Consider the following 57671-nt stretch of genomic DNA (forward strand, 5'->3'; position numbering starts at 1 on the left):
AACGACGCTTGCGATGCTGTCGTGAAACGCCACGGCGGTGCAGGCCACGATGAGCGCCCAGCGCGCCGCCAACCGGTACGTGGGGTGCAGGGCGTACCACCACGACAGAAGCGACCGTCCCGGTGTAGCAGCCGGAGCGTCTGCCGTCGCGGTGCTCATGGTCGGCCTCGGGCCCGCCTGCTACGCAACACGATCAGCGCGGACCCGACGGCGAGTAACGCTGCGACGGCGCCGAGAAAGGCCCACGACCACGGGAAGCTGTCCTCGGCGGTCACCGCTTCCGGTTGCGCGACGGTGCTTGTGCCCACCACGACGGGGCTTCGGTCGGGTGTCGCGATGAGCGCGCTACCGCTGACGCGCGACCAGCGTTCGACATCGGCGTTGATCCAGTTCAGCAGATCGTCGAGTTGTGCGGCACCGTTGTTGGAGGTGGCGATCAGCAGGGTGCGCTCACCGTCATACACCGTCTGCAGGGATCCGAACGGGCGCGCGGGATCGAGGGTGACCGTACCCTCTTCGCCGGTCCCGTCGACGTTCGCCACGGTGATCTGGTCTTCTGCGTTTGTGTTGACGGGCAACGTGATCCGGTCGTCGGACCATCCGTCGGCACTGACCACCACGGCTGGATTGGCCGAACCGGCCGCGTCGTCGACGGAGGTGACGGTGGTGCCGATGGGCAGCGCGCTGAGCCGCTGCAATGCGACCAAGAGGGCCACCGCGCGCCGAGTGTCGTCGAACCCGCCGTCGATACCGACGTTCAGCCGCGGCATCAGCGCCTGGGGCACCGACTGGAACCCACCCGGCACCGGCGGCTTCGCCGCGGTGCTCTCCACCGGGCTGTCGCCGTCGATGGTGAGCGTGATCGGCTGGAATTCGCCGCAGCGGCCGGTGTTTCCGGCGACTCTGATCGCCACACCGAGGTTGATGTAGCGCTGCAGCAGCTGATCCGGGATGTTGACCCAGCGGTCGATCTTGCCCGACTCGTCGGTAGGCCACTGGTCGATGGTCTCACCGGAGATGGACGCGACCAGGTCGCCGCCGACCGACGACGGCAGCGGCGTGTACGAACCGCGCAGGTGCACACGGATGTTGCGCGCGGAGCGGCCGAGCCGGGTCTGGTCCAGCCCGATCGTCACCTGTGGCGCCAACGCTGTCGCGTTGACCCCGGGTTGACCGAGTCCGCGCAGCGAGGTGACATCGGCCGGCAAGACCGGACTGGACCGAAGGGGTCCCGCTACGGCGCTCGAGCTCAGCGCGAGCCGCCCGACGTCGCTGGACAGCATCCGCACCTGATCGGAAAGCGCGTCCGCAGAACCGGTTATCTCCAGAACCGGCACCCCGGCGTCGCCCTGCAGCGCGACACCGGCGTCGGGGCTTTCCCGGATGACGACGTGGCGCTGCATCGGCGCCGACGGCTCGGCGGGCGCATTCGTCTCGGTGCCAAGTGGATTGACCGTCACTTCGGGATACTGCTGGCCGTAGTGGGCAACGACCGCGGTCGCCAACCGTATCGCCGCGTCGGACTCGGCGCGTGTCGGTGTCGTCGGCAGATACATGTTGAGCTGGCGCAGCACCGGGGGCAGAAAGTCGGCGACCGTGGTCGGCGCCGCTTCCACGCCGGTGTAGCGCACGGCGGTGTTGACCAGCCGCAGCGGGTTCGACGGCTCCAGACAGTAGCCCTCGATCGGAACCAGGTAGGTGCGCAGCGTCACAGTGGCCGCGTTGTCCTCGATCCGCACCCCGGTCAGCGGTATCGTCACCGGCCCACCCTCAGGCGGCAGCGGCACCCGCGAAAGCGTGCGGTCGTCTTGCATCGCGGTGATGGTGCCGACGCCCACGTTGACCGGCATCTCGACCACCGCGTCGACGCTCTCGGGGACCAGACCCCGGGGCACCGGAACGGTTATCGACATCACGCCCTGGTCGCCGTAGAACGCCAACGTCGACGTCGCACCGAGGACGTCCAGGCCGAGGCTGGGCGCGTCGGCCACCATGCCCCCCTCGCCGGGTTGCGGCCATGCCGCCGGCGCCGTGAACGACAGCGCAAGCCCGACACCGCACACCGCGGTGACGAATTTCAACCACAGCCGCTGTTTCCCCCCAGTCACAGCAAATCAGTATGCCCAAAATTCAGGCTGTAGCCGTCGAATACGAATTTTCCATGCGAAGGTCGGTACCAGGCCGAAATGATCCCACTCGGCTGTGCGCGGCCGATACTCCTGCAGGCGCTCCCGCAATGTCAATTCTTGATAACGCGTGTCAGCACGCGAAGAGCCCCCGAACACCATGGTGTCGGGGGCTCTTGCGGGTGCTGAGTCCGGTTGGCTACTTGGCCTTTTCGAGGATCTCGACCAGCCGCCAGCGCTTGGTGGCCGACAGCGGGCGGGTCTCCATCAGCGAGACGCGGTCGCCGATGCCGGCGTCGCCCTTCTCGTCGTGGGCCTTGACCTTCTTGGTGGTGCGGATGATCTTGCCGTAGAGCGGGTGGCTCTTACGGTCTTCGAGCTCGACCACGATGGTCTTCTGCATCTTGTCGCTCACCACGTAACCGATAGCGGTCTTGCGCCGGCCGCGCTGCTCTTCGGCGCGCGGTGTGCGCTTGGGCCCCTTGGGCTTTGCCTGGTCTTGTTTGGAAGCCATTACGAATCCTCACCTACGGGCCCGGACGCCAGGCCCAACTCACGTTCGCGCAGCACGGTGTACACCCGCGCGATTTCCTGACGCACCGTGCGAAGCCGGCGGTTGTTGCTCAGCTGACCGGTAGCCATCTGGAAGCGCAGGTTGAACAGCTCTTCCTTGGACTCGCGCAGCCGCTCCTTGAGTTCGTCGTCGGTCAACTCGCGCAGTTCGCCCGGCGTCACTCCCACTGCCATCAGAAGTGCTCCTCTCGGGTAACGATGCGTGCCTTGATCGGCAACTTGTGGATCGCGCGGGTAAGTGCGGCCCGCGCGGTTTCTTCGTCGGGGTAGCTCAGCTCGAACAACACCCGGCCCGGCTTGACGTTGGCCACCCACCACTCCGGCGAGCCCTTACCGGAGCCCATCCGGGTTTCGGCGGGCTTCTTGGTTAGCGGGCGATCCGGGAAGATGTTGATCCACACCTTGCCGCCACGCTTGATGTGCCGGTTGATGGCGATACGGGCGGACTCGATTTGGCGGTTGGTGATGTAGGCGTGCTCCAGTGCCTGGATGCCGTAGTCACCGAAACTCACCGTGGTGCCGCCGCTGGCGAGACCGCGTTGCCGCGGGTGATGTTGCTTGCGGTGCTTGACCTTACGGGGAATCAGCATTGTCAGCTCTCTGTCTTCTCAGTCGTGGTCTCCGCGGCGGCACCGGCAGCGGCCTCGGTGCCCGCTGCGGCCTCAGCCGCTGCAGGGGCAGCTTCGGCGCCGGCAGCGGCGCGGCTGGCCTCGGTGCCCGTGGCGGTGGTGCCCGATGCACCGCTGCGGCGCGGGCGGGTACCCGACGGGCGCTCGCGACGTGGCCGCTCCGAGGGCGGCGCCACCGTCAACTCGCGCTTGCCGCCGACGATGTCGCCCTTGTAGATCCACACCTTCACGCCGATGCGGCCGAACGTCGTCTTCGCCTCGTACAGGCCGTAGTCGATGTCGGCGCGCAGCGTGTGCAGCGGCACCCGACCCTCGCGGTAGAACTCCGAACGGCTCATCTCAGCGCCGCCGAGACGGCCCGAGCACTGCACGCGGATGCCCTTGACGTTGGGCTGACGCATCGCCGACTGGATCGCCTTACGCATGGCGCGGCGGAACGCGACGCGGTTGCTCAACTGCTCGGCGACGCCCTGAGCCACCAACTGTGCCTGGGACTCCGGGTTTTTCACCTCGAGGATGTTGAGCTGGACCTGCTTGCCGGTCAGCTTCTCCAGGTCGGCGCGGATGCGGTCGGCCTCGGTGCCGCGGCGGCCGATCACGATGCCCGGCCGGGCGGTGTGGATGTCGACGCGCACCCGGTCGCGGGTCCGCTCGATCTCCACGTCGGCGATGCCGGCCCGCTCCAGGCCGGTGGCCAGAAGCCGCCGGATCGCGACGTCTTCCTTGACGTAGTCCTTGTACTGCTTGTCTGCATACCACCGGGACTTCCAGCCGGTGGTGATACCGAGCCGGAAGCCGTGGGGATTGATTTTCTGGCCCACTACTCCGAGCCCTCCTTCGCGTCGGACGCTTCAGCAGTCTTCTTGGCGGCAGCCTTCTCAGCCGGCGCCTTCTTGGCGGCAGCCTTCTTGGCCGGCGCCTTTTCAGCGGTTGCCTTTTCGGCGGTCGCCTTCTTCGCAGGTGCCTTCTTCGCGGGCGACTTCTTGGCGGCGGCAGCCTTGCTGCCCTGCGCCCGGCGGGCCCGAGACGCGCTGGCCGACCTGCCGCCCCCGTCGTCCTTGGACGGACGGCTTTCCAGGATCACCGTGATGTGGCTGGTGCGTTTGCGGATCCGGAACGCACGGCCCTGCGCGCGGGGCCGGATGCGCTTGGCGGTCGGGCCCTCGTCGGCGTGGATGGTGGCCACCACCAGGGTGGACGGATCCAGGCCGTCGTTGTTCTGGGCGTTGGCGGCCGCGCTGGCGATCACCTTGGCGACCGGCTCGCTGGCCGCCTGCGGCGCCCACCGCAGGATGTCGAGCGCATCGGCCACCGGCTTACCGCGCACCAGGTCGATGACGCGGCGCGCCTTCATCGGCGACACGCGCACAAACCGCGCCTTGGCGACGGCGGTCGGATATTCAGTCGTCGTAGTCATTTAGCGCCTCTTCGCCTTCCGGTCATCCTTGATGTGACCCTTGAAGGTGCGGGTCGGTGCGAACTCACCGAGCTTGTGCCCGACCATCGACTCGGTGACGAACACCGGGACGTGCTTGCGGCCGTCGTGCACCGCGAAGGTGTGTCCGATGAAGTCGGGGATGATCGTCGAGCGACGCGACCAGGTCTTGATGACCTGCTTGGTGTTCTTATCGTTCTGAACGTCGACCTTCTTGAGCAGATGGTCGTCGACGAACGGACCCTTTTTCAGGCTGCGTGGCATCGTCTACTCCTACCGGTGATGCTTCTTGCCCGTGCGACGGCGTCGAACGATGAGCTGGTCGCTTGGCTTGTTGGGCTTGCGGGTACGGCCCTCGGGCTTACCCCACGGGCTGACTGGGTGGCGGCCGCCGGAGGTCTTGCCCTCACCGCCGCCGTGCGGGTGGTCGACCGGGTTCATCACGACACCACGGACGCTGGGACGATGGCCCTTCCACCGCATCCGGCCGGCCTTGCCCCAGTTGATGTTGACCTGTTCGGCGTTGCCGACCTCGCCGACGGTGGCGCGGCAGCGCACGTCGACGCGGCGGATCTCACCGGAGGGCATCCGCAGCGAGGCGTAGGTGCCCTCCTTGCCGAGCAGCTGGATGCTCACACCCGCCGAACGGGCCAGCTTGGCGCCGCCGCCGGGCCGCAGTTCCACGGCGTGGATCACGGTACCGGCCGGGATGTTGCGCAGCGGCAGGCTGTTACCGGGCTTGATGTCGGCGTTGGGACCCGACTCCACCACGTCGCCCTGCGACAGACCTTGCGGCGCAATGATGTAGCGCTTCTCGCCGTCGAAGTAGTGCAGCAGCGCGATGTGGGCCGTGCGGTTGGGGTCGTACTCGATGTGCGCGACCTTGGCGTTGATGCCGTCCTTGTCGTGACGACGGAAGTCGATCACCCGGTACGCGCGCTTGTGCCCACCGCCCTTGTGCCGCGTGGTGATCCGGCCGTGCGCGTTACGCCCACCCTTGCCGTGCAGCGGACGCACCAGCGACTTCTCCGGATGGTCGCGAGTGATCTCGGCGAAATCGGAGACGCTGGCACCGCGACGACCCGGGGTCGTCGGCTTGTACTTGCGAATTGCCATGTTTCTCTAGGTCTCTCTGATCCCCGGGCTAAGCCGGTGCTCCGAACAAATCGATGGGCTTGCTTCCCTCGGCCAGCGTGACGATGGCCCGCTTGGTGTTCTTGCGCTTGCCGTAACCGGTGCGGGTGCGCTTGCGCTTGCCCTGCCGGTTGGCGGTGTTGACCGACGCGACCTTGACCTTGAAGATCTTCTCGATAGCGATCTTGATCTGGGTCTTGTTCGAGTCCGGGTGCACGATGAAGGTGTACACGTTGTCCTCGATGAGCCCGTAGGACTTCTCCGAGATGACCGGGGACAAGATGATGTCGCGGGGGTCAGTGACGGTCGCCATCAGGCCGACACCTCCTCATTGCTGTTCGAGCTGATGTACGCGTTGAGGGCCTCGACGCTGAACACCACGTCGTCGGCCTTCAACACGTCGTAGGTGTTGAGCTGATCCGGCGAAATCACATGCACGCCAGGAAGGTTGCGCACGCTCTTGACGCTGGTCTCGTCGGTGCGCCCGATCACGACCAGCACCTGCTTGCGGTCGGTCAGGGTGGCCAGGAAGCTCTTGGCGCTCTTGGTCGACGGCGTCTGGCCCTCGACCAGTTCGGTGACCGCGTGGATGCGGCCGTTGCGCGCCCGGTCCGACAGCGCGCAGCGCAGCGCGGCCGCGATCATCTTCTTCGGGGTGCGCTGGCTGTAGTCGCGCGGTTTCGGGCCGTGCACGATGCCGCCGCCGGTGAACTGCGGCGCCCGGATCGAACCCTGGCGGGCGCGTCCGGTGCCTTTCTGCCGGTACGGCTTCTTGCCGCCGCCGCGCACCTCGGCGCGGGTCTTGGTCGAGTGCGTGCCCTGGCGAGCCGCGGCCTGCTGCGCGGTCACCACCTGGTGCATCAGTGCGATGTTGGCGTCGACGTCGAACAGCGCGGCGGGCAGCTCGACCGAGCCGTCCGTCTTGCCGCCCGGGGTGTGGACGTCAATCTTGAGGGTGTTGGCAGCCATATCTACTTCTCGCCTCGCTTGATTGCGCTGCGGACCATCACCAGACCGCCGTTGCGGCCGGGGATGGCGCCCTTGATCAGAATCACGCCGTTTTCGGCATCGACCTTGTGCACCAACAGGTTCTGCGTGGTGACGCGATCATTGCCCATCCGGCCCGCCATCCGGGTGCCCTTGAACACCCGGCCCGGCGTCGCGCAGCCGCCGATGGAACCGGGGCGGCGGTGCACGGCCTGGGCGCCGTGGCTGGCGCCCTGACCGGAAAAGCCGTGGCGCTTCATCGTGCCCGCGAAGCCCTTGCCCTTGCTGGTGCCGGTGACGTCGACATAGCTGCCGTCGCTGAAGATCTCGGCGGTCAGCTCCTGGCCGATCTCGTACTCGGCGGCGGCGCCGTCGTCGAGCCGCAGCTCGGCGAGATGGCGGCGGGGGTTGACGCCCGCGGCGTCGTACTGACCCTTCAGCGGTTTGTTCACCTTGCGCGGGTTGATCTCGCCGTAGGCCAGCTGCACGGCGCTGTAGCCGTCGCGCTCGGCGGTGCGGATGCGCGTGACGACGTTGGGACCGGCCTTGACGACCGTCACCGGCACGACCCTGTTGTTCTCGTCGAACACCTGCGTCATGCCCAGCTTGGTGCCCAGAATGCCTCTCCTAGCCATTTCTCTGGAATCTCCTACTGGATGTTGACGTCAACGCTGGCCGGCAGGTCGATACGCATGAGCGCGTCGACCGTCTTCGGCGTCGGGTCGAGGATGTCGATCAGTCGCTTGTGTGTACGCATCTCGAAGTGCTCCCGCGAGTCCTTGTACTTATGCGGTGAGCGGATGACGCAGTACACGTTCTTCTCGGTTGGCAGCGGCACCGGGCCGACCACGCTGGCGCCCGTGCGGGTGACCGTCTCGACGATCTTGCGCGCCGAGGCGTCGATCGCCTCATGGTCGTAGGCCTTGAGCCTGATGCGGATCTTCTGTCCCGCCACGCTTCTCCTACCTCACTACTAACGGGCCCCTGCTGGGCCTGGTCTGTAACCCGCGCGCCAAGACCAACCCGGTCGCGCGGGCGTTGCCGCCGCTGTTTTCCTGTCTATGGTTCACCGGCCCCCGCGCTCGGGTGTGTCGCCCTCACGCGTATCCGTTCGCGTCGGAATCCGCCGCGATCGTTATTTGGGACCGGACGCGCCCGCTTGGGGCGCTGGTCGTATGCCCCGCCAGGCGCGAACCTGGCTCAAGGCAACCCGAACAGTATGCCTTAGATCGCAGCCTCGGCCAAATTCGCCCGAAGGGACAAAAGGGCGGCAAAGTGCGAGAAGTTCTCACCATTACGTCGGCCTCGACACCGCCTTGACCAGGCTACCCGGTCCGCGCCGGGCACCCGGCTACCTTACTGCGGAGTAAGGTAGCCGCTCATGGCCGCCGCGACCACGACGTATCGCATCTGGCAACGCCTCTCCGAGCGCCCCGGCGGCAGCCGCCGGACTTCGCGTCGATCACCGACGGGGTCGACGTCGTGGTGCCCGTCAGCGTCGTCCACAAGGCCGGCACCGAGGTCGTCCACGCCGAGATCACGTGCTGGGTGACGCCGGCCCAGCGGTCACCGAGACCGACGTAATGGTGAGGTCTACTCGTACTTTTCCGCCCGTATGCCCCTTTGTGCGTCAAGCGGGGCCTAGCCCAGGGCAGCCCAGAACGGGCACTGGTGGCGCTCCTCGAACGTCGTGACCACCCGGCTGCCGTCGGGCTGCAACAACATCCGCTTCCCCGCGACCTCATCGCCCAACTCCGGCCAGCCCGAACCCGGTGAGCCGGTGGACACGAACTCGCTCCAGTAGTCGATCATCTGCTCGGAAAGCCGCTGCTGCGCTGCGGTCAGCGCCGGCGCACCGCCGACGTCGAACAAATAGCGCAGCTCCAACGAGTGCCCGGCGCCGATCGGCAACGGCGCCGCACGCAACGGTTCCGGCGCCGGCGCGTTGGGGTCGTCGAACTCGTAGGAGTACACGGCCTGCTCGTCAGCAAGCGAATCGGCCATCCGGTCGGCGACGCAGGCGAAGATCCCGTCGGTCGTCGCAGCCGAATACGCCAGCGGCACACTGTTTTCGAAGTGCTCCGGTGAATACCGTTGCGCCACAGCCGCTGCGTGCGGGCCGAACGCCTCGGTGAGCAGTTCGAGATAGTGCACCGCGTCGATCGGGCGACCGCGCACGTAGCTCAGCGCGGTGAACAAGTTGAACTCGTCAGCCGTCGTCCCGACCACCACCGGCACGGGCGCCGCGCGCCCCTGCGCGAAGCCGGTGAGCGGATCCACCGGAAGCGTCGCCGTTCCGGTCACCGGACCGCTCAACTGTTCAGTGCCGATGCGGTCATAGAACAGGGCGCGCGCCAGCTTGTCGGCCGGCAACGCACGCAGGCACTGCGCGGCGACGACGGCGTCGGTGCATCCGGCTTCGGCGGCGTACCGCAGGCTGACCTCCTGGGCGGCCGGAAGTTCGTACTGGGCGTGGCACGGCGCGCTCTGGATGATCGCCGCCTGAAACAACCCGGCCGAGTCGGGGGCGACGAGGTGGTCGCAGACCGCCATGCCGCCCGCGGACTCCCCGGCGATTGTGACCTTCTGCGGGTCGCCGCCGAACCCGGCGATGTTGTCGCGCACCCACCGCAGCGCCGCCTGCTGGTCGGCCAGCCCGTAGTTGCCGACGTCGGCGCCCTCGCCCAACGCGGGGTGCGCGAGGAATCCCAACGCACCCAGCCGGTAATTGAGGGTGACGACGACGATTTCGCCGCGGCCGGCCAACGCGCGCGCGTCGTAGATGTCGCCGCTGCCGTTGGTGAAGCCCCCGCCGTGGATCCACACCATCACCGGTCGAAGCTCGTCGGACGGCGGCGGCGTCCACACGTTGAGGGTCAGGCAGTCCTCGCTGGTGGGCCGGCCGTCGACGTCGTTGGTGGCGTCCTGGATGCAACGTGGGCCGGGACGGGTGGCGTCGCGCAGGCCCTCCCAACTGCTCACCGGTTGCGGCGGGCGCCAGCGCAGCGGGCCGACCGGGGCTGCGGCATAAGGGATTCCGGCAAAGTAGCGGTGATCGGAGGAGACGGTGCCGCGCACCGCGCCCGCGTCGGTCTGCACGACCCCGGGGGCGGCGGGCACGTCGACGACGGCGGTGCCGCCCGGTGCGCACGAGCAGAGCACGACCAGCGCCACGGCCACCGCCATGACCTTGGCCGTGACCGCGCGAAGCGTTGCCGAGGGCACGGGGTCCGAGACTACTGACACCGTCTGGGTGCCAGCGTGTGCTTCGTCACATATACTGGTAACTTGACACCCGTCAAGTTAGGTCGAGCGCGATGGAGGAGCCTGTATGAGCACGCCGACGATGGATGAGGCCGCCAAGGTCCTGGCGGATCCGAAGGCCTACGCCGACGACAAGCGGCTACACGCGGCGCTTACCCATTTGCGGGCGAACAACCCGGTCGCCTATGTCGACAACCCGCCGTACCGGCCGTTCTGGGCGATCACCAAGCACGCCGACATCATGGACATCGAGCGCGCGAACGATCTCTGGTTGTCTGAGCCCCGGCCACTGCTGGCCACCGCGGAGGCCGACGACCTCGCCAAGGAGCAACTCGCGGCCGGCATGGGCTTGCGCACGTTGATCCACATGGACGACCCGCACCATCGCAAGGTGCGCGCGATCGGCGCAGATTGGTTCCGCCCCAAGGCGATGCGCGCGCTGAAGACCCGGGTCGACGAGTTGGCCAAGCACTATGTCGACAAGATGGCCGAAGTGGGGCCGGAGTGCGACTTCGTCACCGAGGTGTCGGTCAACTACCCGCTGTACGTGATCATGTCGCTGCTCGGCCTGCCCGAGGAGGACTTCCCGCGCATGCTGCGGCTCACCCAGGAGCTGTTCGGCGGCGACGAGGACGAATACAAGCGCGGCACCACACCCGAAGAGCAGATGCAGGTGCTGATGGACTTCTTCGACTATTTCCGGCAACTGACGGAGTCGCGCCGTGCCAACCCGACCGACGATCTGGCCTCGGCGATCGCCAACGGCCGCGTCGACGGGGAACTGCTCTCCGACGTCGACTGCCTGTCGTACTACGTGATCGTGGCCACCGCCGGGCATGACACCACCAGCCACGCGATCTCCGGTGGGCTACAGGCGCTGATCGAGAACCCCGATCAGCTTGCGCGGCTGAAGGAGAACCCGGATCTGATGCCCACCGCGGTCGAGGAGATGATCCGCTGGACCACCCCGGTCAAGGAGTTCATGCGCACTGCTGCCGAAGACACCGAGGTACGCGGCGTTCCGATCAAGCAGGGCGAATCCGTCTACCTCGCTTACGTTTCCGGTAACCGCGACGAGGACGTGTTCGATGAGCCGTTCAAGTTCGATGTGGGCCGCGACCCCAACAAGCATGTCGCGTTCGGCTACGGGGTGCACTTCTGTCTGGGCGCGGCGCTGGCCCGGATGGAGATCAACAGCTTCTTCTCCGAACTGCTGCCCCGGCTGGATTCGATCGAGTTGGCCGGCCAACCGGAGTTGACGTCGACGGTGTTCGTCGGCGGGCTCAAGCACCTGCCTGTGCGTTACTCGCTGCGCTGAGCGGAGCGCTTCGTTCTGGCGTGGGTGGCCAGAAAGCCGTCGACTGCCGCCTCGGCGCACCGGCGGTAGTCGAAATCGGCGACGGTGGAAAGCCTTCCGAGGATCAGCGGACCGATGAGCAGTGCGATCGCCTCGATGCGATCGATTTCCTCGAGGTCATCGGCGGCCTGCGGGCTGTCGAAGATGGCGTCGAACGGCGCCGAGTACATCTGGATGATGTGCGCTCGCAGCGAGCCGACGGCATCTGAATCCGCCTGCCGCACTTCGGAATATGCACCGGCATCGGGCCCCGAGGCCAGCCAGGTCATCGCGGTCAGGGTGGTGGGCACCTCGGCGATCGTCTCGGCCCACCCCGCGACCACCGCCAGCAGCTGATCTCGCACGCCACCTTCGGCAGGTGGCATCGGCGCCGGCTGCAGCAGGCTCATGAAGGCCGCGGCGAGCAGTTCGTTGGCGCTGGAGAAGTGGCGATACAGGGTGGCCCGCGCTACGTTGGCGCTGCGGGTGACCGCGTCGATCGTGACGGCATTCGGGCCGCCCGAACGCAGCAGTTTCGCCGCGGCTTCAAGCAGGCGAGCCCGTGACCGGGCCGGCCGAGGATCTTCGGTGGTCATGGTTTAGCCGACCTCCCTTGCGGAAACAATACCATCGGTCTCGCTACGAGACTGTTAGTCTCGAAACTCCCAGCCGAAGGAGCTCGACGCATGGTCGACACCATTTCACGGTCCGACCAGGATCTCGCCGACGGCGTGTCTAACCTGTCGTCACGCTCGCGCCTCTGGTTGCTGACGGTCGCCTGCATGGGCGTGTCCCTGGTGATTTCGTCCATGGTCGCGCTGAACACGGCGCTGCCCGACATCGCGGTGGAGACGTCGGCGACGCAGGCCCAGCTGACCTGGGTCGTCGACGGCTACACCCTGGTGCTGGCCTGTCTGTTGCTGCCCGCGGGCGCCATCGGGGACCGTTATGGGCGCCGCGGCGCGCTGCTGATCGGGCTGGCCGTGTTCACTCTTGCGTCGGCCGCCCCCCTGATCTATGACAGTCCCTTGGAGCTGATCGTCGCGAGGGCCGTCGCGGGGGCCGGCGCGGCTTTCGTCATGCCGGCCACGCTGTCACTGTTGACGGCGGCATATCCGAAGGCCGAGCGCACCAAGGCCGTTGGCATCTGGGCCGGCGTGGCCGGTTCGAGCGCGGTGATCGGTTTCATGGGATCCGGTGTCCTGCTGCTGTTTTGGTCGTGGCCGTCCATCTTCTGGGCGTTCGCCATATCCGGTGCGGTCCTGTTCATTCTGACGTGCACGGTCGCCTCGTCACGCGACGAGCGGGCGACGCCGTTGGACTGGCCCGGTGCGGTTCTGATCGGCGGCGCGCTCGCCATCTTCGTTTACGGGTTGATCGAGGCGCCGATCCACGGATGGAGCCATCCGATCGTCTACGGCTGCATGGCGTTCGGTGTGGTGCTGGCGATCGTATTCGCGGTCGTCGAGTTGCGTCGTACCCATCCGCTTCTCGACGTGCGACTGTTCGCGCGCCCCGACTTCGCCACCGGAGCGGTGGGCATCACCTTCTTTTTCCTCGCCAACTTTGGATTCTTCTTCATCTCGATGCAGTACATGCAGTTGCTGTTGGGCTACAGCCCGCTCAAGACGGCGCTTGCGCTGGCGCCGTTGATAGTTCCCGTGTTGGTGCTGAGCATCACGACGCCGTGGTACCTGCCCCGGCTGGGTTTGCGCGCCGTGGTTTCCACCGGCCTGCTGCTGATCGCGGTGGGCTTGTTCTGCACACGCATCCTCGAATTGGACTCACCGTACATCGATCTCGCGTGGCCACTGCTCATCATGGCGACCGGCATCGGGTTGTGCACGGCGCCGACGACGTCGGCGATCATGGGCGCGGTTGACGACGAGAAGCAGGGCGTCGCATCCGCGGTCAACGACACGACCCGCGAAATCGGCGCGGCCGTCGGCATCGCGCTGGCGGGATCGGTGTTGGCCGCCCAGTACGGCGACCGCCTGCAGCCGCACTTGCAAGCGCTGCCGGATGCGGTGCGCGAGGCGGCGTCGAGTTCCTTGGCCGAGGCACTGGAGGTGGCCGCGCGGCTGGGACCGCAGGGCGCTGCGCTATCGCAGGCCGCACAGGCGGCGTTTCTCGACGCCATGCAGGTGTCGCTGATGGTGCTGGCGATCGTCACGGCTGCGGCGGCGGGCTTCGTCGCGGTCTGGTCTCCGGGCCGTGACGGCCAGCAACTGCGGATCATCCGATCCCTCGCGAGCAGACGCAAAAACCCCTCGAAACGGCCAAATCTAGGGCCTTTTGCGTCTGCTCGGCGGAAGAAATCAGGCCCCGAGGAACTCCGCGGCGCGGTGCCCCAGCATCACGATGGTGGCGTGCGGGCCGCGGCTGGTGATCGTCGGTAGCACCGACCCGTCGACCACCCAGAGGCCGTCGACGCCGCGGACCCGGCATCGCGGGTCGACGACGGCCGCGGGGTCGTCGTCCAACCCCATCGGCGCGGTGCCGCACAGATGCTGCGAGGTGGACCACGACACCGCACCGACATCGGTTGTGTCGTCGACCAATTCGCGGGCCAGCTCGGCGCCTGCCTGCAGCTGGGCCACGTCGTCGGGTTCGCTGTCGTAGCGGTGCTCGATGGTCGGCGGTACGGTCGGGTCTGCTGACGTGACGGTGACGCGGCCCCGCGAACGCGGTTGCATCAACGTCACACCGAGGTGCGGCCGGTCGGCGGGATCGTTGCGGCGCCCGCTCACCATCGCACCGAAACCCGCTGTGTAGGGCCTGATCTCGAGTCTATCGGCGGTGGTCAGCACCGCCTCCAACGGTAGCGCCCCGCGGCTGGGCGACCAATTCACCGGCAGCACCCACTCCGGGTGATCGGCGGTGGATGCGCCGACCGGGAGCGCCGCCCGCACCGGGATACCCGCTGTGCGCAGGACGTTCTCGGGTCCGACACCTGACAGCATCAACAGATGCGCTGAGCCGATCGCACCGGCGCACAACACGATTCGATCTGCGGTCAGCTCGACAGGGCCATTCGGACCGATACAGTCCAGCCCTGTTGCCCGGCCCCGGTCGATGCGAACCCGCGCGGTCCGGTGGTGGGTCAACACGGTGAGGTTCGGCCTGCTCATCGCAGGCTGCAGGAACGCCCCGCCGGGCCCCACCCGGGTGCCCTCCTCGATGTTCAGGGGGACCGCGCCGATGCCGGCGGGCAGCGGGGCATCGGCCGTCGACCCGTTGAGGTCGGGTATCCAGGGATATCCGGCGCCGATCGCCGCATCGACGAAAGCGGCGGTGCAGCCCTCGAATTCGGCGACCCGGCGCACCGAGATCGGCCCGGCCGACCCGTGGATCGGGGTGTCGAAGTCCAGGTCGGTCTCGATCGCCTGGAAATGCGTGAGCACCTCCTCCCACGTCCAGCCCGGCAATCCCCAGCCGTCGAAGTCGGTCGGCAGGCCGCGACAGAAGTAGCCGCCGTTGACCGCGCCCGATCCGCCGACGACCGCACCGCGCATGATCTGTGCGTGGCGTTGCGGCGACGTCGTCAGCGTCGTCGGATACCTGCGCACCACCGAACTGGCCGCGCCGATCGGCAGCCGCCGCCCGTCTTCGATCTGGATGAGCACCTGTGGATCCGATGGTCCGGGCCCCGCCTCAACCACGGTGACGCGACGCGAGGCGTCCGTCGAAAGGCGTTCAGCCAACACCGATCCGGCACTTCCTGCACCGACAATGAGTACGTCGCTGTGCAAGGCGGTACGTCAGGTCCTGATCTGGGGCTTGAGCGCACCGAAATGGCGTTCCCGTACCACGCCGGTCCACAGACCGGTTCCGTAGGCGATGTCGTCGAGTCGTTTGAGCAGGATGTAGGTGAGCAGGCCGATGGGTTTGGCGTCCTCCTCGGCCTTGCTGTTGCGGCCGATCCAGTCCACCACCCCGTCGACCACCGCAGCCACCAGCACCACCTGCCGACATCGTCGCGACAGCAGTGCGGCGATCAGCGCGACCGGCCAGTAGTGCCGGCAGATCGCCGAGGCCAGTTGCAGCGCCGCCGACCACAGCCCGTGTGCGGCCACCACCGCGACTTCTTTAGGTTCGGTCTCCACCGTGGACAGCGACCTGGCGATGCGACGACCGGTGATGGTGGCAACCACCATCGAGGCCAGATATCCGAAGCCCGAGCCCATCACCAGCAGCATCCACACCACCAGCGTCCACCCGGAGATCACCAGCGGAGCCGTCTTGCCGGGATGGCGCACCGCAAGCGGCGCCGCCGCCGAACCGTAGAAAGACTTGCGCGAGAACCACTCTCGGACCTGCGTCCGGTGATCGTGGGCGACGAGCGCGACCGGCTCATAACGCAGCCGGGCACCCGCCTCGATCAACCTCCAGCACAGGTCGACGTCTTCGCCGGACCGCAGTGTCTCGTCGAATCCGCCGATCTCCTTGAGCACCGAACGACGGCAGATGATCGCCGCGCTGGGGACGTAGGACACGGTGCCGTAAGGCACGACGGGCGCCTCCCGGACGCCGAGGTCCAGTGAGGAGCGCACGGCCTCGTAGCGCGCAACGGTGCTGACGGGTTCGCGCAGTCCGACGATGCGCGGGGCGACCAACGCGACCGCCGGGTCGCAGAAGTGGCCCAGCAGCGCCTCCAGCCACCCGCGCCGGGGCACCACGTCGGAGTCGAGGAAGGCCACGTAGTCGGTGCCGCACGCCGCCATACCGGCGTTGCGCGCTGCCGCCGGGCCCCTGCTCCGGTCGTGGCGCAGCACGGTCACGTCACAGTGCATGTCCGTGAAGTCGGACTGCTGGACCGGGACGGCCGACCCGTCGTCCACGACGGTGACGCGCAGCCCGCGCAGCGAGGCTATCAGGCGATGCAGTCCGGTTATGTTGTCGCGCACCGGGATAACGACTGTCACATCCCGGTGTGAGGGTCCGGTGGCTGGCCGCGGATGCGCGACGGTCGCGTCGAGCAGGGTGCGTGCGAGCTGCGCGCTGACGGCGTCGTGCACTTCGAGGCGGCCCGCGTTGAGCATGGTCCGTGCGGCCGGCGCCAGGCGCAGCAGCCGGGTGGGGGAACCGCCGAGCAGTGCGGAGCCCTCGCCGAGCACCTTGACGCGGCGATCCACCTGGATCGCGAACCCGTCGGGCAGCCGCGGGCCCGTCATATCAGCATCCCGTCCGGCCGCGGCGCCCAGCGCAAGATCTGTTGCAAACAGCCGTCGACCATGGTCGCGAACAGCTGCGCGCCCTCCTGGGCGGACGCGGTGGTGGGATCGCCGAGGACACCGACCTCGCTGACCGCGGCGACACCGCCGCTGCGCAGCTGGGGCATGAGCTCCGTCAACGGCGCCCGGTTGCCGGGCACGCGTTCGTCGAGCCATACGTCCTGCGGTGAAAGATGCAGCAGGACAGAGGTTTCGGTATGCCCAGCGTGTGCGTCGGCGTTCGCCACGCTGCACGAGCACCACCCGGCATCGCGGCCTTCGTCCCGAAGCAGCGTCGTCGCGCTGACCAAGGCATCGACGTTTCCGCCGTGGCCGTTGACGAAGACGACGCGCGAGGCCCACCGCGAAGCCGACCGGCCGAACTCCAGCAGCAAAAGGTGCAGGGCCGAGGTTCCGATCGAGACGGTGCCGGCAAAGCCCTCATGCTCGCCGCTGGCGCCGTACCCGATCGCCGGCGCGACCATCCAGTTCAATTCATCTCGGTCGGCCATGCGCTGCCCGACGGCGTCGGCCACCGCGGCCGCGATGCGGGTGTCGGTGTCCAGGGGCAGGTGCGGTCCGTGCTGTTCGGTGGAGCCGACCGGAACGATCAACGCCGATGACGCGCTTCGTAGCTGCCTCGACGTCACGTTGCCGAGCGCGCGAAGGGAAGCCACCCGCCGATGGTAGGCCGAATTCACCTGTCGTGCGCCGATTGTTGGCGCATGCGTAGCAATTGATTCTCCGAAATCGACGCCAACGACAGCCGAGTCACCACGCCAGTCCCCTGCGCCACGCCTGTACCAGCAGCGACGGCTTAGTCCGCCGGACCGGCGGGTACCCCCAGCGCCTGCACGAACCCCGGCGGGACGAGCACGTGCTCCGGACGCAGATCCTGCACGGCGGCCAGGCCGAGGCCCAGCAGCGCCGAGTCGATGCCGCCGCGAAGGACGTCGAGCACGTTCTCGACGCCGGCCTGTCCGTTGGCCGCCAGCCCCCACAGGTAAGCCCGGCCGATCATGACCGCACGCGCACCGAGCGCCACCGCCTTGACGACGTCGCTGCCCCGCCGGATGCCGCCGTCCAGCAACACCTCGACCTGGTCGCCGACGGCCTCGGCGATCGCGGGCAGCGCCCGGATCGACGCGGGCGTTCCGTCGAGGTTGTTCCCGCCGTGGTTGGACACCGATATCGCTGAAACACCAGCGTCCACAGCGCGTTTGGCGTCGTCGACCCGCATCACGCCCTTGAGCATGAACGGTCCGCCCCACAGTTCGCGCAGCCAGGCGATGTCGGCCCACGTCGGCGGCGGGGTGGACATCCACTCCCCGTAGGCCGCGAAGAACGGCGGGCCCGGCTCGCCGCGGGCCGCCTGGTTGGGCACCTGCAGGTTGGGCGGACGCAGGGTCTTTGCCCATTGCAGGAACCAACGCGGCCGGGTCAGCCCCTCGGGCATCATCCGGACCGTGGTGCGCAGGTCCATCTGCTCGGGGATCTTGGGGCTGCCCCAGTCCCGCCCGTGGGAGAAGCTCCAGTCGGTGGTGACGATCAGACCGGCCGCACCGGCTTCCCGGGCCCGCTGGACGCGGGCGGCGATAGCGTCGCGACCGCCCAGCCAGTACACCTGGAAGAACGTCTTCGGGTTCGCGGCAATCACTTCTTCGATCGGCTTGCTGGCAAACGACGACAGCCCCATCGCCGTGCCGCGCGCTGCGGCCGCGCGCGCGACGGCGACCTCCCCGTCCGGATGGACCGCCTGCACACCCGTCGGCGAGATCACGACGGGCATCGAAATATCCTGTCCCATCACGGTTGTCGCCAGGTCACGCTTTTCGACCCCGCCGACCACATGCGGTGCGAAGCCCAACTCGGCGAAGGCGTCGACGTTGTCGGCGACCGTCACACCCTTCTCGCTGGCCGCGATCAGCGCGGAGTACACCGACTTGGGCAGCCGCTTCTTGGCTCGCTGCTGCGCGATCGCGACCGTTTCGAACCAGGCATCTCGCGCCATCGCTACACCGGGCTTTCGTTACACAGCCGGGCCGGAGGCTTGGTCAACAGCTTGAGCATGACCGGCTTGCTGCGGGAGTGGTCTTGGCTGGGGCGCGGCTTGTCGCGCTCACGGGCCAGCGCGGGTGCGCCGTAGCCCTCCACGCATTCGGGGTCGGGGCCGTCCATCGGCAGACCCGTGAAGAACTTCGCGGCCATGCAGCCGCCGCGGCAGCTGTCGTAGTGGTTGCAGCTGGCGCACGCGCCCGCGGACTGCGGCTCGCGCAGCTCCTGAAACAGCGGCGCGTTCTTCCACACATTCTGAAATCCGGTGCCGAAACCACTATCGCGCAACACGTTTCCGGCAAGGAACCGGTCGTGGATGGCGAACGGGCAGGCGTAGACGTCGCCGACCGGATCGATGAGACACACCACCCGCCCGGCCCCGCACAGGTTCAGGCCCGCCAGCGCGCCCGGTTCACCCAGCCCGGACAGGTGGAAGAAGGAGTCACCGGTCAGCACGCGGTCGCCCTTGGCCACCAGCCAGTTGTAGAGCTGGACCTGCTGTTCGGCGGTCGGATGCAAGTCGTCCCACACATCGGCGCCGCGGCCGGACGGACGCAGCCGGGTGATGCGCAGCGTCGCACCGTACTGCGCTGCCAGAGCGGCGAATTCGTCGAGCTGGTCGACGTTGTGGCGGGTCACGACGACGGAGATCTTGGCGTCCTTGAAGCCCGCGTCGGCGAGGTTCTGCAGCGCTGTGGTCGCCATCGCGAACGACCCGGCGCCGCGAACGGCGTCGTTGACCTCGGCGGTCGCGCCGTCTAGGGAGATCTGCACGTCGACGTAGTCGCTGGCGGCCAGCCGCGCGGCCACCTCCGGGGTGATGCGCACTCCGTTGGTGGAGAACTTCACCCCGACGTGATGGTCGGTGGCGTAGTCGACGAGCTCCCAGAAGTCAGGGCGCACAGTCGGTTCTCCACCACCGATGTTGACGTAGAACACCTGCATGCGCTCGAGCTCGTCGATGATGTCCTTGCACTGCTGGGTGCTCAGCTCACGCGGATCACGTTTACCCGACGAGGACAGGCAGTGCACGCAGGCCAGGTTGCATGCGTAGGTCAGTTCCCAGGTCAGGCAGATCGGGGCGTCCAGGCCGTGCTCGAACTGCTCGATCAGACGCGGCACAGGGGCCGGCGCGGGCCGTGTGTCTACAGAAGTCATTGCGGTACCAGCATTTTCGATTGGGCAAGCACACGCAGTGCATGCAAATACGGAGCCTGGTGGGCGTCGTCGACACCGGCGGCACGGCAGGCGGACCGGACGTCGGGGTGATCCGAGAGGCTGTTGACCACGTCGACGATCGTCCGGTTCTTGAGAAATGACAGCTTGCGCGTCCCGAAGTGGTACAGCAGCGCACCGAACGGCTCCGGCCGCACCGCCACCTGGTGGTGCAGCCGCCAGCCGCGTTCGGGGTCGAACGCCGTGTCCGTCGGCGACACCGCGTCGCCGCCGGACACCGCCATCGACGAAGCCACGGTCAGTAGACCCCGCACATCCCGTCGATCGACACCTCTTCGACCAGCGTCTCGGTCACCAGCTCGGTGTTCTCGACCTGCTGATTCGGCTCCATGGCGGTCCACCTTTCGGATCACAAACTCTCGACAATTGTGAGCGAGATCGCCATAATATGGCATCGAGTGCCGAATTAAAAGTGGGGTGGGCTGATGCGATCTGATTCCCCGCCGCGCGTGGGCCGCCGACGCTCCACGACCACCGACCACATCAGCAACGTGGCCATCGACCTGTTCACCGCACGGGGTTTCGACGCGGTCAGCGTCGAGGACGTCGCCGAGGCCGCGGGGATCGCCCGCCGCACGTTGTTTCGCTACTACCCCTCCAAGAACGCGTTGCCGTGGGGTGACTTCGACGGCCACCTCGACCATCTGCGCGATCTGCTCGCCGACCTCGACCCTGCCGTGCCGATCGGCGAGGCGTTGCGCGGCGCCCTACTGGCGTTCAACACCTTTGACGAGGCAGAGACGGTCCGTCACCGCCAGCGGATGCGGGTGATCCTGGAAACCGCTGAACTGCAGGCGTATTCGATGACAATGTATGCAGGCTGGCGCAAGGTCGTCGCGGCGTTCGTGGCACGTCGGTTGGGGAGCGCACCGAGCGACCTGGCACCGCAGACGGTGGCATGGACGATGCTCGGGGTGGCCCTGTCGGCCTACGAACACTGGTTGGCAGACGAGACCGTTTCGCTGGCGCAGGCACTCGGGGCCGCCTTCGACACGATCAGCGACGGCCTCTCGGCACTGGAACGCTGAAACGCTTCCCGCATCGCCGGCGTCGGCGCTACCTTGGGGGCCACTCGCCGGAGGGGATTTCTCGATGCCCGAGAAAAAAGCTGGACACGCTCTGCTGTTCGACGCGTTGTGGACCAAGGGCACCGCGTTCACCCATGACGAACGTCGCGAGTTCGGGCTGCTGGGCCTGCTGCCGACCGCCGCCAAGACCCTGGCCCAGCAGCGCGAGCACTGCTGGCAGGAGTTCAGCAGGCGCCGTGAGGATATGGACAAACACATCTATCTGCGTGCGCTGCAGGACCGCAACGAGACCCTGTTCTACCGGGTGCTGCGCGACCACATCGCCGAGACGATGCCGATCGTCTACACGCCCACTGTCGGCGAGGCCTGCGAACGGTTCAGCGAGATCTACCAACGTCCGCGCGGACTGTTTGTCTCCTACCCCGACCGGCAGTGGCTGCGCGAGGTGTTGCGCAACCGGTCATTTCGTGACGTCGACGTCATCGTGGTCACCGACGGTCAACGCATCCTCGGCCTGGGCGATCAGGGCATTGGCGGGATGGGCATTCCCATCGGCAAGCTCTCGCTCTACACCCTGATCGGCGGCATCGACCCGGCCCGCACCTTGCCGATCGTGCTCGACGTCGGCACCGACAACGCCGAGTTGCTCGAGGACCCGCAGTATCTGGGCTGGCGGCACCGTCGCATCGACGGCGACGAATATTACGCGTTCATCGACGAATTCGTCAGCACGGTAACCGAAGAACTGCCCGACGTGCTGCTGCAGTGGGAGGATTTCGCCACCGCGCACGCGCTGCCGATCCTGCAGCGCTACCGCGACAAGCTGCTGACGTTCAACGACGACATCCAGGGCACCGCGGCGGTCACCCTCGGCGCGCTGCACGGCGCCGCCAAGGTCGCGGGGCGCCCGCTGTTACAGCAGCAGGTGGTGATGCTGGGTGCCGGGTCGGCCGGCATCGGGGTGCTGGGAATGGTGCACCGGCAGATGGTCGCCGAAGGGTTGTCGCCGCAGCAGGCCGCGGCACAGATCTGGGTCGTCGACATCAAGGGCCTGCTCACCGACGACCGCGCCGACCTGTCGCCGGGCCAGCGCGCGTTCGCCCAGCCCGCCGACCGCGTCGCCGACTGGGGGCTGAGCGCACCGGCCCAGCTCACCGACGTCGTACACCACGTCGACGTTGGCGTGCTGATCGGGCTGTCCACTGCCGCAGGGGCTTTCACCGAACAGATCGTGCGCGAGATGGCGGACAAGACATCGCGGCCGATCATCTTTCCACTGTCCAACCCGACCAGCCGCGCCGAGGCCCATCCGGCCGAACTCGACGCCTGGACCGAGGGCCGCGCGCTGATCGCCACCGGATCCCCGTTCGGCCCGCTGCGCCGCGACGGCGTCGAACGCACCGTCGCTCAGTGCAACAACGCCTACATCTTCCCCGCCGTCGGGCTGGCCGTCACCGCCGCGCAGGCCCGCCGCGTCACCGACGAGATGATGCGGGCCGCGGCCGCCGCGCTCGGCGACGCCTCCCCCGCCCTCGCCGATCCGAACCAACCGCTGTTGCCCGACTGGTCGCAGGTACCCGAGATCGCCGTCGGCATCGCGCACGCCGTCGCCGTGCAGGCCGTCGCCGACGGTGTGGCCCCGCAGCGCAGCCCGGACGAGCTGTCGGCCCGGATCGCCGAGGTGCGGTGGGAGCCGGAATACTGGAACTGAAAAAAGTTTCGCCGGAAGGCGTCGGAGTTCGGGCCCAAATGGCGACGATATGGGTGTGAGCGCCGAATCAGATGGCGACGACGCTCCACGGGCCTTGTTGGCGCTGTACGACGAAGCACTGCCGGTTGTCTACGGCTACTTCGTCAGGCGCTGCGGGGACCGTGGCACCGCCGAAGACCTGACGTCGGAGACCTTTCTGGCGGCGATGGATGCCGCCAGGAAGGAGAATCCCCCGCCGATCAGTCGGCGGTGGCTGCTCGGGGTTGCCCGCCACAAGCTGGCCGACCACTACCGCCGCCGCCACGACCGGTTTTCCGTCCCCGTCGCCGAGCTGCCCGAACCGCTCGACACACCCGACGACTGGGACGTCGAACTGGATCGCATCGTCGCCGAGAGCGTGCTCGCAAAGCTGCCCGAACAGCATCGCACCGTGCTGGCGCTGCGCTACATGGACGACTGCTCAGTGCCCGAGTGTGCCGAGTTGATCGGCCGAACCGTGCACGCCACCGAGGCGCTGTTGGTGCGGGCCCGCCGCGCCTTCAGATCGCACTATCCGGAGCCGGAAGGAGGGAAGTCGTGAACAACAGCAACGACCCGTTGACCGTGCTGCACGGCGACGAACTTCCCGTCCACCCAGATCCGGCGTTCGCGGCTCGGCTGCGCGCACGCCTCGAATCAGCTGTGTCCCTTCCCAATCGAACCCAAGGAGTTGTCATGAGCGGCACCGACACCGCGATCGCCGAACTTGCCGAGACCGAAACCGCCGCGTCCAGCGTGCCCCGCTCGGCGGCGCTGCCCTACCTCGCCGTGCCCAACGCACGCGAGGCCATCGCCTGGTACGTCGACGCGCTCGGCGCCACGCTGGTCGGCGAGCCGATCGTGATGGACGACGGCCGCATCGGCCACGCCGAACTGGCGCTCGCAGGCGGAATCTTCTACCTCGCCGACGAATACCCCGAGATCGGCATGAAGGCACCTGCTGCACAGTCGGTTTCGGTAATGCTGATGGTGGCTGTGGCCGATGCCGACAGCGCGGTGGAGCGGGCCCGCGAGCACGGCGCGACGGTGGTGGGGGAGGTCAGGGAGGCCCACGGTTCGCGCAGCGCGGCGATCGTCGACCCGTTCGGGCACCGCTGGACGCTCAGCGGGCCGCTGACCGGGGCGGCGACGCCGATTCAGCACGGCGACGTCGGCTACGTCGCGGTGTGGACGCCCGACGCCGACCGCGCGGCGGCGTTCTACGGCCACGTGCTGGGCTGGACCTATGACCCGGTCACCCGCCAAATCACCAACACCGAGCAACGCATCGGCATCGTCGCGGCGCCCGGCACGCCGACGATGGTGTGCTGCTATGCGGTCACCGACCTGGCGGGGGCACGGCAGTCCATCCGCGACGGAGGCGGCAGTGTCGGCGAGGTGCAGGAGTTGGACTTCGGCGCGGTGCTGGGCGCCACCGACCCGGCAGGAGCCCCGTTCGCGGTGTTCGAACCCGCACCAGGAACTCCCCGACCGAAGCTCAACGGCGCTGGGCCAGGCGAGCTTTCGTACATCACCTACCAGGTGCCCGACTCGACCGCGTTCAAGGCGTTCTACAGCCGGATGCTGTTCTGGTCGTTTGAGCCGGGCCGTGTTGAGGACGGCTGGGGTATCCAGCACAGCCATCCGATGGCGGGGGTGGCCGGCGGCGGGACCGAGTCGGTGACGGTTCCGATGTGGACCGTCGAGGACGTCGACGCCGCGGTCACCCGGGTCGTCGAGGCGGGCGGCACCGTGATCGACCCGCCGTCACAGCAGAGCTACGGCAAGTCGGCGCTGTGCACCGACGACCAGGGCACCCGCTTCTACCTCGGCGAGTTCTAAGTGTGATTTCGGTGCGCTAACACGCGATCAGCGATGGTTAGCGCACCGAATCCGCTACTTGAGGACGTCGGCGATGGGGGCACCCGCGGCGATCTTGCTGCGGGTCTTCATCACCTTGCCCGGCAGGCCGCCGCCGACCACGCCGGCGACCACGCCGTCGCGCTCGTAGAACGCCAGGAACTTGCGGCCGTCGTCCTCGACGATGTGCACGGTGTCGGTGGCCTCGGGTTCGCCGAGGCACTGGATCTTGATGTCGTACTGGTCGCTCCAGAAGTACGGCACGGCGGTCGCCGCGGACACCTCCTGGCCGAGCAGGGACGGCACCAGAACGCGGGCCTGGTCGGCGACGTTGCTCCAATGTTCAACGCGCACTTGCTTACCCACGGTGTTGCGCCAGGATGCGACGTCACCGATCGCCCACACGTTGGGTGCACTGGTCCGGCCGGATGCGTCGCAGACGACGCCGTTGTCCAGCTCGATGCCCGAGCCTTCCAGCCAGCCGGTGGCGGGCTGGGAGCCGATCCCGACGACGACGACGTCGGCGTCGAGCTCGGTGCCGTCGCTCAGAATCACCTTCTCGACCCGGTCGCTTCCGCTCACCTCGGAGACACCGACGCCGCAGAACACGTCGACGCCCTCGCCGCGGTGCAACCGGGCCACCAGCTCGCCGATCTGTTCCCCGAGCACCGACGCCAGCGGTGCGGGCTGCGGCTCGACCAGCGACACCGCGACGCCGAGTTTGCGCAGGCTGGCCGCGACCTCGCAGCCGATGAAGCCGGCGCCGACGACGACCGCGCGCTGCGCCGACTCCGCCTCCTTGCGCAGCGCCAGGCTTTCGTCGAAGTTGCGCAGCACGTGGATGCCGGCGAGGTCGGGAAACGACGGGATGCGTTTGGGCACTAGGCCTGTCGCGATGATCAGCTCGTCGTAGCCCAGTTCGCTGCCATCGGCCAGCGTCAACGTCTTGGCGGCGGTGTCCACCGAGCGTGCGCCGTTGGCCAGCAGTACGGTGATGTCGTTTTCCTCGTAGAACTCGGCCGGTTTGAGCGTGACGTCGTCGATCTCAGCGCGCAGCACTTCCTTGGACAGCGGCGGCCGGTCATACGGCAGGTGGTCCTCGTCGCTGACGATGGTCACCGGTCCGGTGTACTCCGAACGACGCAGCTGTTCAGCCGTGCGGGCAGCCGCCAACCCGCCACCGACAATGACGATGCCCCTAGCAGTGGTCATGCGGTGTTTTTACACGATGTGCGCGGAGATTGGTCCGCCACCCTGGCCTAGCAGGCCACGGGCACTCGGCACACCAGACTCGTTTTCCGCCATCTCGGGCTCAGATACCGGCATCGAGGATGGGCGCGGGGCCGATCATTTCCGAATGAAGATCGCCTTCAAGGTTTCGAATGCTCGATCGAGGTCGATATCGTCGGGTGCCACCCGCCACTCCAGATGGACCCCGATGATGGCGCCAGTAAGGACCGCGACATATTCCTCCCGGCTGACGCCGGGTGGCAACGAAGCATCGAGAGTCCAATTCTCGACCCACTTGCGCAACGAACGGTGCAAATCGGCATAGAAGCCGTGCACTGGCGATCCTGGTTCCACGGCTTCGGCGACCAACGTGATGAGCAGCCTGGTGCTGGGCTCCTGAATGAGTGTCTTGATCCGATCCAAGCTGGCTGCTGTGCCGCCCGCCGGCGCCTCGGCTTGCTCGAGCCAGCTGCTCGAAATCTGTTCGATCACCGCCTCGAGCAGGCCGTCCTTGTTGCCGAAGTGCCACGGGATTGAGCCTCGGCTGATGCCGGCGCGGTCAGCGACATCGGCGACGGTCGTCTTCCGAAAACCCTGCTCGGCGAACAGCTCTGCCGCAGCAGAGACCAACAGCCGCCTGCTTTCACTGCTTGTCTGTGCCCGTCTGGTCGCCGCCATCCGCCCATCACCGCCCTCTGAGTGCATGCGTAGTCTGGCAGATGACCCGTTACGTGTCACCCGGCCGGGTGTATGTTATCCAACACAGTGCGATGGGCTGGTGAAACACGTCTGAGGCGGGTCCCGCCCATGACGACGGTGCGGTACGTCCAGCATTGCGGGCGATATGTTGTGCCACAACACATAAAGGTGCGAGCCCACCATATTGCCTGGGCGCGACCCCGTTGACACGCTTCTCTCACCTACCGAGAGAGGGCCTCCAGTTGTATACCGAGAATCTGAAGCCATTGAGCGGCACAGAAATTGCCGTCACAGTCGACGCGCAATAGCACTGGGCGGGAATCCCGATCCCGCCGGGCCGAAAGTCTCGAATGGTTACCCAGCCGACATCGAGGCGAGCGAGAAGGCCCTACAGAACTGCTGCCGCCCCATCACCGCCCTCCGAGTCATTCGCAGTCTGCCCGTCGACTCTTTACATGTCCTTTAACAGATTGTATGTTGCTCAACATAGAATGGAGGTGGGTTGGATGGCAGTGCGCACTCATCGGATGGCCAACTACGCCATCGCCTCCCCACCTGTCGTAGTTGCCCCGTCACGAACCGTCAGCAGGGCGCACCGATGACGACGCTTGCAACCGCCGCCAAACCGCTCCGCGGCCTCGGTGAGTTCTTCGGCATGGCGCTCGACACCTCCGTGGCGTTGCTGCGCTGGCCTTTTCCGTGGCGGGAGTTCGTCATTCAGGCATGGTTCGTGGCGCGGGTGTCGCTTGCGCCTACCGTGCTGCTGTCCATCCCCTTCAGCGTCATGCTGGTGTTCACCTTCAACATCCTCTTCGCTGAGTTCGGCGCCGCGGACTTGTCGGGCACCGGCGCCGCAAAAGGCACGGTCACCCAGGTCGGTCCCATCGTGACCGTCTTGGTGGTGGCCGGCGCCGGCGCCACCGCGATGTGCGCGGACTTGGGGGCCCGAACGATTCGGGAGGAGATCGATGCGCTGCGGGTGATGGGCATCGACCCCATTCACGCCATGGTGGTGCCGCGCGTACTGGCTGCGACGTTCGCGGCGGTGGTGCTGTCCTCCATCGTCAGCGTTGTCGGCTTGCTCGGCAGCTTCTTCTTCGCGGTCTTCGTCCAGAACGTCACCCCCGGCGCGTTCGCCGCCGGGCTCACCCTGATCACCGGGCTCGCCGACGTGGTGGTCGCCATCATCAAGGCCGCTCTCTTTGGGTTGGCCGCCGGATTGATCGCCTGTTACAAGGGCATATCCGTCAAAGGTGGTCCAGCCGCGGTCGGCAACGCGGTCAACGAAACGGTGGTGTACTCCTTCGTTGCGTTGTTCGCGATCAACGTCATCACGACGGCTCTCACCGTCCGCCTGGTCGGAGCGATCAGTTGACGAGCTTGCCAAGCCGACATTTCGGCCGGCTCAACCGCATCTGGCACGACTGGCTAGCCGCGTTGGATCGGATAGGTCTGCAGACGCAGTTCTACGCTGCCACTCTCCGTTTCACCGGAGATGCGTTGCGGCATTACAAGACCGAGATTCTGAGATTGATCGCGATCATGGGTCTAGGCACCGGGGCGTTAGCTGTGATCGGCGGGACAGTGGCGATCGTCGGCTTTCTGACCCTGACCACCGGCGCACTGATCGCGGTACAGGGCTACAACCAGTTCGCCGAAATCGGCGTTGAAGCCCTGACCGGCTTCACTTCGGCGTACTTCAACGTCCGATTGATCGCGCCGCTGACATCCGCGATCGGACTGGCGGCAACCATCGGCGCGGGTGCTACCGCGCAGCTAGGCGCCATGCGAATCAGCGAGGAGGTAGATGCGCTCGAAGTCATGGGCATCCGGTCCATCGCCTATCTCGCCTCCAGTCGCGTCATCGCCGGAGTGATCGTGGTGATACCGCTGTACTGTGTCGCGGTCCTGATGTCGTTCATGGCAGCCCGATTCGGCACCACATTCGTCTACGGACAGTCCCCGGGTGTCTATGACCATTACTTCAACACGTTTCTCAACGAGACCGACCTGGTCTGGTCGTTTGTCCAGACAGTAGCGGTCGGCGTGATCATCATGCTGGTGCACACGTACTACGGCTTCAACGCTTCCGGTGGCCCCGCCGGCGTGGGCGAGGCCGTAGGTCAGGCGGTGCGTGCGTCGCTGGTGTGCGCGGCCGTCGTCACTATGTTCGTCTCACTGGCGATTTACGGCCAGTCCGGTGACTTCCACTTCACGGGGTAGCGAATGTATCCCAATAGCGGACGGCCGCAACATCTTCGCCCGGCGTGGTGGGTTTTCTTCCTGGTCATCGTCAGCGTGGCGTTCATGGTGATCTGCTCGGCGCTGTTCGTGGGCGCGTTCCGGACCGCCGTGCCAGTGACGGTGACAGCCGAACGAGCCGGGTTGGGTATGGAGCCCGGCGCCAAGGTGCGGTTGCGCGGCGTCGAGGTGGGTCGAGTCGCCGAGGCCGGGGGGCCGAGCTCGCAGACGAAGCTTCGACTCGAAATCTCGCCGGACCAACTCCGCCACATTCCGGCCAACGTGACCGCTCAGATACGGGCGACGACGTTGTTCGGCGCAAAGTACGTCGACTTGATCTATCCCGACTCGCCGAGCGACAAGCCGCTCGCCGCTGGCGCCGTGGTGCATTCCTCGAACGTCGGCACCGAGATCAACACCGTCTTCGAGGATTTGGTTGCGGTTCTGCACCAGATCGATCCGCCGAAACTGAACGCGGTGCTGACCGCAGTGGCTGACGGCGTTCGCGGCCAGGGCGAGCGCATCGGCGAAGCAACCACTGCAGCCAACGAGGTACTTCAAACGCTGAATCCGCGGATGGCGACGGTGCGGCTGAACTGGCAGGCGACACAACGCTTCAGCGATGCCTACGGCGCCGCAGCCAGTGACATCATCGCGGTGCTGGACGCATTCAGTACCACCAGTGCCAGCGTCACCGAACGCCGCGATGACCTCGACGCGCTCCTGTTGGAAACCACGGGACTTGCTCGTGCCGGTGTTGATCTGCTCGAGCCCACCAGCGCCGACCTGATCGCGGCGATCAACCTGTTGCGGCCGACGACCAACCTTCTGCACACGTACAACCCCAGCTACACCTGCCTGCTGATGGGAGCCAAGTGGTGGCTCGACAACGGCGCCTACGACATCATGGGGGGCAACGGCCGAACCGCGCTGTTGGACGCGGGATTCAACTGGGGCGATGACGCCTACCGCTATCCCGAAAACCTGCCGATCGTCGCCGCAAAGGGCGGCCCGGGGGGCAAACCCGGGTGCGGGTCGCTGCCCATTGTGCGCGAGAACTTTCCGGTGCGCCAACTCATCACGAACACCGGTTGGGGGACGGACGTCGAGCTGCGGCCGAACCCCGGTATCGGCCACCCGTTCTACGCGAACTATCTCCCGGTGACCCGTGCGGTTCCCGAGGCTCCGAGCATCCGGGGCGAAGGCCCGCCCGCGATCGGACCGGTGCCCTACTTCGGCGCGCCACCCTACGGCGCACCGCTGTACGGACCCGACGGTGCACCTCTGTATCCGCCGCCACCGCCGTGGGCCGCACCCGGGCCCGCAGGTAAGCCGTGACCGACACTGCCAGACAAGGGACACCGCTATGAGATCTGACCTGATCGGCGCGCTGTGGCGTCTGATTGCCTTTACCATGGTCGGGGCGCTGGCTACTTTCGCGCTGTTGATGGTGTTCGCCCAACTGAGATTTGGTGCCCAGAGCAGCTTCCGGGCCGAGTTCAGCAGCGCCTCAGGGCTTCGAGAGGGCGACTTCGTCAGGGTCGCCGGCGTCGAGGTCGGCAAGGTCACGAACGTGGGCGTCCAATCCGACAATCACGCCCTCGTCGAGTTCACCGTCGATGATTCGGTCGCCCTCACCCATGGCACCAGGGCGCTCATCCGCTGGGACAACATCATCGGAGACCGATTTCTCGAATTGGCTGAGGGCGCTGGCGGTTTCGAACGGTTATTGCCTAATCAGACGATTCCGCTCGCCCGCACCGAGCCGGCGTTGAACCTCGACTCGCTGATCGGCGGGTTCAAACCGCTGTTCCGGGCACTGGATCCAGATCAACTCAACGACCTGACCGGCCAGCTGATCCAGGCGTTGCAGGGTCAGGGGCCGGCAATTGGCTCGCTGCTGGCTCAGACCGCTGCGTTGACCAACACCGTGGCGGACAGGGATGAGCTGATCGGAGAGGTGATCGTCAACTTGAATTCTGTGCTCGGGTCCCTTGCGGAAGAGAGTGGCCAGTTCGCCAAGGGGGTGGAAAAACTCGCCGAGTTCACCGCCGCCCTGGCCACCCGAAGAGCCGATGTCGGCGTCGCGCTGTCGGCCGTCGACGCTGCGTCGGTCTCGATCACCGACCTGCTCAGGCAGGGCCGCGCTCCGCTGAAAGAAGCTGTCGCCCAGACGGATCGAGCCGCCGCCATCGCCGTGGCCGACCACGAGTACCTGGATCGGATCTTGGACACCCTGCCCGACGCCTACCAGGCGCTGGCCCGCCAGGGTCTCTACGGCGACTACTTCAGCTTCTACGTGTGCGACCTGGTGCTCAAACTCAACGGCAAAGGCGGCCAGCCGGTGTACGTCAAGGTCGCCGGCCAGAGCTCGGGCCGGTGCGCACCCCGATGAGGCAGTTCTCCGACCGCAATCCCTTCGCCCTCGGTGCCGCCGGGCTGGCGCTGGGCACCGCCATCACCGTGCTGGCCTTCCAGTACCCGAACCTTCCGCTGATCAATGACACCGACCACCACGCCGCCTACTTTGCGGAGGCGAGTGGGCTCCGCGTCGGCGCGGAAGTGCAAGTGGCCGGCGTCGAGGTGGGCCGGGTGACAAGTATCGGCCTGGACGGCCCGCAGGTACTGGTCGGCTTTTCCACTGCCGGCGACATCCAGCTGGGCGACCGGACGGAGGCAACGATCACCACGAAGAGCCTTTTGGGCGCCAAGACGCTGGAGCTCACACCCAGGGGTGAGGGCTCCCTGGCCGGGCCTATCCCCGCGCAACGCACCACGCCCGCATATCAACTGACCGACGCGGTGGGGAAACTGACGACAACGCTCGGCGAGCTGGACACCGGCCAGCTCGCCGACTCTATGCGGGTGCTGTCGCAGACATTCGCCGACACCCCGGCCGATCTGCAACTGGCGGTGGCCGGGATGACGCGATTCTCCAGAACTCTCAACGAGCGAGATCGGCATCTGCGCGATCTTCTCGCGAATGCCAGGAAGGCGACCACGGTGCTGGCCGAGCGCACCGACCAGGTTGTCGGTCTCATCGCCGACACCAACGCACTGCTCATCGAGTTGCAGAAGCACCGCAAAGCCCTCGATCACATCTCCGGCAACTTGTCGGTCACTGCCCGCCAACTGTCCGGATTCGTCGAGGACAATCGTGCGCAGCTGCGTCCCGCTCTGGACAAGCTCAACGGCGTACTGGCGATCATCGACAACCGCAAAGAGCGTGTGCAGAAGTCGATCACACTGCTCGGGGGCTACCTCATGTCGCTAGGTGAGTCGGTGGCATCCGGGCCCTTCTTCAAGTCGTACCTGGCGAACCTGATCCCCGGTCAGTTCATTCAGCCGTTCATCGACGCCGCGTTCTCCGACCTCGGGCTGGACCCCAACGTGCTGCTGCCCTCCGAGCGCACCGATCCGACGGTCGGGCAGCCCGCCACACCCGCTCTGCCAGTGCCGTTCCCACGCACCGGACAGGGCGGTGAACCACACCTGAACCTTCCCGATGCGATCACCGGCAAGCCCGGCGACCCTCGCTATCCATACCGTGAGCCGCTGCCGGCGTCTCCCCCTGGCGGCCCACCGCCCGGACCGCCGGCCGTACCACAAAACCAAGGAGGCACACCGTGAGGTCCCACCGGTTGCGTGTCACGCTGGGCGCCATGCTCACCGCGCTCCTGATAGCGGGCGGCGTGGTGGTGATCGGATCGAACATGACGATGAGCCGCATCCACATTGTCGCCTATTTCGACAACAGCAACGGCATCTATCCGGGCGACGACGTCGTACTGCTCGGCGTGCCCGTCGGCTCGATCACCCGCATCGAACCGCAACCCGAGCACGCCAAGATCGAATTCTGGGTCGACGACCGCTACCCCATCCCGGCCGACGCCTCGGCGGTGATCTTGTCGCCGCAGCTGATCACCTCGCGCGCGATCCAACTGACACCGGCCTACAGCGGAGGCCCGAAAATGGCTGACAACAGCGTCATCGACCTGGATCGCACGGCGGTCCCGGTGGAATGGGACGACTTCCGGGACCAATTGGAGCGGCTGACCGACTATCTGGAACCGACCGAGTCAGGCGGCGTGAGTCCGCTGGGGTCACTGATCGACACCGCCGCCAACAACCTCTCCGGGCAGGGAACGAGCATCCGCGAGACCATCATCGAGCTGTCCGGCGCCCTGTCGGCGCTGGGCGATCACAGCGATGACGTCTTCTCAACCATTCGCAACCTGTCGACTCTGGTGTCGGCGCTACGCAGCAGCACTGACTTGATGGCGCAACTGAACGGCAATCTGGCGTCAGTGACTGGGTTGTTGGCCAACGACCCCGCAGAGGTCGCCCGGGCCATCGAAGACGTCAACACCGCCGCCGGCGACGTGACAGCATTTCTGACCGAACAGCGAGATGCAGTGGGCACCGCCGCCGACAAATTGACCTCGATCTCGACGGCAGTGGTCGACCAACTCGACGACATCGAACAAGTCCTGCATATCGGCCCGACGACCTTGCAGAACGTCATCAACGTCTACGAACCGGCGCACGCGTCGCTGACGGGTGCCGCCGTGGTGAATCACTTCGCCAACCCGATCTCGTTCTTGTGCGGCGCGGTGCAGGCAGCCTCGAGAATGGGATTCGAGCAGTCGGCGAAGCTGTGTGTGCAATACCTGGCGCCGATCATCAAGAACCGCCAATACAACTTCCCGCCCATCGGTCTCAACCCGGTCGTCGGCGCCACGGCGCGGCCGAATGAGGTCACCTACAGCGAGGATTGGCTGCGCCCCGACCATCGCCCGACACCCGCCGCGCCCGCCGACCCGGCCGACGGGCTCACCGGCATCCTTGTGCCGTCGGGGGGCAAGCGATGAAAACGCTCAGCGTCTTTCGCGGGTCGACCGCACTGCTGACCGCGCTCGCCGCCGCGGCGATGGCGGGGTGCGGATGGCAGGGCGCGAACTCGCTGCCGCTTCCGGGGACCGCCGGCGACGGTGCAGGCGCCTTCGAGATCCAGGCGCAGCTGCCGAACGTGTCGAACATCGAGCGGAACTCACGGGTGCGCGTCGGAGACATCACCGTCGGCAATATCACCCGCATCGAGCTCCAAGGCTGGCATGCCCTGGTGACCATGACGATCGACGGCGACGTCGACCTGCCCGCGAACAGCACCGCCACGGTCGGGCAGTCCAGCCTCTTCGGCTCGCTGCACATCGAGCTCGCACCGCCCGCCGACGCCGAACCCCGCGGACGGCTGCACAACGGATCGATGATCCCGCTGCCCTTCGGAAGCGCCTATCCCACCACCGAACAAGCACTCGCCGCGGTAGCGATGGTGCTCAGCGGTGGCGGACTGGGTCGAATTCAAGAAATTACAACGGCTTTCAACACCGCCTTCGCCGGACGTGAAAGCGACGTTCGCAGCTTTATCGAGCAACTCGATCGATTCATCGGCAATCTGGACGCGCAGAAGGAAGATCTGCTCGCCGCTACCGATAGGTTGAACGCGCTCACCGCACAAGTCGCCTCGCAAGAGCCGATACTCCAGAAGGCGCTGCAACAGATCCCCGAAGCTCTCGTCGTGCTCGCCGAGCGTCGAGAGGTTTTGGTGGATGCCCTCGACCGATTCGGCAGCTTCAGTGACCTGGCCTCCTCCACGATCGATCAGACGACGGAATCTCTGGTGGCCGAGCTCCGAGAGCTTGGTCCGGTGCTGAAGTCACTGGCTGACGCCGGCCCTGCCATGACACGTGCGTTGTCCTTGTTCAGCACCTATCCATGGCCAAATGAAACCATCCACAACTGGTTCCGCGGCGACTACGCAAACATCACAGCGATCTTCGACCTCACGTTGAGCCGGCTGGATTCCGGCCTACTCACCGGCACTCGCTTTGAAGGCGCACTGACCGAGTTGGAACTGCAATGGGGCCGCACCATTGGCCAGTTGCCGAGCCCGTACACCGCCGCGAACCCGTTGGTGGCTCCCTACCGATGGGACCAGGGGCCCTAGCATGCATCTCACCCGCCGCATCAAGGTCCAGCTCGCGCTCTTCACCATCGTCGCGTTGATCGCCGGTGCGGTGATGATCGGCGGCTACCTTAAGCTGCCCGCTCTGTTGTTCGGTATCGGCCGCTATCAGGTTGTTCTCGAAATGACGCAGACCGCTGGGCTTTACCCGAGCGCCAACGTCACCTACCGCGGTACGACGGTGGGCGAGGTCACCGACGTACGCCTCACTCCCGAGGGGGCTGAAGCGCGGCTGTCACTGGACTCCGGTATCGCTATTCCTTCGAATCTGGAAGCCCGTGTGAGCAGCGTTTCCGCGGCCGGCGAGCTCTATGTTGCGCTAGATCCGCGCGACAGCACGTCAGCGCCGCTGGTAAACGGTGACACCATCGGGCGCGACCATACCTCCACTCCGCCCGAGATCGGCACTTTGTTGAATGCGACAAGTGAAGGGCTGCAGGCCATCCCGAAGCAGCAGTTGCGCACGGTCATCGACGAGTCATATATCGCGGCCGGCGGGTTGGGGCCAGAGCTCACCCGCATCGTCAGGGGATCCACTCAGCTGGCCATCGACGCACGACAGGACCTAGACGCCATGGTCACGCTCATCGACGAGGCGGGACCGGTGCTGGACTCACAGAGCGACACCGCCGACGAGATCGCCGCCTGGGCATCTCATCTGGCCTCCGTGACCGAGCAGCTACGAACCACAGACAGCGCCGTTCGAGGCATCCTGCAGCAGGGTCCGTCAGTCACGGCGGAGGCCAGGCACCTCATCGACCGGTTACAACCCACGCTGCCCGTTCTGATGGCGAACCTTGTCAGTGTGGGTCAGGTGGCGATCAACTATCAGCCGGCGCTGGAGCAACTGTTGGTGCTGCTGCCACAAGGGGTTTCCACCCTGCAAGGGGTCGGGGTGGCCAATCACGGCACCAGGCAGGATTACAAGGGCGGCTTCCTGGACTTCAATCTGAACCTCAACCTTCCGCCGCCCTGCACCACCGGTTTCCTGCCGGCACAACAGCAGCGGGCGCCCGCCCTGACCGACTACCCGGATGTGCCCGAGGGGGATGTGTACTGCCGTGTGCCGCAGGATTCACCGTTCAACGTGCGCGGCGCGCGCAACCTGCCGTGCCTGACCGTGCCGGGTAAGCGTGCACCAACCGTCAAGATGTGCGAGAGCGACGAGCAGTACGTGCCGCTCAACGACGGGTTCAACTGGAAGGGCGACCCGAACGCGACGTTGTCCGGTCAAGACATTCCGCAATTGCCACCGGCAGCCAGTGGTCCCACGCTTGCCGCGACACATTACGACCCCGCGACCGGCACGTACCTCGGGCCTGACGGTCGCACCTACGTCCAGGGCGATCTCGGACAGCACCCTCCGGGCGGCACGACATGGCAGTCGATGCTCGTACCGCCCGGAGTCGGTTGAGACCCGCGATCGCCACCGTTTACATGTCAGCGCGCATGGCCTATGTTAGTCAACATAGACATGTCGGTGTCGAGGAGGTTAGCCAATCGTGCGGTGGGTCACATGCGAAACAGAGCGAGGCGAGAGAACGGGTGTCGTGGTTGACGACGTCATCCACACCATGCCGGAAGGCATCGCCCTCATCGACCTGCTGCCCCGCGGACGCGATGGCCTGCGCGACGCCGCCGAACAAGCGATTTCCCAACCCGCCGAGACGCTCCGGCTGGATCGGGTCAAGCTCAAGTCACCGATCCCCCGGCCGCCGTCGATTCGGGACTGCCTCTGTTTTCTCGACCACATGCGCAACTGCCAGGAAGCACTCGGCCGCGGCCGGGCACTTGGTGACACCTGGTATCGCGTACCGGCTTTCTACTTCACCTGCCCCGCCACCGTTGCCGGTCCATACGACGACATCGCCATCGCACCCGGAAGTGCTTGGCAAGACTTCGAATTGGAAATTGCGGCGGTGATCGGAGGGCCGGGCGGTCGTGATCTCTCGGTAGCGCAAGCGGAAGAGTCGATCATCGGCTACACGATCCTCAACGACTGGTCCGCACGAGACCTGCAGCTCCTCGAGAACCAACTCGCAATCGGTCAGGGCAAGGGCAAGGACAGCGCGATCACGCTCGGGCCGTACCTGGTCACCTATGACGAACTCGACCCATATCGCAGTGACGGCAGGCTCGACATCACGGCGACCGCACTGCTCAACGACGACGTGGTCGGATCGGGATCGCTCGCCGGCATGGACTGGACCTTCGCCGAGGTGATCTCCTACGCGTCGCGTGGTGTCCCGCTGGCTCCCGGCGACGTTTTCGGTTCCGGCACCGTGCCCGGCTGCACCCTCATCGAACACCTCGACATGGCCGACCTGGCTGCCTTCCGGGGCTGGTTACACCACGGCGATGTGGTTACGCTCAGGGTGGCGGGACTGGGCGAAACCCGCCAACGAGTGGTCTCCTCGCCGGCGCCGCAACCGTTACCGCCGCGGCCCAATCCTGAAGCTGATCCCCCGAGCCCAAGGGTGAACCGGGCACCGGCGAAGCTTCCGTTCACTCGCGGGCTACATGGGCTCGGCGACGGGGTTTGGGCATGGACTCTCCCCGACGGGGGCTACGGGTGGAGCAACGCCGGGCTCATCACCGGTGACGGCGAATCATTGCTAATCGACACGCTGTTCGACCTGGCGCTCACTCAAGAGATGCTCGACGGGATGCGTTCGATAACGCGCGATGCGCCGATCACCCACGCCGTCATCACTCACGCCAACGGCGACCATACGCACGGAAACCAGCTGCTCGACAGCACCGTTCGGGTTATCGCTGCCGCGGACACCGCATCGGAGATCGATGAGGGGATGGCGCCGGAGATGCTCGCCCTCGTTCAGTCTGCTGACCTCGGCGGTGTCGCCACTGCGTATGCCCGGGACCGGTTCGGGTACTTCGACTTCAGCGGAATCAAGCTCAGAAACGCAGACCAGACGTTCGAGCGTGAGCTGACCATCGACCTCGGGGGCCGCAGAGTTGACGTACTCAATCTGGGTCCAGCCCACACGAACGCTGATTCAATCGTCTTCGTGCCCGACGCCGGCGTACTCTTCGCCGGAGATCTGCTCTTCATCGGGTGTACGCCGATCGTGTGGTCGGGCCCCATCGCGAACTGGATATCCGCCTGCGAGACCATGATCGCGTTGGGACCAACCATGGTCGTACCCGGCCACGGCCCTATCACCGACGTCGACGGGATCCGCGGGGTGCGCGACTATCTCAACTACGTCGTCGAATACAGCGATACCGCCCACGCTGCTGGTCAGTCCGTGTACGAGGCCGCCGACAGGATCGACCTCGGCGAGTACGCCGAGTGGTTGGATGCGGAGCGCGTGCTCGTCAACATCTATCAGCGCTACCGGGAACTGGACCCGCAGACGCCGCAGCACTCCGTCATCGAACTGCTCGTACTTCAGTCGGAATGGCTTGACCGTCAGGCACGTTCGCGGTGAGCACAGCATTGCCGACGGCTGGTCGTCAAACGGTCGCATCCGTGTTGAGGCATCGCGTCGATACGACACCGAACTCGCCGTTCTTGCTGTTCGACACCGATAGTGCCGAACCGTCCACCCTCACCTTCGCCGAAGTGTGGGAACTGGCGCGCGGTGGAGCCGCGGTTCTCTCGTCGCTGGGGGTCCGTCGGGGCGATCGGTTCGCAGTTGTCGTTGGCAACTGCCCGGAATTCTTCGCCTGTTGGTTCGGCGCCGCATTACTCGGCGCAACGGTGGTTCCGGTCAATCCCGCCAGCACGACCGACGACCTGACCTACGCCTTCGCGCACTCGTCGAGTAAGGCAGTCATCTGCGGTCCCCAACAGCTGGAGACCGTCCGCAATGCGTGGCACGGCGCGCCCCAGGCAATTGTGGTGACCGGCACCGACTTCGGTTCACGCGCTGCAGAAGCCGTCGTGGAACTCGGCCGCCCCGTAGAACCACAGGATCTACTGTCGATCATGTACACCTCCGGCACCACCAGTCGCCCGAAAGGGGTGATGGTGACGCATGCCAACTATGTGACCGCGGGCCACGTGGTGGCACAACTGCTGCGTATCCAGGCCGACGACCGGTGGATGGTGGTACTGCCGCTGTTCCACGCCAACGCCCAGTACTACTGCGTGATGTCGGCGCTGGTGTCGGGGGCTTCGGTGGCGGTCGCCGAACGGTTCTCGGCGTCGCGATGGCCGGCTCAGGTCAGCCGATGCGACACGACGCTGGGAAGTTTGTTCGCCGCCCCGGTGCGGATGATTCTCGCGCAACCGGATTCACCGCTGGATCGCCAGAACCGGTTGCGGGCTTGTCTGTTCGCGCAGAATCTGACCGCTGAACAACTCGAGACCTTCGAACGGCGGTTCGGCTGCCCGCTGCGGCAGTGGTACGGCATGACCGAGACGATCGCCCCACCGCTGATGAACCCCCTGTACGGGCCGCACGACAACATGACCGTGGGACTGCCCACCGAGTCGGGCCGTGTCCGGATCGTCGACGATGCCGGAGACGACGTCGCGCCGGGCGAGTCGGGAACCCTGCTGGTCGGCGGGCACCCCGGCGCCACACTGATGCTCGGTTACCTTGACGACGCGACGGCGTTCGCCGAGGCGTTCGACGACGGATGGCTGAACACCGGCGATGTGATGCTGCATCGCCACGACGGATTCCTCGCGTTCCGGGACCGCGCGAAAGACATGATCAAACGCTCAGGCGAGAACGTGGCCGCCGCGGAGGTCGAGCGTGTGCTGAATACCCACCCTGCGGTGTTCGAGTCGGCGGTGCTGGGGGTGCCCGACCCGGTGTACGGCGAGGGAATCAAAGCCGTTGTCGTGCTTGATGATCAGGGCGGTGATGGCCCCAGCGCCGACCAGTTGGTCGAGTTCTGTCGCGGCCATCTCCCGAAAGGCAAAGTCCCCGACGTCATCGAGTTCACGGCGGACCTGCCCCGCACCTCGGTCGGAAAAATCCGAAAGCACCTGCTTCGCTCCGAACAATCACGACCCACGTCGCCGCAAGGAAGGATATGACAACGATGTCGTCACAGAAAACGCTTCTCGCAGGTGGCGAGGTGCTCGTCGGCGATCCGCTCACCGCGACCATGCGGCGGGCCGACGTGCTGATCGAGGACGGCTCGATCACGGCCATCGCCGCGGATCTCCCCCGCGAGGACGCCCAAGTGATCGCCGCGACGGGCCGGTGGATCGTCCCGGGATTCGTCGACGCTCACCGCCATCTATGGCAGACCACCATGCGGGGGCTGACCGCCAACTGGAATCTCACCGATTACTACTGGAACATTCGCAATCACTTCGCCGGTCTTCACGACCCCGACGACGTGTTCGCCGGCCAGTACGCGGGCGGTCTCGACGCGCTCGCCGCCGGGGTCACCACCACCATCGACCACTCGCATATCACCAACTCGCCAGAGCATTCGGATGCCGCCGTCGAGGGAGTGAAGGCCAGCGGCGTGCGTGCCCTGTGGTGCTACGGGTTCTTCCCGTCGCCGATGGCCGATCCCATCTTCACGTCGCCAGAAGACCGGTTCAACGACGCGCGCCGGGTCCGGACCGCGCACTTCGCAAGTGAGGGCGGCCTGGTCCGGATGGGCGTGGCACTCACCGAACTCGGCTTACTGCCGTTCGAGGTCACCCGCGAAGAAATCGAGATCGCAGCCGAACTCGACATCGCCGTCACCATGCACACCCGGTGCATATGGAGCGAACCACGAGTCAACGATGTGGAAATCCTCTCCCGCGCTGGACTGTTGCGGGCCGGCCAGATCCATTCGCACGCCAACATGTGCACGCAGACCGATCTAGCGCTGCTGCGCGACACCGGCTGCTCGGTGGCCAGCACCCCCGATACCGAACTTGAAATGGGTTGTGGTCTACCGATATTCCGGCGCGCGGAGTCGGCAGGGGTGACTGCTGGAATCGGTGCGGACATCGTGTCGAACAACAGCGGTGACTTCTTCACCGCGATGCGCATCCTCATGCAAGCCGAACGTGGGGTGGCATTGCAGCCGGTGCTGGAATCATCGGGGTTGGCCGGCATCGGTGAGCTTCCGCTTACCACCCGGCAGATCCTGCGCGCGGCCACGTTGTCGGGCGCCGAGGCGTTGGGTCTGGGTTCCACCTGCGGCTCGGTGGAGGTCGGCAAGGCCGCCGACCTGTTGCTGTTGCGTAACGACCGGTTGCATCTGCGGCCGGTGATCGACCCGGTGGATTCCATTGTCCTGCAGGCCACCACCCGCGATATCGACAAGGTACTGGTCGACGGCAACCTGGTTGTCGACAACGGTTCGCTACCGGCCGATGTCGAGCACCGAGGTATCGATCTGATCGAGCAGGCACACGAGCGGATCGCCGAGCGGGTGGCTCGCATCGGAGGTTGGCGGCTGCCGGTCCCCCCGGGCTTGATCGAATCCCTGGGCGCCACGATCGACGGCAACCTCGCAGCGGCAACGAGGTAGCGGCCAATGCCCACGATCGGATCGACCCTACGCGCGACCGCTGCTCGCGTGCCCGAGCGTCGCGCACTCGTCTACGGCTCCGTCGAATACACCTACGGCCAGCTCGACGCGGCGGTGGATCAGTATGCGGGTGTGCTGGCCGCTCGCGGGGTGACGAAGGGCGCCCGGGTTGCGCTGTTGGCAAGCAACTCCGACCGATTCGTCGTCGCCTTCTACGCCATCCACCGCCTCGGCGCCATCTTCGTGCCGATCAACCCAGCGCTCGCTGCGCCGGAGATCGCGCATATCGCCCGGGACTGCCGCGCGACGGCGCTGCTGTTCGAGCCGGCGCTGGCGGAAAAGACGCGCACCGTACTGACCGAGCCCCTAGCAGGGCCCCTCGACTGCCTCGCGCTGGGCTACGCCGAGGGTTTTGACGACCTGGTCGCCCTGGCCCGCCGGTGCCCGGCGGATCTCGCCGATCCAGAAGTACACGAGAGCGACGACGCTCAGATCCTGTATACCTCGGGAACCACCGGCGCCCCCAAAGGGGCGTTGTTCGACCACCATCGAGCACTGTGGGTGGCCGTCTCCTCCGTCGCTACCTGCGGGATGATGGACGGCGACCGTCTCCTGCACGCGGCCCCGCTCTACCATGCCGCGGCGCTGTGCCTGATGCTCATCCCTGGCACGCTGGTCGGGGCCACCCACGTCGTGGAGGGTCAGTTCGACGCGGCTGCCGTCGCCAACAGCCTGGAACGCGAACGCATCACCATGTTCTTCGGCGTCCCCACCATGTATCAGTTTCTGCTGAGGACCCCGAATATCACCGAACGCGACATGTCGTCGTGGCGCACCGGCATTTTCGGTGCGGCTCCCATGCCGGCCAGCACGGTCGAAGCGATAGGCGCGACGTTTCCATTGCTGAACCTCATCCAACTCTGCGGGCAGACGGAGGCCGGCCCCAGTGGCATCTTCAGCTCGGGTGAGCAGGTCCGGTGCCGCCCGGACGCAAGCGGCCGACAGGCCATGCTGGGCATGCAATGCAAGATCGTTTCCGAGGATGGCAGCGATGTCGCGCCTGGGGATGCCGGCGAATTGCTGCTTCGCGGTGAGACGGTGATGAAGGGCTACTGGAACAAGCCGGGCGAAACCGCGCGAACCGTCGTCGACGGTTGGCTCCGCACAGGCGACGTCTGTCGGCTCGACGCGGACGGATACATGACATTGGTGGACCGGCTCAAGGACATGATCATCACCGGCGGCCGCAACGTTTACTGCGCCGAGGTCGAAGGCGTCATTGCGGCCCACCCCGATGTGCTCGACGTCGCCGTGGTTGGCCGTCCACACTCGGATTACGGAGAGAGCATCGTGGCGTTCGTCTCCGTAACAGCAGGGTCAACGCTGACTCTGCAGGAGCTGCGGGATTTCGCGGCACCTCGTCTCGCGAAATACAAACTCCCGCACGAACTCGAGCTCGTAGCGGAGATTCCCCGCAACGCTTCGGGCAAGATCGTCAAACGATCGTTGGCGTAGTCTGTGCTCCAACAGCCCATCTAAGAGATTAGGCGGCCGTCGGGGTCGAAGACATCGATGGCCGCCACCGGGCACATGGCAGCGGCTTCCAGCACCGCAACGGTCTGGCCCTGGGGATCGGCGTCAAGCAACCTGACCCAGCCTGCATCGTCTTCAGCGAATACGCCTGGCGCCCTGCGGTTACAGAAACCGCTGGCCATACAGGTTTCCGCGCGCACTTCGACGTGTACCTTGTCGCTCATAGGATCACCGGCCGTGACTCCCAGCCTCGTGATGCCACATTCAACGTACGTCGCACGGGTGGATGACTGCCCTCCCGGAGTCCGGGGAAGGCGCGCAATAGCCTGTCGAGGATCACCTTGCCCTCAAGTCGCGCTAATGGAGCGCCGACGCAGTAGTGAATGCCGTGGAAGAACGCCAGGTGCTGTTTGTGGTCAGCACGGTGGATGTCGAAGGTCGATGCGGCATCAAAGACTCGCGGGTCCCGGTTCGCAGCCGGAAGACAAGTCAGCACAAGGGTTCCCGGCTGTAGCACGTGCTCACCCAGGTCGGCGTCGGTGGTGACCTTCCGCGCTGCCAAGTGAAGAGGCGGATCGAAGCGCAGAATTTCTTCGACGACTGCCGGTATCAGGCTGGGGTCGTCGAGTACGGCGCGCATTGCATCCGGGTGATTCATCAGCAACGTGACGCCGTTACCGACGAGGTTGGTGGTTGTCTCGTTGCCGGCGACCAACAGCAGCGCAACTTGAGCGACCAAGTCCGAATTCTCGAGTAGGTCGCCTTGAAAGGTCTCCGTGCTGAGCATGTGCGAGATCAGGTCGTCCGACGGTTGCGCTCGACGCTGGTCGATGAGTTCGCCAAGGTAATCGAATAACACGAGGCTGGTACGAATCGCTCGATCGCGCCGCTCGCCTTGCACCATCGGATCGAACGTCGAGGCATAGGCGAACGACCACTCACGGAAATACGGCCAGGTGTCACGAGGTACGCCCAGAATCCGGGCGATCACCGCGACCGGAATCTCGGCCGCCAGCCCGCTCATCAAGTCGATCTCCTGACCCGGCTGCAAGCACGCCAAAGCTTCGCTGGTGATTTCCTCCACGATGGGGTGCCAGCGGCGGACCGCATCGGGTGTGAACGCATGCCGAAACGTGGAACGAACCTGCGTGTGCCAGGGTGGATCGGCGAACATGAACAGGCGCCGAGCGGTGCCGATGAACCGACGGTGTTCTGGATCCGTAGGGTCGTGGATTCCCGGCCCAGTCGACGCGAAGACGTCGCTGGAAAAGGTTTTCGGATCCGACCCGATCTGCCGGATGTGGTCATAACGCGTGACGAGGACGCCCTGCATCATGTCCAGGGGATGGATACCGTCACCCAATTCGCGAAGTGCATCGTAGTACGGGAACGGATCCTGCTCCACGCCGCCGAAGAGCACCTCGAGGAGCTGGTCGGCTTCGGTCTTGCTTTCCGTCGTGTGCTCGCCTATCCCCACCATGGGTCATTCCTTTAGTCGTCGACTTCCGGTTCCGCATTCAACGTGGCCGCTCCACCATTGCGTTCTATGTCGTTCAACATACAATTGGTTGTCCAGCATGTACAGCCCCAGTTGGGGGCCGCAGCAGCAAGAGTGGTTCCGTTCGCCAGCCGCTCGGTGTGCCTGTGGCTCGATTCAGGTCGCCGTGCGCGCGACAGTCATTGATCGGTTGCGGCGCTCCGGTGCCGGGCCAGCTCGACGGCCACCCGCAACCGAAGACTGCGGACGTCGATGTGTCGTCCCAGAATCTTCTCGACCCGCTGGATCCGTTGAGTGACCGTGTTCGGATGAAGGTTCAAGTCCTCGGCGGTATGGGTGGGGCTTGCCAGGGTGTCCAAGTAGCGCCCGAGCGTGGGTAGCAGTCGATCGACATCCTCATGCACCAGCAGCGATCCCAGTTCATCGATCACCAACTGGTCGGCCATGTGGCGGTTCTCCGAGGCAAGGACGACGACAGCGACATCGGGATAACACAGCACCGGCGTTGCAGCAGCCGACAATGTGATGTCGGTTTGCACCGCCTCGTAGTGCGACGTCCGAAACCCGACGCAGCCGGCGCGCGCAGCGCCGAAACTGACCGTGACATCGGCCGGCAGGTCGATCTCGCGCAGCTTCGGGTAAAGGTTGGCATTGACCAATCGGAACCAACCATGCGATGAACTCGGACCCGCCGGGATCGCAATATGCTGATTGGCGATTTCCGCGATCGCGCGCCGGATGATCTGTGCCAGTTCGTCGCCCCATGCGACCCCCGAAGACCGCACGACGTAGCCCGCATGCAGGCCCTCGGTGCGATAGCCGAGAACCTCGTTCAGCTCGTGCAGACCGCCCGTGCCCGCCAGCACGGCTCGGATGATCTCGGCTCGTCGGGAAGTGGCGTCGGTCAGCAGGCGGTCCCGAACGGAGTTGTAGACGGAGATCGTTTCTCCTGTCATCCGGCGGATGTATTCGAACAGTTGCGCCGATCCGTGTTCCAGCAGCTCCACCCGGTCATTCAGCGAGATCTCTGCGGCGGACTTCAGATGCGAGGTGAACGCATTCCAGAGCGCTGCATGGCCGAGTTCATAAGCGCGCAGCACCACCGGAAGGGGCATGCTGGCCTCGGCCATCCGCGTTGCGAACTCGCCCGCAGCCGCCGGCAGTTCCGGCGAGACGAATTCTCCGCTGAGCATGCCCGTCAACCGCGGCAGGTGGGACCGGATCGACGCGTCCAGCGCCGGCAACGTAATGGCTGCCGTATCCCGCATTTCGGGGATCTGTTGCCACAGCTCGATTGCGAGATTGCCGAAGAGTTCGTCGCCGCGAAGGTCCAGCCAGCGCACCAACGGGGCGAGGGATACCGTTCCGCGCTGCGGCGTTGTCATGGCTACCAATATGGAAGACTGCGCGCGCTACGTCTCGCCTTTCGGGCGATATGTTGTGCCGCAACACATGAAGGTGCGAGCCCACCATATTGTCTGGGCGCTGCCTTCTTGACACGCTTCTCTCAGCTATCGAGAGAGGACATTGAGATGAATCCCGAAAAGCTGAAGCAATTGAGCGGCACCGAAATTGCCGTCACAGTCGACGATCAATGGCAGTGGACGGGAATCCCGTTCCCGCCGGGCCGGGGCCCCCGGATGGTCGCCCAAGCGATGATCGATGCCTTCGCCAACCACTCGGTCCCCGGCGTCTACGCGTTCAACAGCACGGCCGCGGCGGAGAACGATCCGACCGCGATGCAGGTTCTTGACGACTGGTGCGAAGCCGGACACTTCGTCGGCAACCACACCCACCAGCACATCAGCCTCAACTGGCTCGACAGCGAAACCTACATATCCGACATCGAGGCGAGCGAGAAGATTCTCCAGAACTGGATCGGCGCATCGCCGTCGCGCTACTTCCGGTACGCATTCGGTATGGAGGGTGACACCGCCGAAAAGACGCGCCAGGTGCAAGCCCACCTCAGCAAGACGGATTACCTGTCCGCGCCGGTGACACTGTGGTTCTACGACGCCCAGTTCATGGTCGCCTACGACCGCGCGATCCAGCTCGACGATCGCACCGCGATGGCGGCCATCGAGGACATGCTGGTGATGACGGCGGTGGCTCAGATCGAACGTCAGGTCGCGGCCGCCCACGCCGCAATCGGCCGTAGTTCGGCCCATATCATGCTCATCCACGGCACCACCGTCGCCGGTGCGACGATCGACCGCGTGCTCGGCGAACTGGCGCGGCGCGGTGTCTCCTTCGTGACACTCGAGAAGGCGATGGCCGACCCGGTGAATCTCTACGGAGCTCCGTTGACCACCCGTCAATTCCGGAACAACACCCAGAAGTGGGCCCAAGCCGCCGGCATCGAGATCGACGACACACCACCCGCCGTGCTCGCCGAGGTCGAGCAGATCGCGCCGATCGACGGGATGAGTTACGACGCGGTCCTCGGTCGCGCCATACAGCAATGGACACAACGGATTCCGTTCACTCCCGTACCGGCTGATTTCCACTGAACCGAAAGGTGACCGTGTCCACTGAACCGAGCGTCTACTGCGGCGCCGAACACCGCACGTTGAGTGAGGTCAGACAGCGAGCGGCCCGGATGGCCGCCGGAATGCGCAATTGCGGCATCGGTCCGCAAGACCGCGTCGCGGTGGTGATGCGTAATGACATCGCTCAACTGGAGGTCACCCTGGCGATCGGTCTACTGGGGGCTGTTCCGGTCGCGGTCAATTGGCATTGGACCGGCGACGATCTGCGCCACGTTCTCGCGAACAGCGCGGCGAAACTGACCGTGGCGCACAGCGACCTCCTTTCGGGGGTCCGCCGTCAAGCACCCAGCGGGATGAAACTGGCCGAAGCCCCGCTCCCCGAAGCAGTCATCGCGGCGTTCAGCATCGCCGACTCTGAACTGACCGAAACTGCACCGGTGGTGGAGGATTGGGTTCAGCAATGCGACCCGTGGCCCGCATCGAGTTCGCCGCCCCCGATGAGTGTCATCTATACGTCGGGCACCACCGGGCTGGCCAAAGGAGTATTACGGCAACCGATCGAGACGGATCATCTACCGGCAATCTCCAGGGTACTCGCGGACCTACTGCACCTGGCTCCGGGACGGGCCACCCTGCTGCCGGCACCGCTGTACCACTCCGCGCCGAACGTGCATATGACGTTCGCGGCCGCCCTCGGCATGGATATTCACATCATGCCGCGCTTCGACGCCGAGGCACTTCTGCGCTGCATCCACGACCACAAGATCAGCAGTGTCCAAGTGGTTCCGACGATGTTCGCTCGGCTATTGCAGTTGCCGTCCCGGGTGCGCCGGGCCTACGACGTCTCGTCGCTGGAACGGGTGGTGCACGCCGCGGCACCGTGCCCACCGGAAACCAAACGCGCGATGATCGACTGGCTCGGACCCATCATCTACGAGTATTACGGCGGCACCGAAGTGGGTGTGCTGACCATCTGTGATTCGCTTGATGCCATCAGCAGGCCGGGCACCGTCGGTCGCCCCATCGCCGATGCCCACATCGCGGTGCTCGACGATGCGGGAAACGAAGTCGCGGCCGGGACCGACGGCATCGTGTACGGCAGGCCCTTCACCGGCTGGCCCGACTTCACCTACATCGACGATGCCGCGAAGCGTCGCGCGGTGGCGGCCGGTGACCATGTCACGCTCGGCGACGTCGGGCACCTCGACGCCGACGGTTATCTGTACATCAGCGACCGCATCAACGACATGGTGGTATCGGGAGGGGTCAACATTTATCCGGCTGAGGTCGAGTGCTGCCTGATGAGCCTCGACGGCGTCGCCGATGTCGCGGTATTCGGAGTGCCTGACGAGGATCTGGGGGAAGTGCTGGCCGCTCATGTGCAGCTGCAGAATGGTGCGGGACTGACCGGCGACGACATCCGTGCCCACGTCGCCGCCCGGCTGGCCCGATACAAGACGCCGCGCACCGTCGCGTTCGTCGACAGCCTGCCGCGCGAGGACACCGGCAAGCTTTTCAAGCGCCAGCTGCGAGAGCAGTATCTGAAGTCTGCCGTGGAGGCGGCGAAATGACAGGCAGCTATATTCTTGTCGAGCGGCCGGCACCCGCGGTGGCCCGCATTGTGTTGAACCGGCCCGAACGCCGAAACGCGCAGAACGCCACGCTGCTGTACGAACTCGATGCCGCGTTCCAGTTAGCGGCCGCCGATGACGCCGTGAAAGTCGTCCTTCTGGCCGGGGCGGGACGGGACTTTTCGGCCGGGCACGATTTGTCGGAAATCACCACTGAATTGCCATGTCAGCCGGTGGCCACCTTGGCGGGCGCTCTGGATGCCCCGGGCGTCGAGGGGCGACACGCGTTCGAGTGCGAGGCATACCTTGGGTTGTGCCGACGCTGGCGTGATCTGCCAAAGCCCACCATCGGAGTCGCTCACGGCCGGTGTATCGCCGGTGCGTTGATGCTGTTGTGGCCGATGGATTTGATCGTGGCCGGTTCGGAAACCGTGTTCTCCGACCCGGTTGCCGCGTTCGGACTCAACGGGGCCGAGTACTTTTCCCATGTGTCGGAGGTGGGTGCACGCAAAGCCAAAGAGATGCTGTTTACCGGCGAGCCGCTCACCGCCCGCGACGCACACCGCCTCGGGATGGTCAACCACGTCGTGCCTGACGATGAACTCGCCGACTTCGCTCTGGAGCTCGCGCAGAAGATCGCCCGGATGCCCGCGTACGGCCTGCGGCTGGCCAAGTCGAGTGTGAATCAGGCGCTCAATGCTCAGGGATTCGACGCGGCCATGGACGCCGCGTTCGGCCTGCATATTGCCGGGCACGCCAACAACCTGGCCCGATACGGCGAGATCATCGACCCGAAGGGGATCGAGCGCATCCGACAACTGTCCCGGTCGTCGACCGACGCCGCCCGATGAGGAACGTGTACATCGCGGGGGTCGGGATGACTCCCTTCCGGCGGAATCCGCAGACGACGGTCCGAGCCCTTGCGACACGTGCTGTCGCCGATGCGATGCGCGACGCCGACATCACCATGGCTGAGGTGGATACGGTGTACTTCGCCAACGCGGCGCAAGGTTTGATCCACGGCCAGGAGATGATCCGGGGTCAGGTCGCCCTTCGCGAGTCGGGCCTGACGGGACAGGCCGTCATCAACGTCGAAAACGCTTGCGCCTCAGGATCCACCGCGGTTCATCTAGCCTGCACTGCGGTCGCCGCCGGACTTGTTGACATTGCCCTGGTGGTCGGGGCGGAGCAGCTGAGTCATACCGACAAATCGCGGAGTATCGCTGCGATCGGCACCGCGGTCGACATCGGCGAGGTCGAAACGTTGCGAACGAAACTCCACCGCGCCACCGGGTCTGCGAGCAACCGGTCCCTCTTCATGGACATCTACGCGGATCAGGCACGCCGCTATCTGGACTCCACCGCGGCGACCGCGGACGATTTCGCCGAACTCACCGTCAAGAATCGCGGGCACGCCGCACTCAACCCGTTCGCGCAGCGGCGCGACGCGCTGACCGTCGACGAGGTTTTGGCCAGCCGAAGTATCGCCGGACCGTTGACACTGCCGATGTGTTCCCCGATCAGCGACGGTGCTGCCGCGTTGGTCGTGACATCGCGCCAAGTCGCCGAACGAAGTGCCGGACCGTTGGTCCGGGTGGTTGCCTCAACCCTGGTTGCCGGGCAGACCGACGGTGTATCGCCCAGCGCGGAACGCCGAGCCGCAGACGCGGCATATGCGAGCGCGGGGAGCGGGCCCGAGGACGTCGATGTCATCGAACTACACGACGCGGCTGCCCCAGCGGAACTCACCATCCTGGAAGAGCTCAACATATGTCCGCCCGGCGAAGCGGTACACCTGTCTCGCAGTGGCGCGACGCGGCTGGGCGGACGGATCCCCGTGAATACCAGTGGCGGGCTGGTGTCCCGGGGACATCCGCTGGGCGCCACCGGATGCGCGCAGCTGGTGGAGCTGGTCACGCAGTTACGCGGGACAGCCGGCCGGCGGCAGGTTACCGGTGCCCGAATCGGCTTGGCCGAGAACGCCGGTGGCCACCTGGGCCCCGACCCGGCCGCGGTGTGCGTCACGATGGTGCAAAAAGTCGACCGTCGCTAACCGCCACCCCCGCGAGTCCCCCGTTCTTCCCCGCGGATCTCCCGAGAAACAGGGGTCAGTACTTCATCGTGCCGCGGTCGACGGCGATCTGGCTGCCCGAGATCGTCGCCGACGCGTCACTGGCCAGCCAGGCCACCACGTCCGAAACCTCTTCGGCCGTCATGAATTCCTGCAGCCCCTTCTTGCCCTGATGGTTCACCGGGTGGTACGGCATCGGCGCGAAGCTGTGAATGAACGACGGGTGCTTGGCGAACAACGCCATCATCGCGTCCTTCTCCACCATCGGCGTGTCGATCGAATACGGGTGGATGGAGTTGACCCGGATCCCGAATTCCCCGGCCTCCAACGCAAGTGAGTTCGTCAGCGCGGTCAGGCCGTGTTTGGACGCCGCGTAGTGCGCGTTACCCGGGGTGGCCTTGAGCCCGGCCGAGGAGCTGACGATGACGACCGAGCCGCCGTTGCCCGCCTCGATCATCGCAGGCACGGCGGCGCGCAGGGTGCGCCAGGTGCCGTTGAGGTTCACGTCGACGACGGTGTTCCACTGCTCCTCGGACATCTCCCAGATGCGGCCCCAACTCAGCACGCCGGCGTTGGCCACCACGATGTCCAGCCGGCCGAACTGCTCGACGCCGTCGGCCACCACCTGTTGCAGTGCGGCCAGGTCGCGGATGTCGACGTGGCGGGCGAGCACCTTGCGGCCGGTGGCCTCCACGGCGCGCACCGTCTCGGCGAGCTCCTCCGGGGTGGCGAGCGGATAGGTGATGGTCTCGGAGATCGGGCCGCAGATGTCGATCGCGATGATGTCGGCGCCGTCAGAAGCCAACCGGACGGCATGCGCCCTACCCTGGCCGCGGGCCGCCCCCGTGATGAATGCCACTCGCCCGTCCAGTGGCCCGCCCGTTGCCGTCACCGCTGCTCCTTTCGGAATGCTGCGGACCAGGCTAACAGCCGAACTGAAACGTGTTCTAGTCGACAGGGTCGCGGACGATCGGACACGTCATACAGTGCCCGCCGCCGCGGCCCCGGCCGAGCTCGGCGCCCACGATCGTGATCACCTCCACACCGGCGCGGCGCAGCAGCGTGTTGGTGTGGGTGTTGCGGTCGTAGGCGAACACCACCCCCGGTTCGACGGCGACCAGGTTGTTGCCGCTGTCCCACTGTTGGCGTTGCGAGTCGTAAGCCGTGCCGCCGGTCTCCACCACCCGCAACTCGCCGACCCCGAGCGCGGCGGCCACCACCTCGAGGAACGGTTTGGTCGCCTCCTCCACCTCCACCCCGGTGGCGTCATCGCTGGGGTGCAGCGTGAACGGCTGTATGACGTCGACGATTTCGGGATAGATGGTCACGACGTCGCGGTCGGCGAAGGTGAAGACGGTGTCCAGGTGCATGGCCGCCCGCAGCTTCGGCATGCCTGCCACGATCACCTGTGTCGCAGCCTCTTCGGCGAACAACTTCGCGGCCACCTGGGTGATGGCTTGGCGCGACGTGCGCTCGCTCATCCCGATGATCACCACACCCTGACCGGGTACCAGCACATCACCACCCTCGAATGTGGCTGAGCCCCAGTACTGTTCGGGATCGCCCCACCACACTCGCGAGCCGGCGAAGTCGGGATGGAACTGGTAGATGGCCTTCATCAGCAGCGTCTCGTCGTGCCGGGCCGGCCAGAACAGCGGGTTGAGCGTCACTCCGCCGTAGATCCAGCATGTGGTGTCGCGGGTGTAGAGGGTGTTGGGCAGCGGTGGCATCAAATACTCTGCGATACCGGTGCTTTCGCGGGCCAGCGCGCGATAGCCCGACTGCATGTCCTTGGGCAGGTCGCGGGTGGACATCCCGCCGATGAGCAGTTCGGCCAGCCGGCGAGGCTGCAGTGAATCGAGGAAGCCGCGGGTCTCGTCGACCAGGCCCAGCCCCACCTCGTTCGGCACGATCTTGCGGTCCAGTAGCCACGACTTCGCGTCGGGGTTGCTCATCGTCTCGGTGAGCACATCGTGCAGTTCGACCACCTCGACGCCACGGTCACGCATCTTGTCCATGAAGTCGAAGTGATCACGCCTGGCGTTTTGCACCCACAGCACGTCGTCGAACAACAGGTCGTCACAGTTGGTCGGGGTGAGGCGTTCGTGCGCCAGCCCCGGCGAGCAGACGAGCACCTTACGCAGCTTGCCGACCTCGGAGTGAACGCCGTAGTCGGCGGGCCGATTCGTCACCTGTCGTTCCTCTCGTTCCCTCAGATTTCGAGCGCCCCGGTGGCCAACGACACCACACCCACCACGGCGCCGATCACGATCACGCCGAACAGCACCGCCTCTGCGGGGCGGAATACCCGCAACCCGCGTTCCCGACGCGCCTTGAAGTACAACGCCGCCGCGGGCGCGTACAGAATGCAGGACAGCAGCAGCTTGTCCATACCGGCGGCGTAGAGCAGGAACAACGTGTACACGGTGGCGACACCGGCGACGAGCATGTCGGGCACATGCGATTTGCCTTCGCCATAGGTCTCCCGGGTCGCCGTCAGCTTCAGCGCATACGCCGCGGCAAGCAGGTACGGGATCAGCGACAGCGCGGCGGTGAGATCCAGCATGAAATCCAGCGCGTAGGAGGCGAACAACAGCGCCACCAGCAGCAGCGATGTGAGCGTAGCCGCCATGATCAGCGCGGCGACGGGGGCGCCGTGGCTGTTGGTGCGGGCCAGAAAGCGGGGCATGTCGTCTGATCGGGCGGGGATGAACAGCACCTCGGCGGCCATCAGGGTCCACGCCAGGTAGGCGCCGAGCACCGACACGATCACGCCGACGCGGATCAGGACCGACCCCCAATGGCCGACAACGGATTCCAGCACCGCGGCCATGGACGGCTGGCTGACTTCGGCCAGTTCGTCTTGCGGCATCACACCGTAGGACACCAACGTCACCAAGGCGAAGACGCTGAGCACGCTGAGGAACCCGATGACGGTGGCGCGTCCCACGTCTTCACGCTTGCGCGCCATCCGGGAGTAGACGCTGGCGCCCTCGATACCCAGGAAGACGAACACCGTGATGAGCATGGTGCCGGTGGCCTGGTCCCACAGCGCGGAGAAGGAGTAGGACTGTGCGCCCCAGAAGTTGTCGGCAAAGATGTCGGCCTGAAATGCTATGGCCGCTATCACGATAAACATCAGGATCGGCACAACTTTGGCGATCGTGACGATGTAGTTGATGACCGCGGCGTCCTTCACGCCGCGCATCACCAGCAGCGCGAACAGCCACACCCCGATCGCCGACACCACGACGGCGAGCACCGAATCGCCCGCGCCGAACGCAGGCACCACCGCGCTCATCGTCGCGGTGATGAGCACCCAGTACGACGTGTTGCCCGCGCACGCTGACGCCCAGTAGCCGATCGCCGAGTTGAACCCGACGTAGTCGCCGAAACCCGCCTTGGCGTAGGTGAAGATACCGGCATCCAACTCCGGTTTGCGGGTGGCGAGTCGCTGGAATACGAAGGCCAGCATCAACATTCCGGCGCCGGCGACGGTCCATGCGATGAGTGCGCCTGCCACACCGGTCTCGGTGCCGAAGCGGCGGGGCAGCAGGAAAACGCCCGAACCGATCATCGAGCCGACCACCATCGCGGTCAGCGTGGGCAGGCTGACCTTCGGGCTGGCCTCTTCCGTGCGCGGCTCTGTCGATGTCATGTCGCGTCAGCTGCCTTTTCAGTGGACGACGTCTTGACGATCTTGATTCCGGTATAACCGTAGAACACGCTGAGCAGTGGGCTGGCGATATTGAAGAATGCAAACGGCAGATACGCCAGCGTGGAAACACCTAGAACCGCGGCCATGAACGCGCCGCACGAGTTCCACGGCACCAGCGGCGACGTCACCGTGCCGCTGTCCGCGGCTAACCGTGACAGGTTCTGCGGTGCCAGACCGCGCTTCTCGAACTCGAGGCGGAAGATCCGGCTGGGCAACACCAGCGCGATGTACTGGTCCCCCGCGACGATGTTGAGGCCGATCGCGCTGAGGAAGACCGACAGGTACAACCGACCCGTCGTCGTCGCCGCGGCGATCAACGGCCGCACCAGCCGGTCGATCAGACCGAAGTGCTCCAGCAACGCACCGAACGTGACGGCGCCGATGATCAGCCAGATGGTCAGCAGCATGCTGTCCATGCCGCCGCGCGACAACAACTGGTCGATGTCGGCGATACCGGAGTTCATCGTGAAGCCGTTGGCCATCGCGCGCCAGACTGCCTGTATCGATCCCACCACCACGTTGGCGCTGCCGCCGAGTTCGGTGACGAACCCGGCGACGACGTCGCGCTGCAGAATCGTCGCCTGTACCCCCGCCCACAGCGCCGACGCCAACAGCGCCAGCGATGCCGGCGCTTTGCGCAGCGACATCACCACCAGCACCGCCAGCGGCAACAGGTTCAGCACGTTGATCGAGAAGATCTCGTTGAGCCGGGTGAGTTCGACCTCTTCGCTCACGGTGTCGCGGACCGGCGGGCCGACCACGCCCAGCACGGCGAACCCCACTGCCGCGATGAGGAAAGCCGGCACCGACGTCCACGCCTGACTTCGGATATGGGTGTAGAGGTCGACCTTGACCATCTGGGCGGTCAGGATCGTGGTCTCCGAGAGCGGAGAAAGCTTGTCGCCCAGGTACGCCCCGGAAATCACCGCGCCCGCCGCGATGGCCGGCGACACCCCGATCATCGTCGCGATGCCGATCAACCCGACGCCGACGGTGCCCGCCGTCGTCCACGAACTGCCGATCGACATCGCCACCACGCCGCAGATGACGGCGGTGGCCACGTAAAAATAGCCCGGGGAGAGCACCTGGATGCCGTAGTAGACGAGGGTTGGGATGGTGCCGGACAGATTCCAGGTGCCGATCAGCGCGCCGACGGCCAACAAGATGAACAACGCGCTGGTGATCGATGACAGCGCGCCTTGGCCGGCGGTCTGGACCTCACTCCAGGGGTGGCCGTTCTTCAGCGCGATGAGTGCTGCGACTGCGCAACACAATACGAGCGCCACCTGGACCGGGCCGTCGAGAGCGTCGATGCCGAACAACGCGATCGCGCTTCCGATGAGCACCGCGAGGGCGACGAGCGGAATGAGCGCATCGCTCAGCGACGGCACGCGAACCTGCTGACCTTCCAGCGAATCCGTCATCGCCGCACGCCTTCACTGCCGTCACCCGGCACGCGGCGACGCTATCAGTTCGACCGGTTTTGCACCGCGCAAACTTACAGATCGGCGAGAATGTCTCGGCGCTTGGCGGTGTACTCGTCCTCGGTGACCGCACCGGTGGCGCGTAGCGTCTCCAGTTCCTGAAGACGTTGCGCGGTCGACGGTTCCGTCGGCGCCGACACGGGGGCTGCGGCCGCGGCGGCCGGAGCCGGCTTCTGCTGAGCCGCTGCCCGCCGCACTACCTCCTGAACCTGGTGTCGCGCACCGGGATTGGAACGCAGGTCGATCATGTTGTCGAGGCTGATGTTGTGCGCCTTGAGAATCTGCAAGATCTCCATCAGCGGCTCGGTCTGCCCGGTGAGGTCGTAAGTCGTGTTGTCCTCGGCGACACTGAAGTTGGCAGGCATCATCCCACTGACCAAAGCGCTGCGCTGCCAATCGATTTGGTATTCACCGGTCATCGGGTCCACGATGGCGACCAGCTTGCGGCTGGTGATCATCGGCAACCGGGAGATCGATGCGATTACCCGGTCCTGGCTGGCGAACGGTGCGATACCCGGACCGGAGATCTGCAGATCGAGGGTGACCAGCGGCTGTTCGTTGATGCGCGTTCCGGTTTCCTGAATGCCGACGACTTGGGCCAACGCCAGCACACCGGTCTGCTCCAGGGCGGCGGTTTTGGCCGACGACCTCACCCCCGCCGCGGTGATGCCCAACGCGATCAACACGTCAAGGGCGGTGATCAGCAGGCCGATCCAGAACAGCCACTGCAGCATCGGGTCGGCACCCATCGCAAAGTAGACGACCAGGAAGATCGGCCCGACGATGCCGCACAGCAGCACGAACGCTTGGATGCGGAGATAACGCCAGAATGTGGACATGGCCGAGCTCCCGTCGTCGCGCTGTCTCGGGTGCCAAGATTAACGCCAATCCGGCGCGCGGTAAGAAGTTACGGCCTAGCGGCTTTGGCCCGGCTACGACGCCGGCGTCGTCGCCCCCAACGGCGTGACCGGCTGCGCATCCGGCGCCCCGAGCAGGCTGTAGAGCGGCTGCGTCCACCGGTACCCGCCCGCGGCGTTGGTGTAGCTGGTGTGGATGAGCGTCGAGACCTTCGACACCTCTTCGGCGTCCGGGTCGTAGTCGCAGACCGCGTCGCCGAGTTCGCACACGCTGATCGTGCGGCTGCCGATGGCGGGCGGCAGCGGGCCCGGCGCGCTGGCGAGGATGGGCCAGTCCTGCGCGACGCCCTTTCCGGCGTCGGGGACCGAGGTGACCGAGCCGATGTTCAGGGTGGGGTCGGCGGGGAGGCGGTCGCCGTCGGCGATCAGCAACGCCGCCGCCATGTTCGGCTGCGTGCCGAGGGTGTGCAGGTTGCGGTGCACCACCATCGCGCCCTGGGAGTAGCCGGCGAGCACCACCTTGGTCGTGGGGCAGCGCTGGGTGAAGGTGGCGTACTGGGCGGCGAGCGCTTCGGCGCCGACGTCGACGCTGTCCATGAAGTCCATCCAGTCGCCGATGCCGCCGTCGTCGGGCACGGGCACGGCGGGGTATTCGACGGCCTCGGCGGTCATCGTGCGCCCGTCGCGCTGCAGCAACCGTTGCAGGTCGAGGTAGGACTGGTAGATGTCGTCGCCCATGCCGGCGTTGGTGGTCAGGTGGCCGTCGCGCTGGCCGGAACCCGCTGCGCCGAACCAGTGCACGTCAGCGCACCCGGGGTCGGCGGGCGCGACGCCAGTGGACAGACCGACAAAAGCTGCGCCCGCGACCGCGACGGCGCCGGCGAGCGTGGTGATACGGCGGAACAACAAACCCCAACCCTTCCGTCCCGAGTGGGACATTCGGGGGGTTAATCGGTTCGGCGGTCCCACGCGTTACGCCCTATACGCTCGCGAAACGTACACGAGGGTCGTGATCGTCGAACAACGCACAGCCCTGGTGTACATCTCGCGAACCGCAAGAAACGCAAAACGGCGCCCACCCGAAGGTGAGCGCCGTTTCGCGCAGAGACTAGATCACTTGACGATCTTCGTGACCCGGCCGGCGCCGACGGTGCGGCCACCCTCGCGGATCGCGAACCGCAGCCCCTCGTC

Annotated in this window: 56 protein-coding genes (2 of these 56 running past the window's edge); 22 read left to right on the plus strand and 34 right to left on the minus strand. The window is 65.9% G+C overall.

The annotated features are described in order from the left end of the window. The 14 genes from ABQE93_RS09740 to ABQE93_RS09805 form a co-directional block, all read right to left on the minus strand. Positions 1-159, minus strand: the 5' portion of a protein-coding gene (locus ABQE93_RS09740) for a hypothetical protein (protein WP_448406767.1). 1371 nt of this gene lie to the left of the window's left edge; only the first 159 of its 1530 coding nucleotides appear in the window; it begins with the start codon at positions 157-159; the stop codon falls past the left edge of the window. Next, positions 156-2108 (minus strand): hypothetical protein, encoded by a 1953-nt coding sequence (locus tag ABQE93_RS09745; RefSeq protein ID WP_448406766.1) that lies wholly within the window; start codon positions 2106-2108, stop codon positions 156-158. The genes ABQE93_RS09740 and ABQE93_RS09745 overlap by 4 nt, the downstream gene beginning before the upstream one ends. A 217-nt stretch (positions 2109-2325) precedes the next feature. Continuing rightward, complete coding sequence (gene rpsQ, locus ABQE93_RS09750; protein WP_448392780.1) at positions 2326-2640, minus strand: 30S ribosomal protein S17; 315 nt, start codon at positions 2638-2640, stop codon at positions 2326-2328. Further along, on the minus strand, positions 2640-2873 hold the full coding sequence (gene rpmC / locus ABQE93_RS09755; RefSeq protein ID WP_064345597.1) for a 50S ribosomal protein L29: 234 nt from the start codon (positions 2871-2873) through the stop codon (positions 2640-2642). Before rpmC ends, rpsQ begins: the two co-directional genes overlap by 1 nt. Then, entirely contained in the window at positions 2873-3289 is a 417-nt protein-coding gene (rplP, locus tag ABQE93_RS09760; protein WP_046753689.1) for a 50S ribosomal protein L16, read from the minus strand. The genes rpmC and rplP overlap by 1 nt, the downstream gene beginning before the upstream one ends. Before the next feature lie 2 nt (positions 3290-3291). Then, a complete protein-coding gene (gene rpsC, locus ABQE93_RS09765) occupies positions 3292-4149 on the minus strand; it encodes a 30S ribosomal protein S3 (protein WP_448392779.1) in 858 nt (285 codons plus the stop codon). Then, the gene (rplV, locus tag ABQE93_RS09770) at positions 4149-4745 is read right to left on the minus strand and encodes a 50S ribosomal protein L22 (RefSeq protein ID WP_448406765.1); all 597 of its coding nucleotides are present in this window, start codon (positions 4743-4745) and stop codon (positions 4149-4151) included. The genes rpsC and rplV overlap by 1 nt, the downstream gene beginning before the upstream one ends. Next, complete coding sequence (gene rpsS / locus ABQE93_RS09775; RefSeq protein ID WP_260992268.1) at positions 4746-5027, minus strand: 30S ribosomal protein S19; 282 nt, start codon at positions 5025-5027, stop codon at positions 4746-4748. A 9-nt stretch (positions 5028-5036) separates the two neighbouring features. After that, positions 5037-5879, minus strand: a complete 843-nt coding sequence (gene rplB / locus ABQE93_RS09780; RefSeq protein ID WP_448406764.1) for a 50S ribosomal protein L2 — start codon at positions 5877-5879, stop codon at positions 5037-5039. Positions 5880-5907: 28 nt separating this feature from the next. Continuing rightward, positions 5908-6210: a 50S ribosomal protein L23 gene (gene rplW / locus ABQE93_RS09785; RefSeq protein WP_448392776.1), complete on the minus strand. Its 303-nt coding sequence runs from the start codon at positions 6208-6210 to the stop codon at positions 5908-5910. Then, the gene (rplD, locus tag ABQE93_RS09790) at positions 6210-6866 is read right to left on the minus strand and encodes a 50S ribosomal protein L4 (RefSeq protein ID WP_448406763.1); all 657 of its coding nucleotides are present in this window, start codon (positions 6864-6866) and stop codon (positions 6210-6212) included. Before rplD ends, rplW begins: the two co-directional genes overlap by 1 nt. A 2-nt stretch (positions 6867-6868) precedes the next feature. Then, positions 6869-7519 (minus strand): 50S ribosomal protein L3, encoded by a 651-nt coding sequence (gene rplC, locus ABQE93_RS09795; protein WP_448406762.1) that lies wholly within the window; start codon positions 7517-7519, stop codon positions 6869-6871. A 14-nt stretch (positions 7520-7533) separates the two neighbouring features. Then, the gene (gene rpsJ / locus ABQE93_RS09800) at positions 7534-7839 is read right to left on the minus strand and encodes a 30S ribosomal protein S10 (RefSeq protein ID WP_003883485.1); all 306 of its coding nucleotides are present in this window, start codon (positions 7837-7839) and stop codon (positions 7534-7536) included. 686 nt (positions 7840-8525) lie between these two features. Next, entirely contained in the window at positions 8526-10070 is a 1545-nt protein-coding gene (locus tag ABQE93_RS09805) for a carboxylesterase/lipase family protein (RefSeq protein ID WP_448407252.1), read from the minus strand. Between the two features lie 145 nt (positions 10071-10215). Here ABQE93_RS09805 and ABQE93_RS09810 point away from each other — a divergent pair, with 145 nt between their 5' ends. After that, positions 10216-11466, plus strand: a complete 1251-nt coding sequence (locus tag ABQE93_RS09810) for a cytochrome P450 (RefSeq protein ID WP_448406761.1) — start codon at positions 10216-10218, stop codon at positions 11464-11466. On the opposite strand, the gene ABQE93_RS09815 is transcribed toward ABQE93_RS09810, so the two are convergent. Further along, a complete protein-coding gene (locus tag ABQE93_RS09815) occupies positions 11451-12080 on the minus strand; it encodes a TetR/AcrR family transcriptional regulator (RefSeq protein ID WP_448406760.1) in 630 nt (209 codons plus the stop codon). The genes ABQE93_RS09810 and ABQE93_RS09815 overlap by 16 nt on opposite strands. A gap of 90 nt (positions 12081-12170) precedes the next feature. Here ABQE93_RS09815 and ABQE93_RS09820 point away from each other — a divergent pair, with 90 nt between their 5' ends. Continuing rightward, positions 12171-13883, plus strand: a complete 1713-nt coding sequence (locus ABQE93_RS09820; RefSeq protein WP_448406759.1) for an MFS transporter — start codon at positions 12171-12173, stop codon at positions 13881-13883. Here ABQE93_RS09820 and mftG read toward each other — a convergent pair. The 7 genes from mftG to mftA all read right to left on the minus strand — a co-directional run bounded on the left by mftG (position 13803) and on the right by mftA (position 20319). After that, on the minus strand, positions 13803-15236 hold the full coding sequence (mftG, locus tag ABQE93_RS09825) for a mycofactocin dehydrogenase MftG (RefSeq protein WP_448406758.1): 1434 nt from the start codon (positions 15234-15236) through the stop codon (positions 13803-13805). The two genes, ABQE93_RS09820 and mftG, sit on opposite strands and share 81 nt — an antisense overlap. 9 nt (positions 15237-15245) lie before the next feature. Beyond that, positions 15246-16658, minus strand: coding sequence for a mycofactocin biosynthesis glycosyltransferase MftF (gene mftF / locus ABQE93_RS09830; RefSeq protein WP_448406757.1), 1413 nt, complete (start codon positions 16656-16658; stop codon positions 15246-15248). Then, positions 16655-17398 (minus strand): mycofactocin biosynthesis peptidyl-dipeptidase MftE, encoded by a 744-nt coding sequence (gene mftE / locus ABQE93_RS09835; protein WP_448406756.1) that lies wholly within the window; start codon positions 17396-17398, stop codon positions 16655-16657. Before mftE ends, mftF begins: the two co-directional genes overlap by 4 nt. 116 nt (positions 17399-17514) lie before the next feature. Further along, positions 17515-18708, minus strand: a complete 1194-nt coding sequence (mftD, locus tag ABQE93_RS09840; RefSeq protein ID WP_448406755.1) for a pre-mycofactocin synthase MftD — start codon at positions 18706-18708, stop codon at positions 17515-17517. A gap of 2 nt (positions 18709-18710) precedes the next feature. Next, positions 18711-19910 (minus strand): mycofactocin radical SAM maturase, encoded by a 1200-nt coding sequence (gene mftC / locus ABQE93_RS09845; protein ID WP_448406754.1) that lies wholly within the window; start codon positions 19908-19910, stop codon positions 18711-18713. Next, the gene (gene mftB / locus ABQE93_RS09850; RefSeq protein WP_448407251.1) at positions 19907-20212 is read right to left on the minus strand and encodes a mycofactocin biosynthesis chaperone MftB; all 306 of its coding nucleotides are present in this window, start codon (positions 20210-20212) and stop codon (positions 19907-19909) included. Before mftB ends, mftC begins: the two co-directional genes overlap by 4 nt. Positions 20213-20226: 14 nt before the next feature. After that, a complete protein-coding gene (gene mftA / locus ABQE93_RS09855) occupies positions 20227-20319 on the minus strand; it encodes a mycofactocin precursor MftA (protein WP_448392766.1) in 93 nt (30 codons plus the stop codon). A 94-nt stretch (positions 20320-20413) separates the two neighbouring features. Here mftA and mftR point away from each other — a divergent pair, with 94 nt between their 5' ends. The 4 genes from mftR to ABQE93_RS09875 all read left to right on the plus strand — a co-directional run bounded on the left by mftR (position 20414) and on the right by ABQE93_RS09875 (position 24587). Further along, positions 20414-21016, plus strand: coding sequence for a mycofactocin system transcriptional regulator MftR (gene mftR / locus ABQE93_RS09860; RefSeq protein ID WP_448406753.1), 603 nt, complete (start codon positions 20414-20416; stop codon positions 21014-21016). 64 nt (positions 21017-21080) lie between these two features. After that, positions 21081-22727: an NAD-dependent malic enzyme gene (locus ABQE93_RS09865; RefSeq protein ID WP_448406752.1), complete on the plus strand. Its 1647-nt coding sequence runs from the start codon at positions 21081-21083 to the stop codon at positions 22725-22727. Between the two features lie 55 nt (positions 22728-22782). After that, positions 22783-23307, plus strand: a complete 525-nt coding sequence (locus tag ABQE93_RS09870; RefSeq protein WP_448406751.1) for an RNA polymerase sigma factor — start codon at positions 22783-22785, stop codon at positions 23305-23307. Next, positions 23304-24587, plus strand: coding sequence for a VOC family protein (locus ABQE93_RS09875; protein ID WP_448406750.1), 1284 nt, complete (start codon positions 23304-23306; stop codon positions 24585-24587). The genes ABQE93_RS09870 and ABQE93_RS09875 overlap by 4 nt, the downstream gene beginning before the upstream one ends. A gap of 54 nt (positions 24588-24641) precedes the next feature. Here ABQE93_RS09875 and ABQE93_RS09880 read toward each other — a convergent pair whose 3' ends face one another. Together ABQE93_RS09880 and ABQE93_RS09885 are read right to left on the minus strand one after the other, a co-directional pair. Further along, a complete protein-coding gene (locus tag ABQE93_RS09880; protein WP_448406749.1) occupies positions 24642-25817 on the minus strand; it encodes an NAD(P)/FAD-dependent oxidoreductase in 1176 nt (391 codons plus the stop codon). 135 nt (positions 25818-25952) lie between these two features. Next, a complete protein-coding gene (locus ABQE93_RS09885; protein WP_448406748.1) occupies positions 25953-26513 on the minus strand; it encodes a TetR/AcrR family transcriptional regulator in 561 nt (186 codons plus the stop codon). Positions 26514-27132: 619 nt separating this feature from the next. On the opposite strand from ABQE93_RS09885, the gene ABQE93_RS09890 reads away from it, so the two are divergent. The 12 genes from ABQE93_RS09890 to ABQE93_RS09945 all read left to right on the plus strand — a co-directional run bounded on the left by ABQE93_RS09890 (position 27133) and on the right by ABQE93_RS09945 (position 42774). Beyond that, a complete protein-coding gene (locus ABQE93_RS09890) occupies positions 27133-27909 on the plus strand; it encodes an MlaE family ABC transporter permease (protein WP_448406747.1) in 777 nt (258 codons plus the stop codon). A gap of 155 nt (positions 27910-28064) precedes the next feature. Beyond that, complete coding sequence (locus tag ABQE93_RS09895) at positions 28065-28757, plus strand: ABC transporter permease (RefSeq protein WP_448406746.1); 693 nt, start codon at positions 28065-28067, stop codon at positions 28755-28757. A gap of 3 nt (positions 28758-28760) precedes the next feature. Next, on the plus strand, positions 28761-30113 hold the full coding sequence (locus ABQE93_RS09900) for an MCE family protein (RefSeq protein WP_448406745.1): 1353 nt from the start codon (positions 28761-28763) through the stop codon (positions 30111-30113). A gap of 28 nt (positions 30114-30141) precedes the next feature. Further along, positions 30142-31170, plus strand: a complete 1029-nt coding sequence (locus tag ABQE93_RS09905; protein WP_448406744.1) for an MCE family protein — start codon at positions 30142-30144, stop codon at positions 31168-31170. Further along, the gene (locus ABQE93_RS09910) at positions 31167-32405 is read left to right on the plus strand and encodes an MCE family protein (RefSeq protein WP_448407249.1); all 1239 of its coding nucleotides are present in this window, start codon (positions 31167-31169) and stop codon (positions 32403-32405) included. Before ABQE93_RS09905 ends, ABQE93_RS09910 begins: the two co-directional genes overlap by 4 nt. Before the next feature lie 32 nt (positions 32406-32437). Beyond that, positions 32438-33646, plus strand: coding sequence for an MCE family protein (locus ABQE93_RS09915; protein WP_448407248.1), 1209 nt, complete (start codon positions 32438-32440; stop codon positions 33644-33646). Then, positions 33643-34782, plus strand: coding sequence for an MCE family protein (locus tag ABQE93_RS09920; RefSeq protein ID WP_448406743.1), 1140 nt, complete (start codon positions 33643-33645; stop codon positions 34780-34782). Before ABQE93_RS09915 ends, ABQE93_RS09920 begins: the two co-directional genes overlap by 4 nt. Position 34783: 1 nt before the next feature. Next, positions 34784-36214 (plus strand): MCE family protein, encoded by a 1431-nt coding sequence (locus tag ABQE93_RS09925; protein WP_448406742.1) that lies wholly within the window; start codon positions 34784-34786, stop codon positions 36212-36214. Between the two features lie 88 nt (positions 36215-36302). Continuing rightward, on the plus strand, positions 36303-38252 hold the full coding sequence (locus ABQE93_RS09930; RefSeq protein WP_448406741.1) for a fumarylacetoacetate hydrolase family protein: 1950 nt from the start codon (positions 36303-36305) through the stop codon (positions 38250-38252). Between the two features lie 41 nt (positions 38253-38293). Then, a complete protein-coding gene (locus ABQE93_RS09935; protein ID WP_448406740.1) occupies positions 38294-39814 on the plus strand; it encodes an AMP-binding protein in 1521 nt (506 codons plus the stop codon). Positions 39815-39819: 5 nt separating this feature from the next. Further along, the gene (locus ABQE93_RS09940; protein WP_448406739.1) at positions 39820-41259 is read left to right on the plus strand and encodes an amidohydrolase family protein; all 1440 of its coding nucleotides are present in this window, start codon (positions 39820-39822) and stop codon (positions 41257-41259) included. A gap of 6 nt (positions 41260-41265) precedes the next feature. After that, positions 41266-42774: a class I adenylate-forming enzyme family protein gene (locus ABQE93_RS09945; protein ID WP_448406738.1), complete on the plus strand. Its 1509-nt coding sequence runs from the start codon at positions 41266-41268 to the stop codon at positions 42772-42774. Between the two features lie 20 nt (positions 42775-42794). Here the strand turns inward: ABQE93_RS09945 and ABQE93_RS09950 are convergent, their stop codons facing one another. The 3 genes from ABQE93_RS09950 to ABQE93_RS09960 all read right to left on the minus strand — a co-directional run bounded on the left by ABQE93_RS09950 (position 42795) and on the right by ABQE93_RS09960 (position 45675). Further along, complete coding sequence (locus ABQE93_RS09950) at positions 42795-43016, minus strand: ferredoxin (RefSeq protein ID WP_448406737.1); 222 nt, start codon at positions 43014-43016, stop codon at positions 42795-42797. Beyond that, a complete protein-coding gene (locus ABQE93_RS09955; RefSeq protein WP_448406736.1) occupies positions 43013-44272 on the minus strand; it encodes a cytochrome P450 in 1260 nt (419 codons plus the stop codon). Before ABQE93_RS09955 ends, ABQE93_RS09950 begins: the two co-directional genes overlap by 4 nt. 197 nt (positions 44273-44469) lie before the next feature. Further along, on the minus strand, positions 44470-45675 hold the full coding sequence (locus ABQE93_RS09960; RefSeq protein ID WP_448406735.1) for an RsbRD N-terminal domain-containing protein: 1206 nt from the start codon (positions 45673-45675) through the stop codon (positions 44470-44472). A 147-nt stretch (positions 45676-45822) separates the two neighbouring features. Between ABQE93_RS09960 and ABQE93_RS09965 the strand changes: the two genes are divergently transcribed. From ABQE93_RS09965 to ABQE93_RS09980, 4 genes are read left to right on the plus strand one after another with little or no spacing between them, the layout of a single operon-like run. Next, the gene (locus ABQE93_RS09965; RefSeq protein ID WP_448406734.1) at positions 45823-46800 is read left to right on the plus strand and encodes a polysaccharide deacetylase family protein; all 978 of its coding nucleotides are present in this window, start codon (positions 45823-45825) and stop codon (positions 46798-46800) included. A gap of 14 nt (positions 46801-46814) precedes the next feature. Beyond that, a complete protein-coding gene (locus tag ABQE93_RS09970) occupies positions 46815-48350 on the plus strand; it encodes an AMP-binding protein (RefSeq protein WP_448406733.1) in 1536 nt (511 codons plus the stop codon). Continuing rightward, on the plus strand, positions 48347-49201 hold the full coding sequence (locus ABQE93_RS09975) for an enoyl-CoA hydratase (RefSeq protein WP_448406732.1): 855 nt from the start codon (positions 48347-48349) through the stop codon (positions 49199-49201). The genes ABQE93_RS09970 and ABQE93_RS09975 overlap by 4 nt, the downstream gene beginning before the upstream one ends. Then, entirely contained in the window at positions 49198-50403 is a 1206-nt protein-coding gene (locus ABQE93_RS09980) for a thiolase family protein (RefSeq protein WP_448406731.1), read from the plus strand. Before ABQE93_RS09975 ends, ABQE93_RS09980 begins: the two co-directional genes overlap by 4 nt. Positions 50404-50458: 55 nt before the next feature. On the opposite strand, the gene ABQE93_RS09985 is transcribed toward ABQE93_RS09980, so the two are convergent. The 7 genes from ABQE93_RS09985 to tuf all read right to left on the minus strand — a co-directional run. Then, complete coding sequence (locus ABQE93_RS09985) at positions 50459-51313, minus strand: mycofactocin-coupled SDR family oxidoreductase (RefSeq protein ID WP_448406730.1); 855 nt, start codon at positions 51311-51313, stop codon at positions 50459-50461. A gap of 55 nt (positions 51314-51368) precedes the next feature. Further along, positions 51369-52613: an arginine deiminase gene (gene arcA, locus ABQE93_RS09990; RefSeq protein ID WP_448406729.1), complete on the minus strand. Its 1245-nt coding sequence runs from the start codon at positions 52611-52613 to the stop codon at positions 51369-51371. Between the two features lie 20 nt (positions 52614-52633). Next, entirely contained in the window at positions 52634-54079 is a 1446-nt protein-coding gene (locus ABQE93_RS09995) for a basic amino acid/polyamine antiporter (RefSeq protein WP_448406728.1), read from the minus strand. Continuing rightward, positions 54076-55563: a Na+/H+ antiporter NhaC gene (gene nhaC, locus ABQE93_RS10000; RefSeq protein WP_448406727.1), complete on the minus strand. Its 1488-nt coding sequence runs from the start codon at positions 55561-55563 to the stop codon at positions 54076-54078. The genes ABQE93_RS09995 and nhaC overlap by 4 nt, the downstream gene beginning before the upstream one ends. A gap of 74 nt (positions 55564-55637) precedes the next feature. Continuing rightward, complete coding sequence (locus ABQE93_RS10005; protein WP_448406726.1) at positions 55638-56462, minus strand: SHOCT domain-containing protein; 825 nt, start codon at positions 56460-56462, stop codon at positions 55638-55640. 93 nt (positions 56463-56555) lie between these two features. Continuing rightward, positions 56556-57386, minus strand: coding sequence for a cutinase family protein (locus ABQE93_RS10010; RefSeq protein ID WP_448407247.1), 831 nt, complete (start codon positions 57384-57386; stop codon positions 56556-56558). A gap of 207 nt (positions 57387-57593) precedes the next feature. After that, positions 57594-57671 carry the 3' end of an elongation factor Tu gene (tuf, locus tag ABQE93_RS10015; RefSeq protein ID WP_448406725.1) on the minus strand. The gene runs 1113 nt beyond the window's last position, so only the last 78 of its 1191 coding nucleotides appear in the window; its start codon lies off the right edge, out of view; its stop codon occupies positions 57594-57596.

The sequence above is a fragment of the Mycolicibacterium sp. XJ662 genome (assembly GCF_053484035.1).

Excerpts from the sequence above, each read along its gene's own strand:
- rpsQ (WP_448392780.1), bottom strand. The coding sequence starts at position 2,640 with ATGGCTTCCAAACAAGACCAGGCAAAGCCCAAGGGGCCCAAGCGCACA.
- rpmC (WP_064345597.1), bottom strand. The coding sequence starts at position 2,873 with ATGGCAGTGGGAGTGACGCCGGGCGAACTGCGCGAGTTGACCGACGAC.
- rplP (WP_046753689.1), bottom strand. The coding sequence starts at position 3,289 with ATGCTGATTCCCCGTAAGGTCAAGCACCGCAAGCAACATCACCCGCGG.
- rplV (WP_448406765.1), bottom strand. The coding sequence starts at position 4,745 with ATGACTACGACGACTGAATATCCGACCGCCGTCGCCAAGGCGCGGTTT.
- rpsS (WP_260992268.1), bottom strand. The coding sequence starts at position 5,027 with ATGCCACGCAGCCTGAAAAAGGGTCCGTTCGTCGACGACCATCTGCTC.
- rplB (WP_448406764.1), bottom strand. The coding sequence starts at position 5,879 with ATGGCAATTCGCAAGTACAAGCCGACGACCCCGGGTCGTCGCGGTGCC.
- rplW (WP_448392776.1), bottom strand. The coding sequence starts at position 6,210 with ATGGCGACCGTCACTGACCCCCGCGACATCATCTTGTCCCCGGTCATC.
- rplD (WP_448406763.1), bottom strand. The coding sequence starts at position 6,866 with ATGGCTGCCAACACCCTCAAGATTGACGTCCACACCCCGGGCGGCAAG.
- rplC (WP_448406762.1), bottom strand. The coding sequence starts at position 7,519 with ATGGCTAGGAGAGGCATTCTGGGCACCAAGCTGGGCATGACGCAGGTG.
- ABQE93_RS09805 (WP_448407252.1), bottom strand. The coding sequence starts at position 10,070 with ATGGCGGTGGCCGTGGCGCTGGTCGTGCTCTGCTCGTGCGCACCGGGC.
- ABQE93_RS09810 (WP_448406761.1), top strand. The coding sequence starts at position 10,216 with ATGAGCACGCCGACGATGGATGAGGCCGCCAAGGTCCTGGCGGATCCG.
- ABQE93_RS09815 (WP_448406760.1), bottom strand. The coding sequence starts at position 12,080 with ATGACCACCGAAGATCCTCGGCCGGCCCGGTCACGGGCTCGCCTGCTT.
- ABQE93_RS09820 (WP_448406759.1), top strand. The coding sequence starts at position 12,171 with ATGGTCGACACCATTTCACGGTCCGACCAGGATCTCGCCGACGGCGTG.
- mftF (WP_448406757.1), bottom strand. The coding sequence starts at position 16,658 with ATGACGGGCCCGCGGCTGCCCGACGGGTTCGCGATCCAGGTGGATCGC.
- mftD (WP_448406755.1), bottom strand. The coding sequence starts at position 18,708 with ATGGCGCGAGATGCCTGGTTCGAAACGGTCGCGATCGCGCAGCAGCGA.
- mftC (WP_448406754.1), bottom strand. The coding sequence starts at position 19,910 with ATGACTTCTGTAGACACACGGCCCGCGCCGGCCCCTGTGCCGCGTCTG.
- mftB (WP_448407251.1), bottom strand. The coding sequence starts at position 20,212 with ATGGCGGTGTCCGGCGGCGACGCGGTGTCGCCGACGGACACGGCGTTC.
- mftA (WP_448392766.1), bottom strand. The coding sequence starts at position 20,319 with ATGGAGCCGAATCAGCAGGTCGAGAACACCGAGCTGGTGACCGAGACG.
- mftR (WP_448406753.1), top strand. The coding sequence starts at position 20,414 with ATGCGATCTGATTCCCCGCCGCGCGTGGGCCGCCGACGCTCCACGACC.
- ABQE93_RS09865 (WP_448406752.1), top strand. The coding sequence starts at position 21,081 with ATGCCCGAGAAAAAAGCTGGACACGCTCTGCTGTTCGACGCGTTGTGG.
- ABQE93_RS09880 (WP_448406749.1), bottom strand. The coding sequence starts at position 25,817 with ATGACCACTGCTAGGGGCATCGTCATTGTCGGTGGCGGGTTGGCGGCT.
- ABQE93_RS09885 (WP_448406748.1), bottom strand. The coding sequence starts at position 26,513 with ATGGCGGCGACCAGACGGGCACAGACAAGCAGTGAAAGCAGGCGGCTG.
- ABQE93_RS09890 (WP_448406747.1), top strand. The coding sequence starts at position 27,133 with ATGACGACGCTTGCAACCGCCGCCAAACCGCTCCGCGGCCTCGGTGAG.
- ABQE93_RS09900 (WP_448406745.1), top strand. The coding sequence starts at position 28,761 with ATGTATCCCAATAGCGGACGGCCGCAACATCTTCGCCCGGCGTGGTGG.
- ABQE93_RS09905 (WP_448406744.1), top strand. The coding sequence starts at position 30,142 with ATGAGATCTGACCTGATCGGCGCGCTGTGGCGTCTGATTGCCTTTACC.
- ABQE93_RS09910 (WP_448407249.1), top strand. The coding sequence starts at position 31,167 with ATGAGGCAGTTCTCCGACCGCAATCCCTTCGCCCTCGGTGCCGCCGGG.
- ABQE93_RS09915 (WP_448407248.1), top strand. The coding sequence starts at position 32,438 with ATGCTCACCGCGCTCCTGATAGCGGGCGGCGTGGTGGTGATCGGATCG.
- ABQE93_RS09920 (WP_448406743.1), top strand. The coding sequence starts at position 33,643 with ATGAAAACGCTCAGCGTCTTTCGCGGGTCGACCGCACTGCTGACCGCG.
- ABQE93_RS09925 (WP_448406742.1), top strand. The coding sequence starts at position 34,784 with ATGCATCTCACCCGCCGCATCAAGGTCCAGCTCGCGCTCTTCACCATC.
- ABQE93_RS09940 (WP_448406739.1), top strand. The coding sequence starts at position 39,820 with ATGTCGTCACAGAAAACGCTTCTCGCAGGTGGCGAGGTGCTCGTCGGC.
- ABQE93_RS09945 (WP_448406738.1), top strand. The coding sequence starts at position 41,266 with ATGCCCACGATCGGATCGACCCTACGCGCGACCGCTGCTCGCGTGCCC.
- ABQE93_RS09950 (WP_448406737.1), bottom strand. The coding sequence starts at position 43,016 with ATGAGCGACAAGGTACACGTCGAAGTGCGCGCGGAAACCTGTATGGCC.
- ABQE93_RS09955 (WP_448406736.1), bottom strand. The coding sequence starts at position 44,272 with ATGGTGGGGATAGGCGAGCACACGACGGAAAGCAAGACCGAAGCCGAC.
- ABQE93_RS09960 (WP_448406735.1), bottom strand. The coding sequence starts at position 45,675 with ATGACAACGCCGCAGCGCGGAACGGTATCCCTCGCCCCGTTGGTGCGC.
- ABQE93_RS09965 (WP_448406734.1), top strand. The coding sequence starts at position 45,823 with ATGAATCCCGAAAAGCTGAAGCAATTGAGCGGCACCGAAATTGCCGTC.
- ABQE93_RS09975 (WP_448406732.1), top strand. The coding sequence starts at position 48,347 with ATGACAGGCAGCTATATTCTTGTCGAGCGGCCGGCACCCGCGGTGGCC.
- ABQE93_RS09980 (WP_448406731.1), top strand. The coding sequence starts at position 49,198 with ATGAGGAACGTGTACATCGCGGGGGTCGGGATGACTCCCTTCCGGCGG.
- ABQE93_RS09995 (WP_448406728.1), bottom strand. The coding sequence starts at position 54,079 with ATGACATCGACAGAGCCGCGCACGGAAGAGGCCAGCCCGAAGGTCAGC.
- nhaC (WP_448406727.1), bottom strand. The coding sequence starts at position 55,563 with ATGACGGATTCGCTGGAAGGTCAGCAGGTTCGCGTGCCGTCGCTGAGC.
- ABQE93_RS10005 (WP_448406726.1), bottom strand. The coding sequence starts at position 56,462 with ATGTCCACATTCTGGCGTTATCTCCGCATCCAAGCGTTCGTGCTGCTG.